This window comes from Chryseobacterium sp. YIM B08800, from assembly GCF_026163565.1.
In the GTDB taxonomy this organism is placed as follows: domain Bacteria; phylum Bacteroidota; class Bacteroidia; order Flavobacteriales; family Weeksellaceae; genus Chryseobacterium.
Map to the genome: position 1 here is coordinate 1 of NZ_JAPDKN010000011.1, position 57,671 is coordinate 57,671.

At 33.6% G+C, this 57,671-nt stretch carries 54 protein-coding genes (1 of these 54 running past the window's edge); 13 read left to right on the forward strand and 41 right to left on the reverse strand.

What is annotated here, in order from left to right; genetic code table 11:
* Window positions 1–272 precede the first annotated feature (272 nt).
* The gene (locus OEW74_RS05045) at window positions 273–716 is read right to left on the reverse strand and encodes an exosortase F system-associated membrane protein (protein ID WP_265427465.1); all 444 of its coding nucleotides are present in this window, start codon (window positions 714–716) and stop codon (window positions 273–275) included.
* Window positions 703–1,233 (reverse strand): exosortase family protein XrtF, encoded by a 531-nt coding sequence (gene xrtF / locus OEW74_RS05050; protein WP_265427466.1) that lies wholly within the window; start codon window positions 1,231–1,233, stop codon window positions 703–705. The genes OEW74_RS05045 and xrtF overlap by 14 nt, the downstream gene beginning before the upstream one ends.
* 50 nt (window positions 1,234–1,283) lie before the next feature.
* On the opposite strand from xrtF, the gene OEW74_RS05055 reads away from it, so the two are divergent.
* The 6 genes from OEW74_RS05055 (at window position 1,284) to OEW74_RS05080 (ending at window position 5,366) form a co-directional block, all read left to right on the forward strand.
* Window positions 1,284–2,306 carry an aminoglycoside phosphotransferase family protein gene (locus OEW74_RS05055; protein WP_265427467.1) on the forward strand — a complete coding sequence of 341 codons (1,023 nt, stop codon included), beginning with the start codon at window positions 1,284–1,286 and terminating at the stop codon, window positions 2,304–2,306.
* Window positions 2,307–2,347: 41 nt separating this feature from the next.
* Window positions 2,348–2,752 carry a GxxExxY protein gene (locus OEW74_RS05060; RefSeq protein WP_265427640.1) on the forward strand — a complete coding sequence of 135 codons (405 nt, stop codon included), beginning with the start codon at window positions 2,348–2,350 and terminating at the stop codon, window positions 2,750–2,752.
* Window positions 2,753–2,858: 106 nt separating this feature from the next.
* Window positions 2,859–3,269 carry an RNase adapter RapZ gene (locus tag OEW74_RS05065; RefSeq protein ID WP_265427468.1) on the forward strand — a complete coding sequence of 137 codons (411 nt, stop codon included), beginning with the start codon at window positions 2,859–2,861 and terminating at the stop codon, window positions 3,267–3,269.
* Window positions 3,270–3,366: 97 nt separating this feature from the next.
* Window positions 3,367–4,080, forward strand: a complete 714-nt coding sequence (locus tag OEW74_RS05070; RefSeq protein ID WP_265427469.1) for a nucleotidyltransferase family protein — start codon at window positions 3,367–3,369, stop codon at window positions 4,078–4,080.
* Window positions 4,081–4,085: 5 nt separating this feature from the next.
* Window positions 4,086–4,838, forward strand: coding sequence for a TIGR00730 family Rossman fold protein (locus tag OEW74_RS05075; protein WP_265427470.1), 753 nt, complete (start codon window positions 4,086–4,088; stop codon window positions 4,836–4,838).
* A 57-nt stretch (window positions 4,839–4,895) separates the two neighbouring features.
* A complete protein-coding gene (locus OEW74_RS05080; protein WP_265427471.1) occupies window positions 4,896–5,366 on the forward strand; it encodes a DUF6702 family protein in 471 nt (156 codons plus the stop codon).
* Window positions 5,367–5,634: 268 nt separating this feature from the next.
* Here the strand turns inward: OEW74_RS05080 and OEW74_RS05085 are convergent, their stop codons facing one another.
* The 13 genes from OEW74_RS05085 to OEW74_RS05145 form a co-directional block, all read right to left on the reverse strand.
* Window positions 5,635–7,905: a T9SS type B sorting domain-containing protein gene (locus tag OEW74_RS05085; protein ID WP_265427472.1), complete on the reverse strand. Its 2,271-nt coding sequence runs from the start codon at window positions 7,903–7,905 to the stop codon at window positions 5,635–5,637.
* A 199-nt stretch (window positions 7,906–8,104) separates the two neighbouring features.
* Window positions 8,105–10,360 (reverse strand): lectin-like domain-containing protein, encoded by a 2,256-nt coding sequence (locus OEW74_RS05090; RefSeq protein WP_265427473.1) that lies wholly within the window; start codon window positions 10,358–10,360, stop codon window positions 8,105–8,107.
* Between the two features lie 156 nt (window positions 10,361–10,516).
* Window positions 10,517–10,993 (reverse strand): ribonuclease HI, encoded by a 477-nt coding sequence (rnhA, locus tag OEW74_RS05095; protein WP_265427474.1) that lies wholly within the window; start codon window positions 10,991–10,993, stop codon window positions 10,517–10,519.
* A gap of 77 nt (window positions 10,994–11,070) precedes the next feature.
* On the reverse strand, window positions 11,071–12,648 hold the full coding sequence (gene dnaB, locus OEW74_RS05100) for a replicative DNA helicase (protein WP_265427475.1): 1,578 nt from the start codon (window positions 12,646–12,648) through the stop codon (window positions 11,071–11,073).
* Window positions 12,649–12,804: 156 nt separating this feature from the next.
* A complete protein-coding gene (locus tag OEW74_RS05105; RefSeq protein WP_265427476.1) occupies window positions 12,805–14,916 on the reverse strand; it encodes a gliding motility-associated C-terminal domain-containing protein in 2,112 nt (703 codons plus the stop codon).
* 111 nt (window positions 14,917–15,027) lie between these two features.
* Entirely contained in the window at window positions 15,028–17,106 is a 2,079-nt protein-coding gene (locus tag OEW74_RS05110; protein WP_265427477.1) for a T9SS type B sorting domain-containing protein, read from the reverse strand.
* Window positions 17,107–17,197: 91 nt separating this feature from the next.
* Complete coding sequence (locus OEW74_RS05115) at window positions 17,198–18,433, reverse strand: MFS transporter (RefSeq protein WP_265427478.1); 1,236 nt, start codon at window positions 18,431–18,433, stop codon at window positions 17,198–17,200.
* Window positions 18,434–18,527: 94 nt separating this feature from the next.
* Window positions 18,528–18,890 carry a hypothetical protein gene (locus tag OEW74_RS05120; protein ID WP_265427479.1) on the reverse strand — a complete coding sequence of 121 codons (363 nt, stop codon included), beginning with the start codon at window positions 18,888–18,890 and terminating at the stop codon, window positions 18,528–18,530.
* Window positions 18,891–19,021: 131 nt separating this feature from the next.
* On the reverse strand, window positions 19,022–19,402 hold the full coding sequence (locus OEW74_RS05125) for a hypothetical protein (protein ID WP_265427480.1): 381 nt from the start codon (window positions 19,400–19,402) through the stop codon (window positions 19,022–19,024).
* Between the two features lie 12 nt (window positions 19,403–19,414).
* Window positions 19,415–20,923: a GH3 auxin-responsive promoter family protein gene (locus tag OEW74_RS05130; RefSeq protein WP_265427481.1), complete on the reverse strand. Its 1,509-nt coding sequence runs from the start codon at window positions 20,921–20,923 to the stop codon at window positions 19,415–19,417.
* A 124-nt stretch (window positions 20,924–21,047) separates the two neighbouring features.
* Window positions 21,048–21,305 (reverse strand): hypothetical protein, encoded by a 258-nt coding sequence (locus OEW74_RS05135; RefSeq protein ID WP_265427482.1) that lies wholly within the window; start codon window positions 21,303–21,305, stop codon window positions 21,048–21,050.
* A gap of 168 nt (window positions 21,306–21,473) precedes the next feature.
* A complete protein-coding gene (locus OEW74_RS05140) occupies window positions 21,474–21,863 on the reverse strand; it encodes a hypothetical protein (RefSeq protein ID WP_265427483.1) in 390 nt (129 codons plus the stop codon).
* Between the two features lie 137 nt (window positions 21,864–22,000).
* Entirely contained in the window at window positions 22,001–23,830 is a 1,830-nt protein-coding gene (locus OEW74_RS05145; protein WP_265427484.1) for a T9SS type A sorting domain-containing protein, read from the reverse strand.
* A gap of 196 nt (window positions 23,831–24,026) precedes the next feature.
* Between OEW74_RS05145 and mfd the strand changes: the two genes are divergently transcribed.
* The 4 genes from mfd to pth all read left to right on the forward strand — a co-directional run bounded on the left by mfd (window position 24,027) and on the right by pth (window position 30,088).
* Window positions 24,027–27,389 (forward strand): transcription-repair coupling factor, encoded by a 3,363-nt coding sequence (gene mfd / locus OEW74_RS05150; protein ID WP_265427485.1) that lies wholly within the window; start codon window positions 24,027–24,029, stop codon window positions 27,387–27,389.
* Between the two features lie 125 nt (window positions 27,390–27,514).
* Window positions 27,515–28,408, forward strand: a complete 894-nt coding sequence (locus OEW74_RS05155; RefSeq protein ID WP_265427486.1) for a hypothetical protein — start codon at window positions 27,515–27,517, stop codon at window positions 28,406–28,408.
* A gap of 100 nt (window positions 28,409–28,508) precedes the next feature.
* Window positions 28,509–29,435: a hypothetical protein gene (locus tag OEW74_RS05160; RefSeq protein WP_265427487.1), complete on the forward strand. Its 927-nt coding sequence runs from the start codon at window positions 28,509–28,511 to the stop codon at window positions 29,433–29,435.
* Window positions 29,436–29,524: 89 nt separating this feature from the next.
* Window positions 29,525–30,088: an aminoacyl-tRNA hydrolase gene (pth, locus tag OEW74_RS05165; protein ID WP_265427488.1), complete on the forward strand. Its 564-nt coding sequence runs from the start codon at window positions 29,525–29,527 to the stop codon at window positions 30,086–30,088.
* Window positions 30,089–30,151: 63 nt separating this feature from the next.
* On the opposite strand, the gene OEW74_RS05170 is transcribed toward pth, so the two are convergent.
* The 8 genes from OEW74_RS05170 to OEW74_RS05205 all read right to left on the reverse strand — a co-directional run bounded on the left by OEW74_RS05170 (window position 30,152) and on the right by OEW74_RS05205 (window position 37,568).
* Window positions 30,152–30,787, reverse strand: coding sequence for a carbonic anhydrase (locus OEW74_RS05170; protein ID WP_265427489.1), 636 nt, complete (start codon window positions 30,785–30,787; stop codon window positions 30,152–30,154).
* Window positions 30,788–30,835: 48 nt separating this feature from the next.
* Window positions 30,836–32,431 carry a SulP family inorganic anion transporter gene (locus OEW74_RS05175; RefSeq protein WP_265427490.1) on the reverse strand — a complete coding sequence of 532 codons (1,596 nt, stop codon included), beginning with the start codon at window positions 32,429–32,431 and terminating at the stop codon, window positions 30,836–30,838.
* Window positions 32,432–32,578: 147 nt separating this feature from the next.
* Complete coding sequence (locus OEW74_RS05180) at window positions 32,579–32,878, reverse strand: hypothetical protein (protein ID WP_265427491.1); 300 nt, start codon at window positions 32,876–32,878, stop codon at window positions 32,579–32,581.
* A 23-nt stretch (window positions 32,879–32,901) separates the two neighbouring features.
* Window positions 32,902–33,570 carry a carbonic anhydrase gene (locus OEW74_RS05185; protein ID WP_265427492.1) on the reverse strand — a complete coding sequence of 223 codons (669 nt, stop codon included), beginning with the start codon at window positions 33,568–33,570 and terminating at the stop codon, window positions 32,902–32,904.
* Between the two features lie 156 nt (window positions 33,571–33,726).
* Window positions 33,727–34,281: a serine acetyltransferase gene (locus OEW74_RS05190; protein WP_265427493.1), complete on the reverse strand. Its 555-nt coding sequence runs from the start codon at window positions 34,279–34,281 to the stop codon at window positions 33,727–33,729.
* Window positions 34,282–34,336: 55 nt separating this feature from the next.
* A complete protein-coding gene (locus tag OEW74_RS05195; protein ID WP_265427494.1) occupies window positions 34,337–35,488 on the reverse strand; it encodes a glycosyltransferase in 1,152 nt (383 codons plus the stop codon).
* A gap of 32 nt (window positions 35,489–35,520) precedes the next feature.
* Window positions 35,521–36,417, reverse strand: a complete 897-nt coding sequence (locus tag OEW74_RS05200) for a glycosyltransferase family A protein (protein WP_265427495.1) — start codon at window positions 36,415–36,417, stop codon at window positions 35,521–35,523.
* Complete coding sequence (locus OEW74_RS05205) at window positions 36,414–37,568, reverse strand: glycosyltransferase (RefSeq protein WP_265427496.1); 1,155 nt, start codon at window positions 37,566–37,568, stop codon at window positions 36,414–36,416. Before OEW74_RS05205 ends, OEW74_RS05200 begins: the two co-directional genes overlap by 4 nt.
* A 93-nt stretch (window positions 37,569–37,661) precedes the next feature.
* On the opposite strand from OEW74_RS05205, the gene OEW74_RS05210 reads away from it, so the two are divergent.
* Window positions 37,662–38,438 (forward strand): class I SAM-dependent methyltransferase, encoded by a 777-nt coding sequence (locus tag OEW74_RS05210; RefSeq protein WP_265427497.1) that lies wholly within the window; start codon window positions 37,662–37,664, stop codon window positions 38,436–38,438.
* Between the two features lie 34 nt (window positions 38,439–38,472).
* Here OEW74_RS05210 and OEW74_RS05215 read toward each other — a convergent pair whose 3' ends face one another.
* Window positions 38,473–39,279 (reverse strand): glycosyltransferase family 2 protein, encoded by an 807-nt coding sequence (locus OEW74_RS05215; RefSeq protein WP_265427498.1) that lies wholly within the window; start codon window positions 39,277–39,279, stop codon window positions 38,473–38,475.
* 59 nt (window positions 39,280–39,338) lie between these two features.
* Window positions 39,339–39,902: an acyltransferase gene (locus OEW74_RS05220; RefSeq protein ID WP_265427499.1), complete on the reverse strand. Its 564-nt coding sequence runs from the start codon at window positions 39,900–39,902 to the stop codon at window positions 39,339–39,341.
* 69 nt (window positions 39,903–39,971) lie between these two features.
* On the opposite strand from OEW74_RS05220, the gene OEW74_RS05225 reads away from it, so the two are divergent.
* Window positions 39,972–40,979, forward strand: a complete 1,008-nt coding sequence (locus tag OEW74_RS05225; RefSeq protein WP_265427500.1) for a glycosyltransferase family 2 protein — start codon at window positions 39,972–39,974, stop codon at window positions 40,977–40,979.
* Window positions 40,980–40,981: 2 nt separating this feature from the next.
* Here the strand turns inward: OEW74_RS05225 and OEW74_RS05230 are convergent, their stop codons facing one another.
* On the reverse strand, window positions 40,982–41,998 hold the full coding sequence (locus OEW74_RS05230) for a glycosyltransferase family A protein (protein WP_265427501.1): 1,017 nt from the start codon (window positions 41,996–41,998) through the stop codon (window positions 40,982–40,984).
* A 118-nt stretch (window positions 41,999–42,116) separates the two neighbouring features.
* Here OEW74_RS05230 and asnB point away from each other — a divergent pair, with 118 nt between their 5' ends.
* Complete coding sequence (gene asnB, locus OEW74_RS05235) at window positions 42,117–43,940, forward strand: asparagine synthase (glutamine-hydrolyzing) (protein WP_265427502.1); 1,824 nt, start codon at window positions 42,117–42,119, stop codon at window positions 43,938–43,940.
* A 3-nt stretch (window positions 43,941–43,943) separates the two neighbouring features.
* On the opposite strand, the gene OEW74_RS05240 is transcribed toward asnB, so the two are convergent.
* The 15 genes from OEW74_RS05240 to OEW74_RS05310 form a co-directional block, all read right to left on the reverse strand.
* Entirely contained in the window at window positions 43,944–44,849 is a 906-nt protein-coding gene (locus OEW74_RS05240) for a glycosyltransferase family 2 protein (RefSeq protein ID WP_265427503.1), read from the reverse strand.
* A 57-nt stretch (window positions 44,850–44,906) separates the two neighbouring features.
* Window positions 44,907–45,584, reverse strand: coding sequence for an NAD-dependent epimerase/dehydratase family protein (locus OEW74_RS05245; protein WP_265427504.1), 678 nt, complete (start codon window positions 45,582–45,584; stop codon window positions 44,907–44,909).
* The gene (gene wecB, locus OEW74_RS05250) at window positions 45,581–46,660 is read right to left on the reverse strand and encodes a non-hydrolyzing UDP-N-acetylglucosamine 2-epimerase (protein ID WP_265427505.1); all 1,080 of its coding nucleotides are present in this window, start codon (window positions 46,658–46,660) and stop codon (window positions 45,581–45,583) included. The genes OEW74_RS05245 and wecB overlap by 4 nt, the downstream gene beginning before the upstream one ends.
* A gap of 32 nt (window positions 46,661–46,692) precedes the next feature.
* A complete protein-coding gene (locus tag OEW74_RS05255) occupies window positions 46,693–47,475 on the reverse strand; it encodes a glycosyltransferase family 32 protein (RefSeq protein ID WP_265427506.1) in 783 nt (260 codons plus the stop codon).
* 147 nt (window positions 47,476–47,622) lie between these two features.
* Entirely contained in the window at window positions 47,623–48,498 is an 876-nt protein-coding gene (locus OEW74_RS05260; protein WP_265427507.1) for a glycosyltransferase family A protein, read from the reverse strand.
* Entirely contained in the window at window positions 48,495–49,616 is a 1,122-nt protein-coding gene (locus OEW74_RS05265) for a glycosyltransferase family 4 protein (RefSeq protein ID WP_265427508.1), read from the reverse strand. The genes OEW74_RS05260 and OEW74_RS05265 overlap by 4 nt, the downstream gene beginning before the upstream one ends.
* Window positions 49,613–50,710, reverse strand: a complete 1,098-nt coding sequence (locus OEW74_RS05270) for an acyltransferase family protein (protein ID WP_265427509.1) — start codon at window positions 50,708–50,710, stop codon at window positions 49,613–49,615. The genes OEW74_RS05265 and OEW74_RS05270 overlap by 4 nt, the downstream gene beginning before the upstream one ends.
* Entirely contained in the window at window positions 50,703–51,593 is an 891-nt protein-coding gene (locus OEW74_RS05275; RefSeq protein ID WP_265427510.1) for a glycosyltransferase, read from the reverse strand. Before OEW74_RS05275 ends, OEW74_RS05270 begins: the two co-directional genes overlap by 8 nt.
* Before the next feature lie 33 nt (window positions 51,594–51,626).
* The gene (locus OEW74_RS05280) at window positions 51,627–52,568 is read right to left on the reverse strand and encodes a glycosyltransferase family 2 protein (RefSeq protein WP_265427511.1); all 942 of its coding nucleotides are present in this window, start codon (window positions 52,566–52,568) and stop codon (window positions 51,627–51,629) included.
* A gap of 9 nt (window positions 52,569–52,577) precedes the next feature.
* Entirely contained in the window at window positions 52,578–53,678 is a 1,101-nt protein-coding gene (locus tag OEW74_RS05285) for a DegT/DnrJ/EryC1/StrS family aminotransferase (protein WP_265427512.1), read from the reverse strand.
* The gene (locus OEW74_RS05290; RefSeq protein ID WP_265427513.1) at window positions 53,662–54,162 is read right to left on the reverse strand and encodes an acyltransferase; all 501 of its coding nucleotides are present in this window, start codon (window positions 54,160–54,162) and stop codon (window positions 53,662–53,664) included. The genes OEW74_RS05285 and OEW74_RS05290 overlap by 17 nt, the downstream gene beginning before the upstream one ends.
* On the reverse strand, window positions 54,159–54,563 hold the full coding sequence (locus OEW74_RS05295) for a sugar 3,4-ketoisomerase (protein ID WP_265427514.1): 405 nt from the start codon (window positions 54,561–54,563) through the stop codon (window positions 54,159–54,161). The genes OEW74_RS05290 and OEW74_RS05295 overlap by 4 nt, the downstream gene beginning before the upstream one ends.
* Before the next feature lie 4 nt (window positions 54,564–54,567).
* The gene (locus OEW74_RS05300; protein ID WP_265427515.1) at window positions 54,568–55,542 is read right to left on the reverse strand and encodes a hypothetical protein; all 975 of its coding nucleotides are present in this window, start codon (window positions 55,540–55,542) and stop codon (window positions 54,568–54,570) included.
* Window positions 55,543–55,581: 39 nt separating this feature from the next.
* On the reverse strand, window positions 55,582–56,847 hold the full coding sequence (locus OEW74_RS05305) for a polysaccharide ABC transporter ATP-binding protein (RefSeq protein ID WP_265427516.1): 1,266 nt from the start codon (window positions 56,845–56,847) through the stop codon (window positions 55,582–55,584).
* An 84-nt stretch (window positions 56,848–56,931) separates the two neighbouring features.
* Window positions 56,932–57,671 carry the 3' portion of an ABC transporter permease gene (locus tag OEW74_RS05310; protein ID WP_265427517.1) on the reverse strand. Its footprint extends 109 nt past the window's final position, so 740 of the gene's 849 nt are visible here — the last part of the coding sequence; the start codon falls outside the window, past its right edge; it ends in the stop codon at window positions 56,932–56,934.

Sequence of the window (57,671 nt, forward strand, 5' to 3'; positions counted from 1 at the left end):
TTTAACCTAAAGAATTTGCATATTAACATAGAACATCGGGGCTATAAAAACCCAAACCTAACAGGTCTTTAAAACCTGTTAGGTTTAATTATGCATGAATTAAGGTAATGTGGTCAAGAATACTTGCTGTTTTTACGAGAATAATTCATTAATCTATACAAAATCATTCTTATAAATTTCTCAAAAACACTCCGGAAGAGTGATATCTGTGTAGCCAAAAATTAAAACGAACACAACGAGGCGATCCGTAGGAGCGCTATCTTAAATTAAAATTAATAATCTGAATTCCTCAACATCATTTGCTGTCTATAATAAAACAAAGGAATGATCAAAAGCAGAATCAAAGGCTGTATCACAAACCTTCTCATATAAAAAGAGAAAAGATGACCAATGTCAAATCTATCTGAAATACAATACAAATAAATAGGGAAAGTAATAACAAAAATAATTGTAATCAAAATGGCTCCTTGAATCGTCCATTCCTTATTTTTAAATAAAAAATGAATGATAATACATGAAAAAAATAGGTTTAAAATAAATCTGAAAACGTAGCTGATAATCAGTTTTCCCCACTCAAAATGAGGAAATGCAATTTGATAATCTGCTTCGTGAAAGTAGTTCAGAAAAGGATCATAGAAAATATGGTCTTCCAGCATTCTTACTGCGATGAGCCCGCAAATTCCGACGATAACTAAAAACCAACTAAGAATTTTCATTTTTCAAAGCAAAAAATTTAATCCAGACTAGCCAAAGAACAACCACGCTACCGTAAATGATGGCAGGAAAAACGTAATCGTGAGACATTTTGCCGTAATGAGGATAATCACTATAAACAATATTAAGACCCGCAATTCTCAATACATTCATGATGTGAAGTAAAATTAAACCTACGCCCACAAAAACAAATGTTTTAGCTCCCTTGTAGAATGCAAAAACAAAAGATAAAAACAAGATCATTACCGAAATTGCATTACAGCCTTCCACCATTCGGGTAACAAAACCGGTCTTTACATGAAACCAAATCTGTTGTTTGGGTACATCATCATACAAAGCCGATGGGTATCCTAATGTATTTTGTACAAACATCACCTGTTTCGCTACCATACGGGAAAAAGGATCAAGCCCCTGTTCTTTAAAACTGGTAAGATAAAATTGATACGCAAAAAGCAACACCAAATAAATGATGATAAAGCGCAGCAAAATCCCCAAAATAGGCTTAAAGTCTTTTAACATGCTGCAAAGATAGCAATTAGCATGTAAATTAGTATATTTGTTACCATATTATGACTTCTGAAAACGCAAAAAGATTTTTTGAAAACCATTTTGGTGAAAAATCAACTCAATTTGTTACGTTAGCTCAAAGCGGTTCTGCAAGGGTCAATTTTTTGGCTCAAAATCATATCGGGAAATACATTATTACCTATAACGAGAATATTTCCGAAAACGAAAGTTTTCTGTATTTTTCAGAGATTTTTTCTGAGTTAAATCTCAATACGCCAAAAATATTTTCTGTTTCAGGCGACCGCAAAATGTATATTCAGGAATTTTTAGGAGAAAAAACTTTTTCAGAAATCATTACCGAAGAAGGTTTGTCTGAAAATGTAAAGACTTTGGTAAAACAAACTCTTAAACAACTTTTTGAGCTTCAGGTAAAAACCAACGGAAAAATAGATTTCCAAAAAACTTTTGAATACGAAAGTTATGACGAGCTTCCGGTAATGCATGATTTGTATTACTTTAAAAATTTCGTTGCTGATGTTTTAGAACTTGAATATCACAAATCTTCTTTGCTGAAAGAATTTAAAGAAATCATTAAGCTGATAGAAAGCCTTGAGCCAAAAGGTATTATGATTCGCGATTTTCAGGCAAGAAATATCATGGTAAATAATCAAAATAAAGTTTCTTTTATAGACTATCAGTCAGCAATGAAGGGTCCTTTAATGTACGATGTCATTTCTTTTTTGTTTCAGGCTAAAGCTAATTTTCCTGAAAATTTCAAAAGCGAAATGCTTGAATTTTACATTCAACAGTTTGAAGACAAAGAAATTCAGCCTCAACTAAAAAATTCGGTAAAGCCGATTCAGATGATGAGGTTTTTGCAGGTTTTGGGAGCGTACGGTTTCCGTGGACTGATTCAGAGAAAACAACATTTCATTGCAAGCATCGATAAGGGCATTCAAAATATTACAGAATTTTCAGAAAATTGGGATCAGATGAAAAATTATCCGGAACTGAAAAAGGTAATTGAACAATTGGGCTCTGAAAAAGTAAAACTTAAAATATTAGAAATATTAAAGGTTAATTAAACCATTAAGATTTATTTAAGAAGTTAAGAATATTAAGAATGATAACGAAAAAAGAGGTCACTCAATTATCATACGAAATTACAGGACTTGCAATAAAAGTTCATAAGGCACTTGGTCCTGGTTTGCTGGAAAGTATCTATGAAGAATGCTTAAAAATAGAACTGATAAAAAATGGGTATGATGTAAAACAACAACTTTATACTACCATCGATTATGAAGGAGTAACTATTGAAACAAAATTAGTAGTCGATTTATTAGTCAACGATTTAATAATTGTAGAACTCAAAGCTGTGGAGGAAATACTCCCTATTCACGAAGCTCAACTTTTAACATACATGAAAGTTCTGAAAAAACCAGAGGGATTGCTGATTAACTTTTTCACAAATAATATCACCAAATCTTTAAAACCGTTTATCAACGAATATTTTAAAGAGCTTCCGGACTAAAAATTTTGATTTATCAAAATACCTTAATAAAACTTAACTTCTTAAATGAATCTTAATGGTTCAAAAAAGAAATAAATTATCAACAATCAATTATAAATAATAAAACATGCTACACATAGACATTCACAGTTTTTCATATAAAAAAGGAGGAATTCCCAAAGACAACTCTGGAAACGGTGGTGGTTTTACATTCGATTGCCGAGGAATTTTAAATCCGGGAAGAGTAGAAGAATATAAAATCCAGACCGGAAACGATATTGGAGTTCAGGAATATTTAGAAACAAAAACAGAGATGCCTCAGTTTTTAGAATTAATTAAAAACTTAGTTTCAATTAACATCGATAATTATTTGGGAAGAGGTTTTGAAAACCTGCAAATCAATTTCGGATGTACCGGAGGACAACACAGATCGGTTTATTCAGCCATCAAAATTGCTCATTTTATTGAAGAAAAATATGGTGATAAAGTAGAAATAAGTCTTCACCACGACGAGCAACACCAACTTAATCATAAGTAATAGGTGATGTGCAATAAGTAATATATTAGCTTCGCTATTATTATTTATTTACATTTTTTTAAATTACTCATTACCAATTACTCATTACCCATAATTTATGAAGGCATTAATTTTTGCAGCAGGAAAAGGCACCCGATTGAAACCTTTTACAGATCATCATCCTAAAGCTTTGGCTAAAGTGAATGACGTTCCGCTTTTGGAAAGAAATATAAAATATCTCAAAAGTTTCGGGATTACTGACTTTGTGATCAATATCCATCATTTTGGGGATCAAATTGTTACGTTTTTAAAGAAAAATGATAATTTTGGCTGTAAGATTGAAATCTCTGATGAGTCTGATGAATTACTGGAAACCGGAGGTGGTTTGATTTTTGCTAAAGAATTCCTCAATCATGGTGAAGACTTCCTAATTATGAATGCAGATATCCTTACCAAGATTAATATTGATGATTTTGTAAGCTACCACAAAGAAATCAAAGATTTTGCTACCTTAGCGGTTTCAGACAGAGAGAGTTCTAGAAAACTTTTGTTTAATGATGACTTGGTTTTACGAGGCTGGCTGAATGTACAGACAGGAGAACAACGTCTTGCAGAATTCAACAAGGGATTCAGACCTTTGGCTTTTAGCGGGGTGCATTGCATTAATCCTGTGATTTTTGATAAAATAAAGAGAACAGGAAAGTTTTCTGTGATGGAAGAATATCTGGATTTGATGCAGACCGAAAAAATTCACGGTTTTGTACACGACAGCATTTTAGTTGATGTAGGAAGACCAGAGTCTGTGATTGAAGCAGAAAAATATTTTAAATAATTTGAATGAAAACTGAAGGAACAAGAGACGAAAGTTTAGAAAATAAAGAATTAGATATCAACGAAACTAAATTACATAATAGTTTACGCGAAAAAACTTGGGACGAAACCATTACCAAAGACAGCTGGATGGTTTTTAAAGTAATGGCAGAGTTTGTAGATGGCTACGAAAAAATGGCCAGAATAGGACCTTGCGTTTCTATTTTCGGGTCTGCTAGATTGAAGCCTGAAAGTAAATATTACCAAATGGCTGTTGAAATTGCTGAGAAGATCACCAAAATAGGTTTTGGTGTAATTACAGGAGGTGGTCCCGGAATTATGGAAGCAGGAAACAAAGGTGCTTTCAATGCAAAAGGGAAATCAATCGGGCTAAATATCGACCTTCCTTTCGAACAACATTTTAATCCGTATATTAACAAACTGTATTCGCTGAATTTTGATTATTTCTTTGTAAGAAAAGTGATGTTTGTAAAATACTCTCAAGGATTTATTGTTATGCCGGGAGGTTTTGGTACATTAGACGAACTTACTGAAGCGATTACACTAATCCAGACCAACAAAATAGGGCAGTTCCCAATTGTTTTGGTAGGATCTGAATTTTGGGGCGGTTTACTGGAATGGTTTAAAGAAACTTTACTAAAAGAAGGAATGATTTCTGAAGGTGATCTTGATCTTTACCGTGTGGTAGACAGTGCAGACGAAGCGGTAGCTCACATTAAGGCTTTTTATGACAAGTACTCTGTGAACGTTAACTTTTAATTGGCATCAAATTTGACAAAATATATTTAGCAATATGCTGTAAATCTATAAATTGAGATGAAAAAATTTTTATATATATCGAGTGTTTTTACATTGATTATACTGATGAGTTTTTCTGTGGCAGACTTTTTTTCTTCCATGACAAAGGCAGATTATGTTGATGGAAGCAAAACGCTAAAGTTTACGATGAAAGTAAATACAAGCCATATTTCTGATGCGATTAAAATCAACAGGAATACCGCAGGCTTTGAAGCTGAAGTAAAACGATATGTAAATAATAACTTTGATGTATTTGTAAATGGTTCTCCAAAATCTTTAACTTTCACAGGAAGTCAGGTAAGCGGAGAAACGGTTTGGGTGTATTTTGAAGCCGGAGGTATTTCTGATATTAATACTTTAAAAATAAAAAACACGTTACTTTTAAGTGCGTTTCCTAAGCAAATAAACCTAGTAAGCATTGCGTATAAAGGAAACCAGAAAATGATGAATTTTCAGCGCGGAAAAGAGGTCAATGAAGTTTCTTTCTAAAAGAGATTTCAAATATGAATAACGAAACCATTGCTTTTGCAGTGGTTTTTTTGTTTTTTATAATGATGATATTTAATCGATAAAACTTTTCAATGAGGATTGGTATCTGACGATATTAAGCTTACTGAATATATTAGGTATTTCTTTTAATTCATTAAATCTTTAGATTTTAAATAACTTATAGATAGCAGCGAATAAAATTTAAAAAAAGAATCCATCTCACGGATGAGACAGATTCTTTAAAATTAAGTATAGTTTGAAAAAAAAATTATTCTCTGTTTTTTACAACAATCCAACCGGATAATTTTACCGGAGTTTTGGTTTTATTGTTTTCGTTCCATGTTACAGAATACCAGTAGCTTCCTGTAGGAACTTTTCTTCCACCTGCAGTTCCGTCCCATTTGTAATTATTGGTTTTGTCTCCCTGGTGAATTTTTGCTCCGTAACGGTTGTAAACACTAAATGTTAAATCTATTTTACTTCCCAATGCAGAGTAATCTATCACATCATTACGGCCGTCTCCGTTTGGCGTGATTACGTTAATGATATTAGGAACCGTAACTTCAGTTTCCATTGGTTCGCAATCGTAAGAGTCTTTTACGAAAATTTTGTGTACTCCTCTTGAAAGTCCTTTAAATACATTAGAAGCTTGCCAGTTTACATTATCTAAAGAATATTGGTAAGCTGGAGTTCCACCATTAGCATAAACCGTTATTGTTGTTGCAGCTACATCAACTGATGTAATTACGGGTTGCTCCGAAGCAAATACTTTTACGTTTTGAAGAGCGGTACAATCTCCTGTTTTTAGTTTTACCCAATGGGTTCCAACTCCTACGTTTGAAATGGTTTGAGTGGTTGCACCCGTGCTCCATTCGTAGCTATCAAAACCTGTTCCTGCATCCAATGTCGTTTTATCTTCTACACAGATGATTTTATCTTTTAAAACTGTAGAATATACAGGTGGAATTACCGTTAAAGTCACTTTTGCGATTGCATAACATCCGTTTGCATTGGTTACTTTGATGTAAACTACTCCGTTTGGAGCAATGTAAGGGTTGGTTGTTACAATCTCATTGCTTCCGTTGATGGCGTCTTGTAATGATGGGTAATATTTTTTTGTTACCCCGGTTTGTGTGGTTACTATAGCATTGGTAAGATTAAATGATCCCATTGCAACATTATCTTCCTGGAAACATGATCTAAGAGTTGTATCATTTACAACAACAACAGGGAAGTGATTAAGAGTAATAACTGCATTGTCTGTACATCCTTGTGGAGTGGTAACTTTTACGTGAACTGTTCCTCCGTTTGCTGAAGGGTAATTTGCCCAGTTTAGGATTTCACCAGTTCCTGCATTAAGGTTGGCAAGGGTAGGATAATATCTTTTTGTGACACCCGGAAGTGTAGTTACAGCAGCGGTACTCAAGTCGAAATAGGCAACTCCTGCATTGTTATTGTTACAAGCGCTTATCGTGGCATCATCTGCGGCAAACGGACTCGGATTTAAAATAATTCTTGCATCACCATTATCACATAAAGTAGATGAAGGATCTTTTATAACTACAGAAATCGTTGTATTCCCAGAATATTGAAAATTCGTAGGAAAAGGAATAGGGGTGGGATTACCTAAAACATAATAAGTGATGATATAGTTTCCTGGGTTGTTTACAAACTGATTGGCATAAGACGTTAAATCTATAAAGCCGTTTCCGGTTGCAGGGTTTGTACATACAAATGGTGTAATGCTGTTTTGTAAAATTGGAACTTTATCAATGTATATTTTAGCATTTTTAATAGAATGTCTTGCGCTTGCCGCTCCTGTTCCTGCAGAAAAACCGAAATATCCCTGAGTCATACCAATTGCACCACCAGAAGGAGCAAAAGAAGTATCTGTAATAAGCACACCGTCTATTCTTATCTGGATTTTCCAGTTATTAATGTTACCCGGATCTACCTCACCATTTACTTCCACATGTTTATAATTGGCTCCTACAAAGGGTTGGGTAGGATTAAGATCTGCAGAGTGAAAAGTACTGTTTGCGGTCATATTGTATTCAATATTCGGGTTTCCGGCAGGTACATTGTTTGTACCATATAGAACGTGCACTTTACTCATTTGTCCTTCCGTAGAGTTGTTGAATATATCAAATGCAACCATTAATCCGTTTGCGTTTGCAGGGATTCCAAGTCCACCACCTGTTGTAAAGGTAGTTGGAGGATTAGAAAGATACCAGAATGTAAGACCGTCACCTCTTCCGTAAGAGGTTGTACCGTTTCCGTCTATTCTGAAATCAAATTCAACTTTCCATTTATCGCAATATCTAAGATTGATAGGATTAGACAACTTAATCGCACCAAATTTACTGGTTTGGTCAGGAGTAAGCTGTACAAAGTCTCCGGTTGCTGTTGCAGAAGGAACAATATCCCATCCTGTTGTATTGATTACGGGTGTGCCTGTGAGCTGATAAGTTTGGGCATTGATTTTAGTATTGAATATTGTTAGTATTAACAGAAAAGTGGTGAGTAAAAGTTTTTTCATACTTACTTTAATATTTATTATTTGGTAAAATTATTCGTTTTTTTTGTTTAAAATAAGGTTAAAAAGGTAAGGAAGTAGCTATTGAGTATTAAAAAATTATAGCTGGCTAAAATCTCTTGACTGCTTATTATTGCTTTGTTGATGAGGGTTTTGGAATATAAAAAGCACCACATTAGGGTAAGGTGGTGCTTTTTTAAGGTTACTCCCTATTTTTTACCAATACCCATCCGTCATATTTTGTCTGTGTATTGTTTTTGTCGTTTTCTGTCCAGGTTATAGAATACCAGTAAGTACCGGTTGACAATTTTTTACCTCCGGAAGTTCCGTCCCAAGTGTAATTTCTTAGTTTGTCTGCTTGGTATTTCTTATTTCCATATCTGTCATAAACGGTGAAGACAAGATTTTTCTTGTAAGCAAGAGCTGAATAATCAATGAAGTCGTTCACATTATCGCCATTTGGTGTAATTGCATTGATAAGATTCGGAACTGTTACCTGAATGTGTGTAGGGTCGCAATTGTAAAAATCTTTCACAAAAATTTTATTTTCACCTCTTGGAAGTCCGGTAAATACATTAGAATCTTGCCAGTTGATTCCGTCTAAAGAATATTTGTATGGAGCAATACCACCGGAAACATTCACAGTAATGGTATTGTTAGTAATGTCTATGCTTGAAATGACTGGGTTTGTTGCTAGTTTTACAGTTACAGCCTGTAATGTGTAGCAGTTTCCTGTTTTTAATCTTACCCAATAATCTCCTACTGCTACGTTTGTAATAGATGAAGTTGTTGCTCCGGTGCTCCATTCGTAGCCATCAAAGCCAGGTCCTGCGTCTAAAGTTGTTCTGTCATCAATACAGATTGTTTTATCTTTTAAAACAGAAGATCTTACAGGAGGAATTACTTTCAACGTTATTTTTTTAATAATATAACAACTGTTGGTACTCGTTATTTTTACATAAACATCTGCAGATTGAGAAGTGTACGTTATAGGAGCGACGATTTCGTTGGTTCCTGCTAATGCATTTGCCAAAGTGGTATAAAACTTTTTAGTAATTCCTGCTTCAGTAGATACATTTGCAGAGGTTAGATTAAATAATGCAGATGTTGGAGTTGCCTCAATAAAGCATGATTCTAATATAGCATCAGTTGATACAGGCAAAGGATAGAATACAAGAGTAATCTCTGCATTTCCGGTACAGCCTTGAGGTGTGGTTACTTTTACATAAACCTTTCCTGGAGCTGAAACGTAAGTCGTAGGATTTGTGATTTCGTTAGTTCCTGCATTTAAATCGGCCAACGTTCTGTAATATTTTTTAGTAACACCGGGAACTGCTGTCACGTCAGCCGTAGAAAGGTTAAATGTTGCGGTAGGCGCACCATTATTGTTACATGCTGAAAGCGTTCTGTTATTGGCTGTAAACGGAGAAAGAGTAAGAAGGATTTTTCCGTCAGGATTATCGCAAAGGATTGCACTATTATCTCTGATAACTACACTTACTGTTGTATTGGCATTAAACTGATAATTAGTAGGTGTTGTAATAGGCGTACCTCCAACAGAATAAGTGAAAGTATAGTTAGCCGGATTTGCAACAAACTGAGAATTGAATGAAGTTAAATTCACTGTGCCAAAACCTGTTGTAGGATTTGGGCAAAATGTTTGTGTAGCTGTAGGCTGTAGCAGGCTTACTTTATCAGTATATATTTTTACATTTTTAATAGAATGTCTCGATCTGTTACCACCTGTAGAAGCAGAAAACCCGAAATATCCCTGAGTCATTGTAGCAGCTGCTCCGGAAGCGGTAAATGGTTGATTACAGATTTGAGTTCCGTCAATCATTATTTTTATATTCCAAGTATTAGGAATCGATGTATTTACTTCAGCAGTAACCTCTACGTGTTTATATGTAGTTCCCTGAAAAGGTAGGGTTGTATTCATATCCGGCGAGTGAAAAGAGCTTCCCGCAGTGTTGAAGAATTCTACATTGTTGTTGTCTGTAGTGTTTGCAACTTGTCCGTAAGCAACGTGTACTTTACTCATTACGGCAGTAGTAGTATTGTTGTAAGTGTCAAAACCTACGATAAGACCTACAGCATTTTGTGAAACACCAAGACCAGATCCCAAAACACTTGCTACAGGCGGATTTGCAAGATACCAAAATGCAATACCATCTCCATTGGCTGTTTGGTTAGAATCCATCCTGAAATCGAATTCTACGCGCCATTTATCGCAATATTTTAGGTTAATAGGATCATTTAACCTGATCGACCCAGATTGATTGTTGGTGTCCGGAGTTAACTGAATAAAATCACCTCCTGTTCCTAATACAGTTGGAGAGACCATTGTCCATCCTGTTGTGTTAATAGGAACTCCTGAGAGCTGATAAGTTTGAGAGGAAAAATTTCCGGAAATACAAAGTACAAAAAGGGTAAAATAAAACAGTAATTTTTTATTCATTTATTATAATACTTTTATTAGACGTGTAAAGATATTAAATCTCTACTAATAAATGAATATAAATAGTTAATTATGTAAAATAAAGTATATTTTATGCAATAAAAAATATTAATGATAACGAAAAGTTGAATATGATAAGCTTTATCTTAGTTTAATTCAAAATAAGGAATTGTTTTCTAAACCCTCAAAATACGTGTCTACATCGAGGTTTTCAGAATTTGCAGCAGCTACTGCGAGTTTATCACAAAGCTCGTTTTCAAAATGTCCGGCGTGACCTTTCACCCAATGCATTTTTGGTGTATGTTGATTAAAAAGTACGACAAATCTTTTCCAGAGGTCAGGGTTTTTTACATTTTTCCAGCCTCGCTTAATCCATCCTGAAATCCAGTTTTGGTTGATGGCATCAGAAACATATTTGCTGTCGGTAAAAACGTGAATATCATTTTCTGTTGATTTCAGTTTTTCCAATGCGGTGATTACAGCCAAAAGCTCCATCCGGTTGTTGGTGGTTTTTCTGAAACCTTTAGAAAATGTTTTTTGATAGTTTTTTTCAGGAACACGCATCAAAATTCCGTAACCTCCTTTTCCGGGGTTTCCGCTGCAGGCTCCGTCAGTGTATATTTCAATTCTCATTGAGGTTGAGGCTAAGGTTTAGGTTAATTGTTATTTAGATTAAATTTTTACCTTAACCTAAATCTTAACCTTAATTATTAAAACGGAAAATCTTCTTCGTCATCAAGATCATTCATAGAAGATCCCGAAAGTTTAGAATTGTCTGGTAAATCAAACGCTGCTCCTGGTTGTATGGTTGTTTTAATTTTTTCAAAACCACTTGGTTCACCAAATGTAGATGAATAATCCATTCCATTGGTTGCTTCCTCGATATTTCCAAATTTTGCAAAATGCTTTAGGAAAGACAATCTTACATCTGCAGTAGCACCGTTTCTGTGTTTTGCAATAATTAATTCTGCTTGGTTTTCGGTAGAAGTTTCTGCTCCATCTTCATCATTGTCCCAAACAGTAATTTTATAATATTCAGGTCTGAAAATAAATGAAACGATATCTGCATCCTGCTCAATTGCTCCGGATTCCCTTAGATCTGAAAGCTGAGGTCGCTTTCCGGGACGGGTTTCTACACTTCTCGAAAGCTGAGAAAGTGCAATTACAGGTACATTTAATTCTTTTGCAATTGCTTTTAATGAACGAGAAATCATTGATATTTCCTGTTCACGGTTTCCGCTGCCTTTTCCACCGCCTCCTGCAGTCATTAGCTGAAGGTAGTCAACCATGATGAGTCTTACTCCATGTTGCATTACCAATCTTCGGCATTTTGCTCTAAAGTCAAATATAGAAAGGGAAGGAGTTTCATCAATATATAAAGGTGCGTTTTCTAATTCTGATACATTGGAAAATAGTCTTTGCCATTCTTCGTCGTCCAATGTTCCTTTTCTTAATTTTTCTGATGAAATTTTTGTTTCGGAAGCAATCATCCTTGTGATGAGCTGTACCGATGCCATCTCTAATGAGAATAGCGCCATCGGGATTTTGTATTCTACGGCAATATTTCTCGCCATTGAAAGGATGAATGCTGTTTTTCCCATCGCAGGACGGGCTGCAATAATAATAAGGTCAGAATTTTGCCAACCTCCGGTTTCTTTATCCACATCTCTAAATCCTGATGGTACACCGGAAATACCTTCTTTGTCTTTTAAAGCTTTAATGATGTCAATAGCTTCTTTTACTAAAGTATTGGCAGTATCAAATCCTTTTTTGATGGTTCCGTTGGTGATTTCAAAAAAAGATTGTTCAGCTTTATCTAGAAGTTCGAAAACATCGGTAGATTCTTTATAAGAATTGTCAATTACGTTTGCCGAAACATTAATTAAACTTCTTAAAATATATTTTTCAAGAATTACACGTACATGGTATTCGATATGGGCAGATGAGCTTACTCCCATCGTAAGCTCGATGATATAATGATCCCCACCTGCAGAACTCAATTTGTCTGTTTTTCTCATTTCCTGAATAACAGTCATAATGTCGACAGGGTGATTTCCTTCGTATAATTTTAAGATGACAGAAAATATAACCTGATGTCTAGGATCATAAAAAACTTCAGGAGTAAGCAGGTCGATAGAATGATCAAGCCCTTTTTTATCAATTAAAAAAGTACCAATTACCAATCTTTCAAAATCTATTGCATTAGGAGGCATTTTTCCATCTGCAATCGATAGTTCCCTTGCAAAGTTCCCCTGTGTAAGAGAAGAGAGTGTTTCTTTCTGCGCCATAGTGCAAAGATAGTTTTTTTAAAAAATAATCGGAAAATAGTATTTAAGAATTATTGTTGATAACTTTTAAAATATGTCTATCTATAAGAGTTTGGTTGTGTTAATAAAAAAATCACCCCATTGCTGAGGTGATTAATTATAATTGAGAAAAAAATATTATTCTCTGTTTTTTACCAATACCCATCCGTCGTATTTGGTTGGTGTACTGTTTTTGTCATTTTCATTCCAAGTGATAGTGTACCAATAAGTTCCTGTAGAGATTTTTTTACCTCCTGAAGTTCCGTTCCATTTGAAATTTCTTATTTTGTCGGCTTCATAGATTTTATTACCATATCTGTTGTAAACAACGAATAATAAATTCTTTTTGTAAGCTAATGCAGAATAGTCTATTTCGTCATTCACATTATCTCCGTTTGGAGTAATTGCGTTAATAAGATTAGGAACAGTAACCTGAATTTGGATAGGGTTACAATCAAATGAATCTTTTACAAATATTTTGTTCTCACCTCTTGGTAAACCTGTAAATACGTTAGAATCTTGCCAATTAATTCCATCCAGTGAATATTGGTAAGGAGCAGTTCCTCCTGAAGTATTTACTGTAATTGTATTATTTGTAATGTCGATACTTGCAATTACTGGTTGTTGTGAAGGATAAACATATACTTGTTGAAGAGTGTAACACTTACCGGTTTTTAATTTTACCCAATAAGCTCCTACAGCAACATTTGAAATAGATTGTGTTGTAGCTCCGGTACTCCATTCGTATCCGTCGAATCCTGAACCTGCATCTAAAGTAGTTTTATCTTCCGGGCAAATAGTTTTGTTTTTAAGAACTGATGATTTTACCGGAGGTAAAACTTTTAAAGTGATTTTTGTAATAGCATAACATCCATCATTATTTGTAACTCTTACGTATACATCATTATTTGTAGAAATATAATTTGTAGCAGGGATAATTTCGTTAGTTCCTGCTAAAGCATTCGCTTGAGAAGTGAAAAATCTTTTTGTAGTCCCTGTTTGAGATGTTACGTTAGCTTGTGTAAGATCAAAAGAAGCAGTAGTAATAGCACCTTCAATAAAACACGATTCCATCGATGCAGGTGTTACTACCACAACAGGGAAGAAGCTTAATGTGATTGTAGAATAAGCTGTACAACCTTCCACTGATGTTACTTTTACATAAATTGTTTTAGGAGCAGATACGTATGCTGTAGGGTTTGTAATTTGATTAGTTCCCGCATTTAGATCTGCCAACGTGAGGTAGTATTTTTTTGTTGCAGTTGGGTCAGCAAATACAGCCGCAGTTGTAAGATTGAAGGTTCCTGTTCCTGCGCCGTTATTATTACATGCTTGAAGGGTCGCATTATTTGGAACAATATTTCCTTGTCTGAATTTAAATTTACCTAATTGGAAGCATCCATTAATAGGATTTGTTGGATTGGCGGGGTCTGTATATTTAAGTCGATAATAATAAGTAGTAGTTCCATCTACCATTGTTACTGTTAAAGGATTTGCTCCTGTATTTGCATCATTATTAGAACTATGATAAGTAACAGTGAAGTTAGGATTTCCATTGATGATTCCTGCTGATAATGTTGTAAAGTCAAACTGTGTAGGTAAGGTACACTTTAAAATTTCATTAGGTTGAGTAGGGTCTGTTGCATTAGGTACTCCAGGAGCAATAAATGGATGAGGTGTTAAAGCTGGGTCAGAAAAAGCAGATGTTAAATTTGCTGTTCCACTCCAGTGAAGAGAAAATCCTGTAGTATTCCAACTGTGGTTAGTAATGATTAGATAATATGTTTCTCCAGCGATAACATCCATATAGGGACTCCATTTGTCATTGTTTCCATAATTTGTTGCAGGATTAGCGGGTGGAGGTAAGGTAAGATCCAAACCAGTATCTCCATTGGTTCCTGAATAATTACATCTTAAAGGTCTTACAAAAATATTGTTGGTGTGTAGAGATGTACAACCGTTGGTGGTTGGTCCATATACTGCAAAGTCATAATCTGTAGCAGCAAGATTCGGTGCAATTGTAAATGCAAGCGTACCAGAAGTTGCAATTGTAAATGTGTACCAAACAGAAAAACGTTCGTTTGATGCCAAACATCCATTTGTGCTTAACCCTTCTGCTATCAATCCGGCTCCATCAGGAGTATAGGGGATGTCAGAGTTGCCACAAACAGGTAATGCCGAGACACAATCTGATTGTGAATAATATAGCTGTGAAGTAATTAAAATAAAAAAAAGTAGTAGTTTTCTCATTTCTAAATGATTTTAATCACAAATTTAACAAAAATTTAATTAATTATACGATATATCATTTAAAATTGAAAAATCCGCTCAAAAAGCGGATTTTTCAATTTAATTTTTATTTTATTCTCTGTTTTTCAATAATACCCATCCAGAGAATTTAATAGGTGTACTTTGTTTATTATTTTCATTCCAGGTTACTGAATACCAGTAATTTCCTGTTGGAGCTTTCTTGCCTCCGTTGGCTGTACCATCCCACTTATATCCATTTGTTTTATCAGCTTGATAGATTTTTGCTCCATATCTATCAAAAATACTAAGGACTAAGTTTTGTTTTCCAGATAACGCAGAGTAGTCAATTACATCATTCATACCATCTCCATTTGGAGTAATCACATTTGTAATATTTGGTACAACTACATTTACCTGAATAGGTTCGCAATTGTAATTGTCTTTAACGAAAATAGTATAATCTCCTCTTGATAAATTGGTGAAAACATTAGAGTCTTGCCAATTTATATTATCAATTGAGTATTTATAAGGCGGTGTTCCACCAATTACGTGTACAGTAATTGTGTTGTTTGAAATGTCAATATTAGAAATAACAGGTAGTTCTGAAGCATAAACTTTTACAGTTTGTTTTACGGTACAGTCTCCCGTCTTTAATTTTACCCAATAAGTTCCAACTCCAACGTTTGAAATGGTTTGAGTGGTTGCGCCTGTGCTCCATTCGTAACCATCAAATCCAGTGCCTGCATCTAAAGTTGTCTTGCCTTCTGCGCAGATAATTTTATCTACCAGAACGGTTGAGTAAACAGGTGGAATAACAATTAAGTTTACTTTTGCTACATTATAACAACCGTTAGCATTAGAAACTCTTACATATGCGTATCCCGTAGGAGCAATGTGAGTTGCCGGAGTTAGTATTTCGTTGGTTTGGTTTACTGCATCTGCCATTGAAGGGTAGTACTTCTTGGTCATGTTCGCTTGCCCATTTACGATTGCTGTCGTAAGGTTAAACAATCCTGTTGATGGATTTGTTTCGATAGAACAAGCTCTTAAAGTAGCTTCGGTTACAATAATCTCAGGATAAAAATTTAATTTAATTTCTCCTATATCTGTACATCCAAATTGTGAAGTAACCAAAACAAAAACAGATCCTGCTGCAGATACATATTGGTAAGGATTTGTAATTTCACCAGTTCCATTGTTTAAATCAACAAGTGAAGGGTAGTATTTCTTAATAACCGTGGGGTCATTAATTACGTTGGCTGTAGTTAAATCATACATTGCCGTTCCTGCATTGTTGTTGTTGCAACTTGTTAAGGTGGCGTCAACTACATTTATGGCACGTTGTACAAATTTAAATGTTCCTGGCATTCTACACCTACTGATGGCTCCACCAGGCGCACTCGGATCGGAATAAGTAATTACATAATAGTAAGTATCTGTTGTGTTTACAGGAATAGATCCTAAAATAGGGTTGTTTCCACTGATCGCATCATTAGAATTCTTATAATATGAAACTATGAAATTAGGGTTACCATTGATAATTCCGGCAGATAATGTGCTGAAATTAAATACAGGAGGTTCAGTACAAACAATTACTTCATTAGGTGCGGTAGGGTTTGCAGCCGGACTTCCTGGCGGAATGAATGGGTTTGGCTGGAATGCTGAAGTAAACGGCGATACTAATGTTGCTGTTCCACCCCAGTTTAGTACAAATCCACTAGCAGATTGTGAGAAATTATCTACAACAATATAGTAGGTTTGACCAGCTACAACATTCAGAAACGAACAAAAAGGAGATCCTGTAGCATCTGATGAAGTATTCGTGTTGGTAAAATTTAATCCAGTAAGACCAGAGGTTCCTGAATAATTACATCTTATAGGTGTTCCTAAACTACCACACGATACATCTGGACCGTATAATGCCCAATCGTAATCATTAGACATTGTGTTGGGTACAATCATAAACGTTAGAGTTCCTGATGTAGCAACGGTAAAAGTGTACCAAATAGAAAAGTGCTCATCAGTTGTCATACATCCTCCTAAATCTTCCCTGATATCACCGGGACCGGTGGGAGTAAAAGAAATAGGTGTATTTCCACAGACCTGAACTGTTCCGCCACAATCAGAGCTTGATTGTGCAAAGATCATCTGGGAAATAATCATTAAAAAAATAAGTAGAGTTTTTTTCATTTTCGAAAAATTTGTTAATACAAATATAAAGAAATTATTATTTTTTCATTAAAGTTTTTATTATATATCAGAGTATAACGATAGAATACGTTTAATATTGCATTTTTCTCAATTTAGAGTTGGTACTTCCTACAATTAATGCAATGAGTACTGTCATGCTTCCTCCAAAAATTACAGACCGCACCACACCTAAAAGTTTAGCCATTAATCCGCTCTCAAACTGCCCCATTTCATTGCTCGACATGATGAAAATTGAGTTCACGCTTAAGACTCTTCCTCGGATGTGATCTGGTGTTTTCAATTGTACAATAGTTCCACGGATGACAACGGAAATCCCATCCAGCATTCCGCTTAGAACTAAAAACATAAAGGAAAGCCAATAGTAATGAGATAATCCGAATCCGATAATGCACATTCCGAAACCTGCTACAACAGCCAATAGAATTTTACCCTGATTTTTTCTTAAAGGAACTAAAGATAATGTAGTAATAATAATCATCGAACCAATATCTGAAGCAGCATTAAGCAATCCGAAACCTTCCGCACCCGATTTTAAAATATCTGTAGCAAAGACTGGAATCATCGCAACGGCACCTCCAAAAAGCACTGCAAACATATCAAGACAAAGTGCTCCTAAGATTTCTTTAGTTTTAAAAATATAAGCAATTCCTTCGCGCATACTTTCCATGACTTTGATTTCTTCCTTTTTATGCTCAGAAAATTGTTGATTCAGTTGCCAGAAAAACAGAGAAGCAACCAGTAAAAGCGAAACAATAACCACTAAAGTCCACTTTACGCCAAAAAAACCAATTAAAAACCCACCAATTGCATGGCCGCAAACTGAAGAAACCAAAAATGTGGCTTGGTTTAAAGTAATTGCATTCGGAAGGTTGACTTTCTTTACGATTTTAGGAATCATTGATGGAACAATTGGTCCGATAAAAGCTCTTGCGATTCCGGTAAAGAAAATAACGCCGTAAATGAAATAGGTGATTTCGTGACCTGTAAAATGAAGTTCCACATCAAAAAATGCTGGAATCATTAATAAACTGATGAGGAAAACGTAGACGTAATTGCAGATCAGGAGAAGTCTTTTCTTTTCGTTCATATCGATCACATGACCAGCATACAAAGCGCAACTTACTGCGGGAATTACCTCAGATAACCCGATAAGTCCGATAGAAAAAGGATCTTTAGTTAATTGATAAACCCACCATCCGAGTAAAGTAGCGAGCATTCTGAAGGCTAAAACAATAAAAAATCTTCCCGTAAGAAGATTTCTGAATTCTACATTTTGTAATGTTTTGAGCGGTAATAAAGAAATCATTCCACAAAAATAGCCCTAAATATTCATTTAAGGCCATCGATATTTTCAGTTTTCAAAAGATAAATAAAATACCTTCTGAAAGATATTGTCTATTTTAGTCAGCTCTCAAAGAACCTACTACAATGGCAGCAGCAGCGGCAGCACCAATTACAACAGCGCCTCCAGCAACTCTTGCTTTAGATCTGTCTTTTACAGCAGCAACATTAGATTTAGGGATGATTATTTCTGTACTGTCTTTTTTTCCTGCGGTACCGATAATGTTGTCTCCATCAATGTTACGGAATAAAAATTTCTGTTTTTTAGTTCCGTCTTTGTGAGTAACGATGTAGATTTTACCCGCTTCAAGGTTAGAGTAATTGTTTTGTGCAATATCTTCGCTGTACTTTGTAGTTGCACAAGATGAGATTACAAATAAAGACGTTAATAATGATGATTTTAAAAGTACAGATGCTTTCATTATAATTTTTTAGTTTTTCAAATTTATAATTTTTTTTGAATATACGTTTTCATTAAAGGGGAAAATCTTATATTTTTTGTAATATTAAAGTAGAAAATGAAGAAATTTTATATTTGAAAGATTATTTTTTGTTAATTAATTAAACCTGTTCCAAACGCTGTTGCAACATCTTGTATATCATCAGTCGCATTTTTTATACCTATAACAAGTACAGTAGCGGCGGCAATTCCTCCGGCTGTGGCAACCACGGCGACTGCGGTTCTGTCCTTTCTTATTTCCGTAATATTGTTTTTTGAAATAGAAATTCTTTCTTTTTTTCTGATTCCGATGATGCTATCTTTAGAAATTGATGTGATAGTCATTGGGATTTTACTTCCGTCTTCTTGATGAAAAGTATATTTATTCCCAGCCTTTATATTTTTATAATTGTCAGGATTTTTTGTAGCGCTGTATTTTAGCGAGCTACAAGATGTAAATGAAATAACGACTAAAAGGAACAAGATTCTTTTCATAGAATGTGATTTTTATGGTGTCTTATTTTTATAAATTTTTAATAAATCTGCAATTTTTCTATCGTTTGCTAATCTTGGTATTTTATTTTGTCCGCCCAATTTTCCTTCAGATTTTGCATATTCCTGAAAAGCATTTTTTTGAAGCTTAGAGATATGGAGTTTCTGCAGAATGTTTCCTGAAATCAAATCATCATAATAAGTATTGCGTTTTCTCAACTGATCATCCAGTTCATTTTTAAATACATCTAGATTTTCAGGCTCTTTTTCAAACTCAATAAACCACTCGTGATAAGGTAAACCTTCTTCCGGATTTACTTCCGGAGCCAAATGAAATTCTGTAATCTGCGCCGGAAATTTTTCTACTGTGGCTTTTATCGCTTCTTCCACTTCAAAAGCAATAACGTGTTCGCCAAAAGCTGAAGTGAAATGTTTTGTTCTTCCGCTTACCAAAATTCTGTGCGGATTTTTATCAATAAACCTCACGACATCGCCTATAGAATACGCCCATAAACCGGAATTGGTTGTTAAAATTAAAGCATAGTCTTTATTAAGCTCAATATCTTTTAAAGTTAATCTTTGAGCATTGGGTTTTCCGTATTGTTCTAAAGGAATGAATTCGTAAAAAATTCCGTGATTGGTTAAAAGCAATAAACCTTCTTTGGTGTAATCATCCTGAAATGCAAAAAAACCTTCCGAAGCCGGAAACGTCTGTACAATATCTACTTTTCCGCCTAAAAGTTCTTCCATTTTCTCGCGGTAAGGTTCGTAATTTACGCCACCTGTAACGATGAGTTGAAGATTAGGAAAAATCTGCTTGATTTTTTTTCCGTTTTTCTCAATCAGTTTTTCAAAATACATAATCAGCCAAGGCGGAATTCCCGAGATCAAAGTCATGTTTTCTTTCTCGGTTTCCTCAACGATTTTATCTACTTTGGCTTCCCAGTCTTCCATCATATTGGTTTCCCAGCTTGGTAGACGGTTTTTCTGAAGATAATTGGGGATGTGATGCGCTACAATTCCTGAAAGTCTGCCGGTTTTTACTCCAAAAACTTCTTCCAATTCAGGGCTTCCCTGCAGGAAAATCATTTTTCCGCCTACAAAATCAGCGTTATTTTTTTTAGCAATATAATGGAAAAGTGCGCTCTGAGCTCCTTTCACCTGAAAAGGCATTCCTTCTTTAGAAATCGGGATATATTTTGAGCCGGAAGTTGTGCCGGAAGTTTTCGCAAAATATTCGGGAGTTTCTATCCACAGAATATCTTTTTGTCCGCGTTTTACTTTTTCGATGTAAGGCTTCAGATCTTCATAATCTGCAACGGGAACTTTTTCCTGAAAATCTTTTACAGATTTAATGTTTTCAAAATCGTATGTTCTTCCAAAAAGAGTTTTTTTAGCTGTGTTTAGAAGAGAAAACAATAATTCTTCCTGATTCTTTTCCGCATTTTTCTTGAATTCTTCTGCTTTTTGAACATGCTTTTTTGCCCAAATCAACGCTGCATTTTTCTTTAGAAAGTTTAACATGGTTCAAATTTATAAATAAGTATAGAATTCAAAGAATATTTTAAAATTTAAAAATAAAAAAACCGATGATCTAGGCATCGGCTTATTGAAAATTTGATTATGAATGACAGCTATCTGCCTTTTTTTATTTGTTTACTTTATATCTTTTATCAGGAGTTCCGTCTTTTTTTAGTTTCTGATTTTCTTTGTATCGTTTATCGGGTGTACCGTCTTTTTTCAACTTTTGAGCTGGCTTTGCCATTTTGGCTTCAGTCGCTTTTACAGGTTGTACAGCTTTTGTAGTCGTTGTTTTTACAGCTGTTTTAGTTGCAGGAGCAACTTGTTGAGCGCTTGCAAATCCTAATCCTAAGATGATAGACATTGCAGTAAGAATTTTTTTCATTTGCTTGATTTTTAGTATAGTAAATTTATAAAAAAACTAAATAGAAAAATATTTTTATTGAATCTTAACTAAACTTTATTAATTATTAAATTGAAATTAATTCGAAAGAATAAAAAAGCCCGCCTCCAAATTTGGAAACGGGCAACATATGAATGAATAGTTATTGTCTTATCTCATACAGTTGGCTCTCCATGTTTTGCCATCTGCGGTATAAAGCATTTTAAGTTCGTTGTTATCAATTCTTACATAAACTAATGCGGTTGAATTTACCATTACTAAAGTATTGTCACCTTGTTTTTGAAATTCTAATCCGTTAAGGTCAGGAATTCCGTTAGAAAATCTAAAGTTATATTTAGTTCCGCTTGCGATTTTCGTTACGAAAACTTCGCCATTATCTGTCGCGATATCATTATCGTTATCTTTGTAACCAATGCTTCCTTTATAGGTTCCTGCGAAAAAATCATTGTCTGCCGGATCATCATCTTTACTACACGAGGAAATCGACATGAAGGTAAACAGAAGCATTAAAGCCCCCAGAATTTTGAATGCATTTTTCATAATATTTTATTTTTTGGTTTATGCTGTTTAATTTTCCAAAGATTATGCCGTGAGCAAAATGATTAAAAATTTTAACTTTTTTTAAACCTTATAAGGAAAATATTATGAAATAGGAGTTTTTCGCTTTTTTAAAGGATTTATTTCTTGACAGACATTTTGAAATTTCTAATTAAGTTACCTGATTTTGAAGTAATATTCACCATGTAATTTCCTGTAGTAAGCTTATTTTCAAGAGAAAAATGATGTTCGCCATTGGCTGTTTTGCCGATATCTTCTCTGTGTATCAACTTTCCGGAAAGATCAAAAATGATTATTCTATGTTCTTCTTTTTTAAATAGGTCTCCGCTTATTGTAAAATTACCGTTGTTCGGATTGTTGTATAGTTTTATTTCAGAAATCTTTGTTAGTTCTTGTGTGTCCAGATTTTTAACATCAAATTTTGCTAAGAAAGTCACATTTTTTTCAGCTACCGCAGACGGATTGGGATCTACATATTGAGGTTGCCAACTTCCCGGAGTTGAAAATCCTGTGGTAGAAGTGGTTTCACCATAAAGATAAAGAGAGTTATTGTTTATCGCAATATTAATAGGCTCATTCCCATTTTGGCTGGTTCCACCGTAGTAAGATGACCATTGTAAAATTCCGTCTGAATTGAATTTTGAAAAAAATCGGTTGGTTGATGTGTTTACATTTTGACCGGGATTTTGTTGATACACATTTGGAGTAGCAATATTGTTGCTGATTCTCCAAATAAGACCACAAATGTAAATATTGTCGCCCGAAACTGCGAGAGGTTGTTGAGATGACTGGGTAGTTTCTCTGCCGTTGCCTCCTACATAAGTACTCCAAAGTCTTTCACCGGAATGACTAAATTTTGTTAAGAAAAGATCAGATTCACCAGACATTTGTGGTTGATGACTTCCTGCTGTTCCATAATAATTAGGGCTGTTTGTAGTGCTGTTGTTGATGAAAGTTTCGTCTCCTAAAATATAAATACCAGTTTCGTTTACTTCAAATTTTCTGATAGAACTAAACCCTGTAGGATAACCATAGTAAGTTCCCCATTCTCTGGTGCCATTATTTGCGTTCATTTTTAAAAGCGCAAAATGAGATTTTGTAGTTTGAAAAGCATTCGGTGTTGTTAAGGGAATTTGATTTGATGAAGGTTCCTGACCAATGCCGATGTATAAAGCATTGTTATGATAATGAATAATTGAAGCGTAACCCGGATAATAAGTTCCCCATACTCTTTGTCCGTTTGCATCTAATTTTACTAAGAAACCATTTGGATAAGGACTTCCGTTGACTGTAATGTCTTGATAGTTTTCTTGAAAAACACCGGGTGTACCCACATCTTGTGCGCTGTATGTAGTTCCTGAAATGTAAACATTTCCTGAAGGATCGGTGATCACTCTCCCCAATGAAGGCATATAAGTTGACCAGATTAAATTATCGTTTGCGTCATATTTGGCTAAAAGATATTGAGAGTTTGTGGTCATCCAGGCTCCTGCGCTTACTGTAATTGGTGGTGTATTTGAATTGTGCTGATATTGAAAATATTTATTGTTTTGCTGATCAATAAACATCAATTCTTTAGTGTAACTTCCGGGAACACCGTAATGAAGCTGATTATATTCATACGAAAGCATATTTCCCGAACTGTTAAATTTTGAAGTGACATTTGTATAAGAATAGTTATTGCCAAGATAGAAATTTTGACCAACACCCATACTGAATTGCTGATAATACGATGTCCCGTAGCTTACGATAGGAACAATTAAACCTTTAGTATAAATATTATTTTGAGTATCAAAAAACAGTTGCTTGCCTTGAAATGTTGATGACCATGATCTTCCACCAACTGGTCCGAAATAGGTTCCCCAAGTTCTTTGGAATTCGAAATTACTTTGTGCGTTTCCTGAAAAATAGGCAAGGAGAAGCCCAATAAAGGATAGTTTTTTTAGCATATTATTAGTTTTTAAAATTTGATGGATGTAAATTTATAAAATAATAGTCATATCGATGGGAAATATTTTAAATAGCTGCTAAATTATTGTGTTTTATTCAAATTAAATGTTTTTCATTTTGTGTATCTTTGTTAGGCAAGATTAACGATTTCGGAAAACCCCGAAATCGATTTTGTCGTTTATACCTACATTATTTATGCAGTTAAAAAATATCAGCGAAAAATTTCTTCCCGATTTGCTTAAAAATGAATTTGGAAAAGAAATTTTCTCACAAATTGATACTCAGCCGCATCTTTCTGTAAGAGGAAGTGCAGGTTCTTCAGCTTCTGTTTTTGCAGCCGAGCTCTTCCTTACTCACAAAAAAACGGTTCTTTTTCTTTCAGATGACAAAGAGGAAGCATTATACATTAACAGTGAAATGGAAGATTTGCTGGGAAAAGAAAGTGTACTTTATTTTCCGGCAACGCACATGGAGCCTTATCAGGTTGAGAAAACTCAGAATGCCAATTTGGTATTGAGAACTGAGGTTTTAAATAAAATAAATTCAGAAAAATCTCCAAAAGTTATTGTGGCTTACGTGGGAGCTTTGTCTGAAAAAGTTTTGAAGAAAGAAGATTTTAAGGCGATTTCTCATAACATTAAAACTGGCGATCAGCTCGATTTTGATTTTGTGGATGAATTGCTGAATCATTATCAGTTCAATCAAACAGATTTTGTTTCTGAGCCGGGAGAATTTTCCGTTCGTGGCGGAATTGTCGATGTATTTTCTTACTCCAATGAAAAACCTTATCGTATTACTTTCTTCGGAAATGAAGTGGAGAATATTAAAACGTTTGACATCGAAACCCAACTTTCTGTTGATAAAGTAGACGGTTTTCAGTTGGTTTCAAATATGAATTTTTCGGTTTCGGGAACAAGAGTTTCTTTTCTTGAAATTTTGCCTAAAGAAAGTTTTGTTATTTCTAAAAATGGAATTGTTGGTCTTCAAAAACTTAGGACGTTTTACGAAAAATCTTTGGTAAAGTATGAAGATTTAAATAAAGATATTGCACACCGTACTCCACAGGAGCTTTTTATCTCTGATGAAGAGTTTTTATTTGATTATAAAAAATTTAAAACCGTTGATTTCAGCAGTGTTGGAATTGAAAGCATAAAATCTCAAGAAGTAAAGCTTAATCAAACTGCACAACCTTCGTTTCATAAGAATTTTCAGTTATTGATTGAAGATTTACAGGAGAAAAAAGAAGAGGGTTTTGATATCTGGATCTCTTTTTCTACTGAAAAACAAAAAGAAAGATTAGAATCCATTTTTGAAGAACTGGGTCATCAGTTGGCTTTTAAAAGCTTTAAATCTGAATTGCATGAAGGTTTTGTGGATCCCGATCACAAAATTCTGGTCTACACCGATCACCAAATTTTTGACCGTTATCAAAGATATAAAGCTAAAAATACATTCGCCAAATCTGAGCAGTTAACACTGAAAGATTTAATGTCGCTGAAAGTTGGAGATTTTATCGCCCATATCGATCACGGGATCGGAAAATTTATGGGATTGGTAAAAGTAAACAATGACGGGAAAATTCAGGAATGTTTTAAACTCACTTATAAAAATGGAGATTTATTATATGTAAGTATTCATTCACTTCATAAAATTTCAAAATACAACGGTCCGGATGGAAAAGAGATTGTTCTGAGCAAGCTTGGTTCCCCTGCATGGAAATCATTAAAACAAAAAACAAAAGCGAGAGTTAAGCAAATTGCTTTCGATTTGATTAAATTATATGCGGAAAGAAAAACCGCAAAAGGATTCCAGTATTCGCCAGATTCTTATCTTCAAAATGAGTTGGAGGCAAGTTTTGCTTATGAAGACACGCCAGATCAGGAAAAAGCGACTCTTGATGTGAAAAAAGATATGGAAGATGAAGGAGTGATGGATCGTTTGATTTGTGGTGACGTTGGTTTCGGAAAAACAGAAGTTGCCATTCGTGCCGCTTTTAAAGCTGCTACAGACGGCAAACAAGTTGCGATTTTGGTTCCGACTACCATTCTGGCTTTTCAACATTACAGAAGTTTCAAGGAAAGGTTGAAAGATTTTCCGGTGACTATTTCTTACTTAAACCGTTTCAGAACAGCGAAACAAAAATCTGAAACTTTACAGGGATTAGAAGATGGGAAAGTGGACATCGTTATTGGGACGCACCAGTTGGCTGCCGATAAAGTGAAATTTAAAAATTTAGGTTTATTAATTATTGATGAAGAGCATAAATTTGGAGTTTCTGTAAAAGATAAACTGAAAACGATGAAAACCAATGTTGATACCTTAACATTGACTGCGACTCCGATTCCGAGAACTTTACAATTTTCTCTGATGGCTGCACGAGATCTTTCGGTGATCAAAACGCCACCGCCAAACAGACAACCAGTTGATACAAATATTATTGGATTTAGCGAAGAAGTTATTCGTGATGCGGTTTCTTATGAATTGCAACGTGACGGACAGGTTTATTTCATCAATAACAGAATCGAAAATCTGAAAGATATTGCAGGTTTGATTCAAAGATTGGTTCCCGATGCAAGAGTCATTACTGCACACGGACAAATGGAAGGGAAACAAATGGAACAGAATGTCCTGGATTTTATGGATGGAAAGTATGATGTTTTGGTAGCAACCACGATTATTGAAAGTGGAGTAGATGTTCCGAATGCGAATACGATTTTCATTAACGATGCGCAACGTTTTGGAATGGCAGATCTTCACCAAATGAGAGGAAGGGTTGGGCGAAGCAATAGAAAAGCATTTTGTTACCTGATTACGCCGCCATTTGATATGATGACTTCTGATGCAAGAAAAAGGCTGGAAGCGATTGAGCAGTTTTCAGATTTGGGAAGTGGTTTTCAGATTGCGATGAAAGATTTGGAAATTCGTGGTGCAGGAGATTTATTGGGTGGTGAACAAAGCGGATTTATCAATGAAATGGGATTCGAAACCTATCAAAAAATGATGCAGGAAGCGCTTGAAGAATTGAAAGATGATGAAAATTTTGAAAATCTTTTTGAAAATGAAGAAGACAGAAATAAACTTTTCAAATCGGTAAAAGAAGTAAATATTGATACCGATTTGGAACTGATGCTTCCGGATTTTTATGTTTCCAGTACCGAAGAAAGATTGCTGCTTTATCAAAAATTAGCCGAAATAGATAACGAAAAAGATCTGCAGAAATTTGAAGCTGAACTGAAAGACCGTTTTGGAAATCTGCCAAGTGAAGCTGTTAACTTACTGAAAAGTGTTGCTCTGAAATGGTTGGCTGCCGAAATTGGGTTCGAAAAAATTGTAATGAAAAACGGAATTTTCTTAGGATATTTTCCAAGTAACCCGCAAGATAAGTTTTATCAGACCGATAAATTCAGGCATATTATATCTTACTTAACGCAAAACCCTGCGCAAGCTCAATTGAAAGAGAAGGCTGGCAAAGATGGAAATAATCTGATGATGCGAAAAGATAAGGTGAAAAATGTAGATGAGGTAAATGTTTTGCTGAAATCGATTTTAGGAATTTAATTAGCTATTTCCTTAATTTATAAAAGATCTAAAAGTTGTTTTAGGTCTTTTTTTATTAAATTTTTAAAATAAATCTTTTGTTGTTGAAAATAATTTCTATTTTTGAGATTAATAATAAACAAATCATGATTAAAAATTTATTCAAAGGCTTATCGGTCTTACTTCTTGGCTTCATGTTTTCATGCGATAACACAACTGCAGATCCCATTAATAATACACTTAATAATCCCAATAATCCGGGAAGCAGTGGTGGAAGTACACCCACAATTACTGGACCTCGAATTTTGCATAAAGTTGTTGTCAATAATGTGACGAATCACGAATTTGTAACTACTGGAAATGTTCTTGATAAGGCAATTTTTAAAGAAGATAGCGCCCCTAATTCTTTCTTAGTCGCAACAACGACATACACTTTAGGAAAGATTACAAGAGTGAAGTTTACGCAGGAAGTTAACGGAGCTGTTCCTACGAATGGTTTGTCGTACGATTATAATATTACTTATGATTCAGGTGGGAAAATTAATTATACAACTTGTAATACAATGTTGGGAACTACGCCACATTTTAACATGGAATATACTTATACTTATGATACTTCCGGGAAAATGACAAAGATTGCGGAAAAGAAAAAAATGGGCTCTACTTACACTCATTTTATTAACTATAACCTTACCAATACAGGAGACAATATTACAAAGCTTGTAACAGAAAACGGAATAACAAGTGATACAGGTGTTCCTGATATGTCTACAGTGATAACCTACACATATAATTTCTCTTCTTATGACACAAAAATAAATCCTTATACGACGTTACCTAAAACATTTTTTGTGATGTGGAGCTTACTACATCCTACTAATTTTTCAACATTATCGGCTAATAACCTTATAGACTTTAGTCTTGCATTTCCATCTCCGGCTCCGGTAATTTCTGGAACATATTCCTATTTATATGATACACAGAATTATCCGGTTTCAGCTCAGTCTCAGACTCAGAAGTATATTTATAAGGCTTTATAATGAGTTTTCTATTATTAGTTTTGCTAGAATATTAATTAAAAGATGATTTTTATACAAAAAAAAATTATATTTGTGGAAAAATAAATAATCCCATTACATAATGAAAAGACTTTTCTATTTTATTTTGCTAATAGCAGGTTTTTCTTCAATACATTCTTGTAAAGATTTGACTGACGAAGAAGGGAATCCACTTTTGGATTTGAATGACAATACTGGTTTGAATGGTCCAAGAGCTTTATCAAGAGAGGTAACAGATTTTGGCTTAATTGCACAGTATCAGTATAATGGTTTGCTTCTTTCTAGCGTTATTACAGAAAAAGCTTCTTTAACGAATGTAGAATGGAGTGGTGATAAAATCAGTAAAATAACATTTAATGGTTTTTTAGATTTAGATAGTGACGGTACAATAGATACAGACAGTGTTTCTTATACTCAGCAATATACTTACGGTAATTTAGGTAAATTAACATTGATCTCTGAAAACAGAACAATATTTAGAAGAGCTGCTCCTGTGCCTCCTTCTACAACTCCGGGTCCTTATGCTGTTTTTGCAAAAACAAAATCGATGTATAATCTAACGTATAGCTCTACAACATCAAAATTAGCTTCTATTGTGATGAAAAAAGGTGATGATGTTACTCCATTTGTTTACACAGATTATACCAAAGCTACTTACAGTTATTTAGGAGATAACGTTTCTTCAGTAACTAAAGAAGTAGGTAAATTAACGGGGACTGTTTTTGAACCTGCTGTACAAAACTATAAATTTGATTTTAGCAGCTACGATTCTTATATCAGCGGATATACTTTGTTGCCATTCGAATATAAAGTTTCTGTGCTTATTTCTACAAATATTAATGACGACAGAAGTTTAATATTGTCACCAAACAGTCCTAAAAGAGCTGCTGTGACAGATATGACGCAGCCGGTTCCTACACCGATTGTAGTTTCTACCAATTACAGATATGATCCACAGACTTATATGACTCAAGGATTTGGAATCAATTATTTCTACAAACCTTTGTAATTATTACAATATTTAAAAATATTTAAACTCAATCCTTTTTAGGGTTGAGTTTTTTATTTTAGAACCCTTAATTTTGCAAAAAATTTCTCATGAAATATTTAATTGCCGGTCTTGGAAATAAAGGCCCTGAATACGAAAATACACGTCACAATATAGGTTTTAAAGTTGCTGAAAAAATTGCAGAAACTTTAGAAGCATCATTCAATACCACTAATTTTGGTTGGATGGCTGAAGGAAAATATAAAGGAAGAAAAGTTTTGGTTCTAAAACCCGATACTTATATGAATCTTTCTGGAAATGCCGTAAAATATTGGATGCAGAAAGAAAATATTCCTTTAGAAAATGTAATGATTGTTACCGATGATCTGGCTTTGCCTTTTGGAACATTAAGAATGAAAATGAAAGGTTCTGATGCAGGACACAACGGACTTAAAAATATTCAGGAGGTTTTGCAGACTCAGAATTATGCAAGGCTACGTTTTGGTATTTCTGCCGAATTTTCTGAAGGAAAACAGGTTGATTATGTTTTGGGAACCTGGAATGAAGAAGAACGTGAAAAACTTCCTGAAAGAATAGAAAAATTTTCAAAAGCCTGTCTGTCTTTTGTTTTTGCAGGAATCAATAATACGATGTCTGCTTTTAACGGAAAATAAAAAACAGATTCGGGCGGAAGCAAAGCTTCCGCCCGAATTATTAAATGAAAGATGAATGTTTTATTATAACCAAGTTACCGTTCCGGTTTCAACATCATAGTTAGCTCCAACTATTTTAATTTTGCCCTCCTCTTCAAGGTTTTTCAAAGTAGAACTTTGTTTACGGATTTCTTCAATCGCATTTTTTACGTTATGCTGATTCAGTCTTTCCAAAAGATCTGCATTAGCAGAAGAACGCTCTTCACCATCCTTGATGATTGTTTTAATGATAGGATCGAAATGACCAATTAAATGATTCAGGTTATCCATTCCCATTCCTTCGATTTTAGCAGCATCTAGTCCGCCTTTAAGAGCTCCACATTTTGTGTGTCCTAAAACAACAACCAGCTTAGAGCCTGCTACATTACAGCCAAATTCCATAGATCCAAGAATATCCTGATTTACAAAATTTCCTGCTATTCTGATACTGAAAACATCTCCTAATCCTTGATCAAAGATTAATTCTGCAGAAGTACGACTGTCGATACAGCTCAAAACTACTGCGAAAGGCCACTGTCCTTCACGCGTAGCATTCACTTGCTCCAAAAGATCTCTGTTTGCCTTTAGGTTATTTACAAATCTTTGGTTTCCTTCCTTTAAAAAGTTTAATGCTTTTTCAGGAGTAATGGTAGACTGGGTTTCTGATGTATGTGCTTTCATATAATTTGTTTATTTTTTGAATTATTAAAGTTAAATATTTTTTTGAGCTTACATTGCTCTTTTATGGGTAATGACGATGTGAGAGTCTTCATCGGTCTCGTAGTCTTTGTACGAAGTTTTGAAGCCTAATAGTTCCACATTAATGTCTTCTTCTTTCGCTCTGATGTTAGAGAAATCCTGAATCATTTCAAGTACATCTGTTGCGATATATGATGTTCCTCTCGCATCAATCGTTACCGTAGAATTTGATTTTATGTTTTTTAATGTCTTTTTAATAGCAGCTTTATTCAGGAAAGATACTTCTTCTGCCAATTTTATCTTAATACCGTCCGCATCGCTAAGTTTTTCTCGGCTCAAATAATAAGCACGCTTCATGTTTCCTTGCAAAATATAGAAAACAGAGATTGCCAAACCAATTCCTACACCTTTCAGCAAATCTGTAGCTACAATAGCTATTACAGTCGCTACAAATGGTATAAACTGGAATTTTCCTAAATGCCAGAAATGTTTGAATGTAGCTGGTTTTGCCAATTTATATCCTACCAAAAGTAAAACTGCAGCAAGAGTTGATAAAGGAATCAAATTTAAAATAAAAGGAATAGATAATACACAAACCAGTAGTAAAACTCCGTGAATCATCGCAGATACTTTAGAAGTTGCTCCTGCATTTGCATTTGCCGAACTTCTTACCACTACAGATGTCATTGGCAATCCGCCAATAAATGAACTTATAAGATTACCAATTCCCTGAGCTTTTAATTCTAAATTGGTATCGGTAATTCTTCTCTGAACATCTAATCGGTCTGAAGCCTCAATACAAAGTAGCGTTTCAATAGATGCTACAATAGCAATTGTTGCTCCTACAATCCAAACCTTAGGATTTGTGAAACCATTGAAATCTGGAAGTATGATCAGGTTTTTAAAATCATCAAGACTTTGAGGAACTGGTAAAGAAACCAAATGCTCTGTACCAATTGCTAAAGAGCTTCCTGATAATTTAAATAGTTCATTTAATAAAATTCCTACCACAACAGCAACTAGTGCACCGGGTAACATTTTCATTCTTTTTAAAACAGGAATCTTATCCCATGCTAAAAGTAATCCTACAGAAACCAATGTAACAATAACCGCTCCCGGATGTATTGCACCCATTAATTCTGTGAAATAATTGAAGTTGATTCCGTTAGAAAATAAAGTTTCATTTCCTTCATAATCTTTATCGAATCCTAAAGCATGCGGAATTTGTTTGATAATGATAATAATTCCAATAGCAGCAAGCATTCCCTCAATCACATTATTTGGAAAATAATTGGAAATACTACCTGCTCTGATGAAGCCTAAAACCAACTGTATCAATCCGGCGATAATTCCGGCACAAAGGAATAGTTCGAAAGCTCCAAGATCTGTAATTGCAGTTAAAACAATTGCAGTAAGACCTGCAGCTGGTCCTGAAACCGAAATATTCGAATTACTGATTGCTCCAACGACTAAACCTCCTACAATACCAGCAATAATACCAGATAATGGTGGTGCACCAGATGCTAAAGCAATCCCTAAACATAAAGGGAGAGCTACTAAAAATACAACGAGGCCTGAAGGGAAATTCTCCTTAATTCCTCCAAATAATGAATTTGATTTTTTCATGACAGCGAAAAATACTTAGTGTAACCGATTCATCTTAATTAAATAAAATATTTAACCAAAATCATCGGCGATAAAATTGAAATTAATTTAAAAAGAGGCATTTATTCAACATCAAATCTGATATGAATATTTGCGAATGTATTTCAACTAAGCTTCCGGAGGTGGAGAAAATATGGTAAGAAATGGTGATAGATGAAAGGAATCATCAACCAGCACAAAAGATTTGCGCTCGAGATCAGGCTCGAAAAACTTTAGAAAATCATGTACGTTTAAAGTCTTTGGTAAAGTCTTTTCGTACACCGTAAATGATGAATAATGCGAGTGTGTTTCTTCTTCGTTTAAAATTACATTGGTTCTCTGTATTTTCCAGCCACAAATCGCAGCGATGCTCGGCAAGGCTGTGAAGTTTAGGATAAACAGTAATGTAATAATACTCCAGAATTTCATTCACTCAATTTTTTAAAGAAAGATTATTTCGTCTTTCTGCTCATAACCCAATCTGAGCCTGTAAGATTATAAATCTTCTGAATGTCTTTTAAGGTTTTCTCAAAATCAATTTCAAGATCAATAATTTTACCTGTTCTTAGGTCAAAAACCCAGCCGTGAACAATAGGATATTCTTCTAAAATATACCTTTTCTGCACACAGGCCATTTTAATTACGTTTATACATTGCTCTTGAACGTTCAGTTCTACAAGCCTGTCATAACGTTTACTCTCATCTTCGATAGAATCTAGCTCTGCTTGATGCAATCTGTAAACATCACGAATATTTCTCAGCCAAGGATTTAAAAGTCCCAAATCTTGAGGAGTCATCGCTGCTTTTACACCTCCGCAATTGTAATGTCCGCAAATGATAATGTGTTTTACCTTCAAGTGCTCTACGGCGTACTGTATAACAGCGGTGGAGCTCATGTCTAATGTATTTACAACATTTGCAATATTTCTGTGGACAAAAACTTCTCCCGGTTTTGCTCCCATAAGTTCTTCTGCCGTTGCTCTGCTATCTGAACATCCTATGTAAAGGTATTCAGGATTCTGAGTTTTTGCAAGATCCTCAAAGAAGTTGGGATTGTCTGCTACTTTAGATTCTACCCATTTTCTGTTGTTCTCAAAAATAACTTCGTACGAATTCTTCATTAATTAAATTTTAAAAAGTATAATTATTTATTTCGTTTAAATTATTTTCAAATTCAATAGACTGAATCAATAATTATGCAAAAATATTAATTTTGTAGAATTATCTATCATTTTTAACAAAGTTTAATACACTTAAAAATATGATAAAATTCAGGTTTAAATCCTGTTATTAATATATCCTTCCGTTGCATTTTCGTTCGGATAAATCTTTGCAGGATTGCCCGAAACCACCGAATTGTCTGGAACATCAAAATTTACATAGGCATTCGGAGCTATCAAAACATTTTTACCAATATTTATTTTTCCAACAATCACAGCATTCGGACCGATCCAAACCTCATCGCCAATGACGGGACAACCTTCGTTTTTCCCTCTGTTTTGCTGTCCGATGGTTACACCTTGAGCAATATTGCAGTTTTTTCCTATTATCGTTTTTGGGTTAATCACCAAGCTTCCCCAATGTCCGAGATAAAAACCTTCCCCAATCTGAGTTTCAGGGTAAATCTGAAAACCATATTTAATTTGGAAATGTCTTAAAACAATTCTCCAATAAAGTCCTAAAACAGGGGTCTTACTATACTTTTGAGTTTTCCGTAGAACATAAATAAAATGCAAATTTGGATTAACGCATTTTGCCAAAATTTTGAAACTAGAAAGCCATTTTCCGCTTTCCCGGTAGAAATCTTTCTGTATAGTAGAGTAGTCTGCCATATAACAAATTTAAAAAATCTAAATGGTCTTAAAGCTAAAATCAATAAAAATTAATCTACATTTCGTCAAGAATAGAAATGATTTTCTGCACAGAGTTCTCAAGATTAAAAGGCATTTCGTAATTTTTTAGCCTATCGGTATATTTTTCAAAATACTCAGAATTCGACAGCGCTTTCTTCATTCCTGAATAAATTCCTTCTTCAGAATTTTCAACAATTAAGCCCAATTCTCCGTTATTCAACATTTCTTTAACGCCGGAAACTTCTGTTGCAATAATTTTCTTTTTTAAAGTAATCGCCTCAAACAAAACGGTTGGGAAACCTTCATATCTTGAGCTTAAAATATAAAAATCTGCATTTTTGAAATATGGATACGGATTGTCTGTAAAACCTAACATTGTTGCAGTTTCATCAAGATTGAGTTCGGTTTTTAGTTTTTTGATATTCTCAAAATCATATCCGTCGCCGACAATCAGAATTTTGTGTTTAAAACCTTCGTCTAAAAGTTTTTTATGCACTCTCAAAAGCCTGTCAAACCCTTTTTGCGGAAATACGGTTCCTACAGAAATAAAGGTTGGAACTTTCTGATCAAACTCATAATCATTGACGACTTGTTCTGCTTTAGACAAAATTTCTTCTGTGTCTAAAGGATTGTAGATTTTAACGATTTTCTGTTTCTGAGTTTCATTTTCGGCTAATTCAAGAAAAAGTGTTTCTATTTTCTCTGAAATCACCATGATTTTATCAAAACCGAAGAATTTTTTTATTTCTGTTTCGGTGTATTCTTTCACTTGGGAAAGATCATTATGAATCCAGACTATTTTTTTTGAAGATTGAAGCGGAGAATTAAGAATTTCATCCCGCATTCCGTGAATCGCTGCAAACTCGATATCGTATTTTTTTCCTTTTAATTTTCCGTTATAAAGAAGAGTAGGGAATTTTTTCAATGCGTTCTGATAAATGACTCTGGTCGCCTTTTTCGGAATATCCTGAATTCTGTTGGTGGTGATCATTTCACCTTTGTTCAGATAAATGATATTAATCCAGTCGGGAACTTCGTTTACATATTTCCCGGAATATAAATTTAAAAGCAAATCGATCTCATAATGATTCTGCGGAAGATTTTTCAGAAAAGTAACCAAGACTTTTTCTGCACCACCATGACGAAGTGAACCAATACGAATGAGGATTTTCTTTTTTTGAGGCATTTATTTTAATGTATATTCTTTTGATTTTTAGATTAAATTAATTTTGAAAAAGGGTAGAGCAGTGCTGTAATTATTTTAACGGGTAAAGAATTCAGCTCAGATATTGTTTTTCCAAAATTTCTCTTATCCAGTGCTGCAAATTTCAAATAACCGCCCAAATTTCTAAAAATGGTAACAGGATTGCTCCAAATTTTTGAGCTGTAAGTATTCAGAAATGCTTTGTAATTTTCTGCAAGCCCAAATGCATTTTTTTTATCATAGAACTGATTGGCGAGCGATTGCTCATCATCTTTATCCCGGAAATAAATTCTCGTTACTTCATTAATGCAGTAATGAAACCCTAGTTTATCAAACTGAAACTGGAAAACTCCTTCAGGAATAAAGCCTTTTCCTGAAAGATTTTCAAAATTCAGCTTCATTTTTTTATAAATATCCGTTTTTCCCATTCCCCATTTATCACCTTTGATTTTATATTTGTATCGCATATCAAAAATGGTACAGATTAATGGTGATTCAGGGAAGTGATCTCCTACAATATTTCCAAACTGATCTTCACAAAGTGTCGATACAAAAACAATATTTTGACTGTCGTTGATGCTTTCCCAAGTGTTGACAAGAATTTCCATAGAATCTTTTGGCAGTGCATCATCAGAATCTAAAGGTGAAAAATATTTGCCTTCTGCAAGATCAATTCCTCGGAAAAAAGTTAAAAATTTATGCTGGTTTTCCTGATGATAATACCGAATTTGAAAGTCAGATACTTTTTGAAATTCTTCAACGAGTTCTTTCGTTTTATCGGTGGAACCATCATCGATGACGAGCCATTCAAAATCTTTAAAAGTCTGATTTTGTAAAGATTCGAAAACCCGAGGCAAAGTATGTGCTCGGTTATAAGTGGGCGTAAGAATGGTAACTAATGGTTTTTTCATTCTTTCAGTTGATATTGTTTTTGAAAAACAGAAGTTACCTGATCGTAAATTTTTTCATTATCAAATTTCTCTACAGATTGTATCAGGTTTTTCTTAAATTTTTCTGTAATATCTTTATTTGTAAGGAATAACTTCATTCCTTCATAAATAGAGTTTTCGTCTGGTTCTACAAGATAACCGTCAAAATCGTGTTCGATCATTTCGGGAATTCCGCCTACGTTTGTACTTACAATTGGAATATTTAATCCCATTACTTCACCTATCGTTAAAGGATAAGATTCGGATTCTGAAGGTAAAACAAAATAATCCGAATTTTTGATATAAGGATATGGATTGATCTGGCTGTCAAGAAGAAGAAAGGTTTTTTCTACTTTTAATTCTTTTGCCTGTTTTTGTAAATTTTCCATTTCTGAACCGCCTCCGATTACTGCGATAGAATGAAGAAATCCTTCGTCTAAAAGTCTTTTGTGTACTTTCATCAAAGTATGGTAGTTTTTGCGGCTGTGCAATCTTCCCATCGACGAAAATACAGGAGTCGTGTCGTAATCAACAGGAAATTCTAATGCTTTTATCTTTACTTCATCAATCTTTATAGAATTATAAATGACAGAGCTTTTAGGATATTCAATCTGATATAAATCTTTAATAACGTCTCTGGTTTGTTTAGAACCAAAAATCACCCAATCAAATTTCTTGAGTGCATTGATTCTGCTTAAAACTCTTTTTTCGTCGAGATCATAACTTACATCAGTATGAAACCATGCTATTTTTCTTGATTGTAAAGGACTTGACAGAATATTCTCAAATTCAGCGTAAGTGGGTGCAATTTCGAGATCAAAATCTTTTTTAATGATTTTACGGTATAATATTTTCGGATTATTACGGTAAAAAGCGAGAATTATACTTCTTTTAACAAGCTGTAAGGTTCTTATAAATTTATTGCTGCTCATATCTTCTCTCCCTTTTTGCAGAGTGATAAGATCGATGTCTTCAGGAATACTTTTTCTAAGTTCTCCCTGGTCAATTGTCAGAAAAAAAGTAATGTCAAACAGCTCTCTTGGAAGGTTTTCCAACAGATCAAGAAGAACCCTTTCAACTCCTCCCATTTCCATGGAGCGATGACGGAACAAAACCTTTATTTTTTGAGGCATTTGTGTATTTTAAAAAAAATTAATCCTTAAAGAAACAAATATAAGACTGTTTGAGCAATTCTTTTGTATTTTTACCTCTCAAAACATAACTGTATGAGTAAAGTTTCAGAAATTGCAACCACATTTGTCGCCTATCTAAAGCGTCCCGATCTATATCCTGAATTAAGACGTAAGATATGGAAAAATATATTCAACCGTTCATCTGGCTTACGAGGTAAAGAGGAAGCCGAAAAATGGTGTAAAAACATCTCTATATCAGAGAAAGATTTTATAGAAAATATTTTAAAGATGAATTTTGTTCCTTTTGAAAAAAAATTCCCTCAAGAATATGAAAATGCACTGCAAGCGCAAGAAAAAGCACCTGTGAAAATGGGTGGAGCAGGGTCTTTAAGTGTTATTTATTACATCAACGAATTTGCAAATGCAAAAAGTTCTATTGAAACAGGAGTAGCCTATGGCTGGTCTTCTTTTGCTGCTTTAGCGTCTTTGGTTTCCAGAAACGGAACGCTTTACAGTTCAGATATGCCTTATATTTTGCAAAACCAGAGTGAAGATTTTGTAGGATGTGTAATTCCTGAAAAATACAAAAGCAACTGGGATCTTTACAGATTTGCAGATAAAGAATCTCTTCCGAAAATTTTTGAAAAAGAAAACACTTTCGATGTGGTGCATTACGACAGTGATAAAACCTATGACGGAAGAATGTGGGCTTATAAAATTTTATGGGACAGATTGAGAAAAGGAGGCGTTTTTATGAGCGATGATGTGGGAGATAATGCTGCATTTAAAGATTATTGCGAACAAAATAACCACAAACCACATATTATTGAATTTGACGGTAAGTTTGCAGGCGTTATTATAAAAGAATAAAGAAAAACCACAGAATTGTCTGTGGTTTTTTAGTTTACAAAAACTTTCTGAGGATTTTTGTGATAATATTATTCTGCTTTATTTTCAAAAACTCTGGAAGATTTTGTATTTCGTTGATTTTTTTGCCATAGAGAGATTCTATGTTTCTTCGCTTTGCGGTATCAAGAATTACTTGGTGCCAATTATTATTAAGTTTTTCTTTTTTTGAAGACTCCTGCGAAACTCCTTTTTCGTGTAAACGGTAATAATAAAGCGGAGTATTAATGAAATGAAATTTACCTACTTCATAAAGCTTAAGATATAAATCCTGATCAACAGCTGAAGTAAGTTCTGGGTTAATTCCAACCGTTTTATTATATGCTTCTTTTTTAAATGTAAAAAAATGATTGGCTTCTAAGAAAACATTAAAAAATTCTTTCTTCCCGTTTTTCACAGCACGCGAATGTTGAAAAATACGTACAGGCTTTAATTCGCTGTCGCACAAGTGAAATTTAGAATAAGTAACAACATTATCTTTTGTATGATTTTCTATACTTATTTGTAAAGCATTTTCGGTAATTGCATCATCGGGATCTACAAATCCGCAGATTTCTCCGGATGCCATTTCTGCACATCTTCGTTTTGTGTATCCAACCCCTTTGTTTTCTTCGTTCCTTAAAATTTTTACCTTGGCATTGTCTTTAGTGAGCTCTACAATCTTTTGGTAAGAATCATCGGTTGAGCAATCATCTACGATTATAATTTCAAAATTCTGATGGGTTTGATTGATAATACTATTATAGCACTCTACGAAATAATTATAGTTGTTGTAATGCGCAATGAGAATCGAAAATTTTACCATAAAATCGGATTGAATGTAGTTTAAGACAATTAAACATTTCTATACTATTAAATTATAATTTATAGAGATATTATTTGCTGATCTTGCTTATTAATGATAATTGAATTTGCAGGTACATCTTTATGAATTACACATCCCGCTCCCAAAATAACATTGTCGCCAATAGTAACATCTTTTAGAATAGTAACGTTGGCTCCGGTCCAGACGTTATTTCCTAGTTTTACCTTTCCAATATTAAAATCTGATTTTGAAACAGAGAACGGTTGTTTTGAATATTGATGATTGTGGTCAAAAATTTTCATTCCTTCACCAAGAATACAGTTTTCTCCTATTTCAATTTCACCAAGACAAGAGATTGTAGCTCTCGTAATATAAGTTCCTTCACCTATGCTAAATTTAGCATTAGATTTTATGGTAATAAAGTTGTTTTGGTTGATAAACACATTTTTTCCAAACTGAAATTCAGAATCAGGAGAAATATCTAAAAAATTACCGGAACCCAACTTGAAGGAATGATGAACGGAACTTTTGCGAGTAAAAAAAAGATCACGATTTTTTGCATTAATGCAACTATTCGCAAAATTTTTCAATTTTATAAAACATAAACCTAAAACCTTTTTCATCTAAAATGTTTTATCCAAAAGTATTAAATATTCTTTTAATTTTGTAATAATTAACAGCAAAACAATTTGATGAGTACCAATCAGCCTTTAATCAGTATTAATATTCCTGTCTTTAAATGTGAGAAATATATTCTTCGATGTTTGGAATCTGTAAAAAATCAAACCTACAAAAATTTTGAAATTATTTTGGTAAATGACTGTACTCCTGATGAAAGTATGACTATTATCGAAAAATTTGTTCAAGAAAATCCCAATCTTCATGTTGAAATCTATGAACATGAAAAAAATTCAGGTCTTTCAGTTGTAAGAAATACAGGAATTAAACTTTCTAAAGGAGAATACATCTATTTTTTAGACAGCGATGATGAGATTACAGAAGATTGTATCAAATTGCTGGTTAAGAATGCTTTAAAAACAGATGCACAAATAACAATAGCGCAAAACCGATGGATTAATACGTTTGATAATTCGACGAAAGATTTCGGTTTCCCAACAACTGCAAGTAAAAAATATTACAGCGATAAGCTAGAAATTTTTTCTGTTTACAGCAATGGCGATTTTCCTTCGTCGTCATGGAATAAATTAATCAAAAGAGATTTTATCGTCGATAATGAAATTTATTTTGTACCGGGATTATTTGCTCAGGATGAGTTATGGTTTTTCCACCTTCTTTTAAAAACAGATACTTTAGCTGTTATTGACGACATTACTTACCTGTATTATTTACACGGAGAATCTGTGATTTTTAATAGAACGAAGAAAAATTTCGAGAACTTTTTAACCATTTTAGAGTACTTTACTCAAGCTTATCATAAAGAAATAAATGAAGCTTTAAAAAAACTGATCAAAAAGAAAATTATCCTGTTCAAAGAGATGGTGCTTATCATGCAATGGAAAGCTCTGAAAGATAAAGACTATCTGCAAACAAATATTTCAAGAATGCAGACTCTTGCGAGATTAAATATGTCAGATTATTTTAATTCAGATTTTTCTGTCAGTCTTAAAAAGAAAAACTTTTTTCAAAATATTCCGGCACGTTTTGCTGCGAAATTATTTATCTGGAGGTTTGAACGATAATTTTAGTTTTTAAATTTGTAAAACCAAAGCATTAAAGAAAAATTTGATAATAAAACTGAATTGTAAAGTTTACTGATTCCCTCAAATTGTGATTTTACGGTTTCTTTGTCAAGCTCAATATAAGATTCTAAAAGTCTTTTTTTCTGTGCTGATTTTTCTTCATCGCTCATTTTTTTGGCAAAATGATGGAAAATTTTAATAGCATTTACCAGGTTTTTATAAGCTACAAATTCAAAAATTGATTTTCTAGGTTCAAAAATTTCTTTTTCTTTAAAAATTCTTCGCAGTAGATAATCTGTTCTGGTAATATCAATTTTCTTCTGCGAAAGCAACTTGGCCGATGAATCAGGATGAATGTAATGAGTATAAACTGCATCACAATTTCCGACGAGTTTTGCTTCTTCAAGAATTAATCTTTCTACAATTTCATCTGCATTTAAAAGAGGCTCGGTAAAAGCAAATGAATGCGATTTAAAAACAAAAGATTTATAAAGTCCGCGAATGTGAATGTCATATCTACCGACGGTATCTTTTATCAATTGTTTACCCGAAAATTGCTTGTATTCAAATTCTTTATCTAAAGTATTTTCAGAGTAGATGTTGTTGATGTTTTTTATGTTGCCGTCAGTGAATTTTGTAATGACAATGGGAGTTACAATATCCAATTCCGGGTGTTCCAAAAATGTATTGTAGCATTTTTCTATGGTATCTAAATCTATCAAATCATCATGATCAAATAAAAAAATAAATTCACCTTTAGCTTTTTCTTGTCCGTAAGCTTTAGAATATTGAGCGTACTTTTGATTTTCTTTCGAATAAATTTTTATCCTTGAGTCTTGTTTTGCAAAATATTCCAAATCCTCTAACGTAGAATCTGTAGAACCATCATTTACACAGATAAATTCAATGTTTGCATACGTCTGATTTAGAAGACAATTCATAGAAGTCTTAACGAAATCACCCAATTGTACAGAGTTGTAATAGGTGGTAATAACAGATATTAAAGGGAAGTTTTGCATATACTACAAATATCTGAAATAAAATTGTCTATCAAACAATAAATTCTTAATGTTATCGCACACAATATCAAACTGTTTTTCACAAAATAATCTTAGATTTGTATCTTAATATTGCTATATGTGCGGAATTGCGGGGATTGTAAAGAAGAATATTCTTGAAGAAAATTTCTACAAAGAGACCTTGAAAAATATGACCGATTCCATCATCCATCGTGGTCCGGATGATGAAGGTCACGAGTTTTTTCAAAATTGTTTTTTAGGTTTCAGAAGGTTGGCGATTGTAGATCTTTCTAAAGATGGGCATCAACCAATGTATTCCAATACCAAAAATGAATGTATTGTTTTTAATGGTGAAATTTATGGCTACCGCGAGCTGAAAAAAGATTTATCTCATTATCCTTTTCATAGCAATACCGATACAGAGGTGATCTTATCTCTATTTCAAAAATACGGTTCTGAGCTTCCTAAACATCTCAACGGAATGTTTGCAGTGGCAATCTGGGATGAAGAAAAACAGCAATTATTTTGTGCAAGAGACCGTTTCGGAGAAAAGCCTTTTTATTATGCAATCGGTAAAAATGGTGAATTTATTTTCGCTTCTGAAATCAAAGCGATATTAGCAACGGGTTTGATTGGCGCAGAGTTGAATGATGAAGCTGTTTATCATTTTTTGAGACATATGTACGTTGACAGTCAGCAAAGTATTTATAAAAACATTAAAGTTTTACCACCCGCTCATCAGTTGATTTTTAAAGATGGAAAAATTGATATTTCTCAATATTGGAATTTTCCTACAGAAGAATTGAATATTTCGGAAGAAGAAGCAATCTCTACATTTAAAGATTTAGTTGAAGATTCTGTAGAAAAACAATTAATTGCAGATGTCAAAGTGGGAGCTTTTTTGAGTGGAGGTTTAGACTCAGGAACATTGGTCGCCCTTTCTTCAAAAAAAACTCAAAATTTAACAACTTTGGGCTTCCAATACGAAGGTGATTGGGATGAAATGCCCGATGCCCGAAGTATTGCTGAAAAATATAAAACCGATCATAAAGAAGTAGCTCTTCAAGGTTCTGAAATTCCAAAGGTTTTGGTTGAGGTTCTGAAAAAAATGGATGAGCCGATTGCTGATACAGCCATTTTAGCGACTTATACTATTTGTAAAGAAGCAGCCAAAAACATGACTGTTGTTATCACAGGAAATGCGGGTGATGAATTGTTCGGAGGTTATAAATGGTATCAAAAAGAAAACGAAATCCTTGAAAAAGAAAGTGTAAACTCTGCATTTTTGCCTTTCTATAAAATAGGTTCTACAATGAGTAAGAAACTTGATTTAGAAAAATCGAGACAATATTTTTTAGATAAAATTTTCAGGTCTAAATTTCCGGATATTGTTTCTTACCAGAAAGGGAAGGTGCATAATAATTTTTCTCATGATGAAACTTTATTACTGCTTAAAACCAGCCAAAATTATGAACATCAGTATCCATTTAATTTAGATAAAAACAATCTGAATACCTGTATGAAGATGGATCTTACGAATATTATTCCCGGAGATTATCTGGTAAAAGATGATCGTATTGCGATGATGCATTCTATCGAATTGAGAACTCCGTTTTTAGATAAAAATCTGGTTGAATTCTGCTCGGCTCTTCCTGCAAAATATAAAGTAGACTCGTCTCAGACTAAAATTATCTTAAGAAAAGCTTACGGAAATTTACTTACCTCAAATATTCTGACCAAGAAAAAGCAAGGTTTTGGAGCTCCAATTGCGGATTGGTTGAAAATTCCGGAAATGGAAAGCCTGACTACAAAAATTTTAAAAAATCCTTCCTCGGAAGTCTTTAAAAAATTAGATTTTGATGTGGTTCAGAAGCAATTACAATATAATTATAAACATTGGTCTTTGCTTATATTAGGAATTTGGATGGAAGAGCATGCCTGAAATTTATTTGGTAAATTTCCATTTTAATTCCCTCAAAATATAAAAAAGCTGTCCTTTGATGCCTCCATATTTACCGTAAAGTGTGAAAATTGAGGTTGGCAACTTGTTTTTAAGTTGGTAATAATGAAGTACGGCATGGTATTTTTTGATTAAAAATAAACGTTGCGAGTCACTGAATTTATCATGATAATCTGAAAAAATAATTTCATAGACCATAGCTTCACCTACCTGTTTCTGATCTTTGAAAGAATCTACTCTGCTGAGGTTGATTTCTGAAGATCTCACACACATTTGGGTGGAGTTTAAGCCATAAATTAATCCTCCTTCAGAATAATCGATCCACGCTACTAAAGGAGTTCCCCATGCTAAAGGAAATCCTCTGAAACCAATTTTTTCGTAAGAACTTCTTCTGAATATATTTTCGCTTATGCTTGTGTGTGTTTGGTTATTTCGGTCTCGCCAAAACGTATTTATTGAGGTGTCGTATTCCGGGTGAACCAGATCTGCACCTCGTATTTTAGAATTTGTGTCTATTGAAGTTATTGCCGTTTTAATAACATTGATGTTTTTTTCGTCAACAACAGGTAAAATTTTATAAAATTCTTCTACAAAATTCTTTTTTGGGCAGTCGTCATCTCCCAAAATACATATCCATTCTTCGTCATTTGATAAATCGATACACCTGATCCATTGTCCTTCCAGATCTTTAGCTCCTAAATTGGTTTCAAATTTTTTGTAAGTAATGTTTAAACTGCGGTATTTTTTTATTATATCAATAGGGTCATTAGGGCTATTATCATTACCAATATAAACACTGAAGTTTTTATTGGTCTGCTCTTCTAATGATTGTAAAGTTTCTTCGAAAAAATCAATCTTATAATAGGGAATTACGAAGGCAAGTTTATTCATTTTTAGTATAATTTTGTGTTTGATCTTAGTTCTAAATAAAACGGATTTATTTAAAAATTAAAAATATTTTTGAAGAATATTATAAAGATAAATTTCTTTGTTTACCTGATTGTTTTCTATAAAATACTGTTCTATTTCAGGAGCATTAATATCATAACCAGATCCGCTTTTAATAAGATTGGTACTAACTTTTTTGTTATAAAAACGTTCTACAATCTCCAGAATTTCAATGACCGAGTAATTTCTGATGTAAGCAACATTCACAATTCTGTTTAACAATCGACTTTCAAGAATATCAAAAGTGATGTTTCTGATATCATCCACATCAATAAGATTACGGGTTGCTTTTGTGTGAACATTTATGGTCTCATTATTTTTAACTGCTCTTACAATATAATTCATCAAAAGATTGGGATTTCCGCCATTTCCCACAGCATTGCTTACTCTCAAAATTAGAAACTGATTACATGAATTCTTAATCAGCTGTTCCATTTTTAGCTTGTGAAGAACATAATCGCTTCCCGTTTTAGACGAATCATAAATACTACAGGTAGAAAAGTAAACAAAAACTTTGTCTTGATTTTTGGTTATTGTATCATTAATAAGGTTTTCTTCTCTGAGAAATTGTTCAGGTCTTGTTTCCAGCGAGTTTGAAACACCAGATGCAAAGAAAATAGTATTTTCTCTGTCAGAATCTTTAAATATAGAAGCAATAAGACCTTTGCCTACAATCATTCTAATATTTTTTTTACAATTTTCTCTGAAGCTTTTCCGTCACCGAAAGGATTATCTTCGCTTTTGAAAATATATTTTTGTGGATTATTGTAGATTACATTAAAATTAGTTTTAATCTTTCCAATATCAGAACCTACTAAAACACCACAATCACATGCGACAACTTCCGGTCTTTCCGTTTCTTCACGAAGAATCAATACCCTTTTTTGCAAACTTGGTGCTTCTTCCTGTATTCCTCCGGAATCTGAAATAATCAGCTTAGATTTAGCCATTTTTTTAATGGCTTCAAGGTACGAAAGTGGTTCTGTAAAATTGATGTTTTTGGGTATATCGTTTTCAAATGATTCAAGAATTATTTTTCTTGTATTCGGGTTCGGATGAAGTGCCCAATCAAATTGCGTATTCGGGTTTTCTTCAGACAGCTCTTTGATAGCCTGAGCGATATTTTTTAATGGTTGACCTATATTTTCACGTCGGTGGGCTGTAATAAATACCAAATCCTGATATTCAATGGAAATATTTTCTTTTTTTGTGACATATTCAATCATATCTACAATGCTGTTTCCTACAAGTGAGATATGAGTTTCTGAAACATTTTCTCGCAAAAGATTCTGTTTGGCTACAGTAGTTGGGGCAAAATTTACATCTGCAGTCATTGAAACCACTCTTCGGTTAAATTCTTCAGGAAAAGGAAGCTTTATATCTGAAGTACGAAGCCCTGCTTCAATATGATAGAATTTTCTTTGTTCTAAAAAAGCGACCATTGACGAAGCAAGCACAGTGAAAGTGTCACCCTGTGCAATGATTTTTTGAATATTTTCCTGATGAACCAAATTGGATAATTCATTGATTAATTTTGCAATCAGGTTTGAATTTGTAAATGATAAAGATTGTACAGAAAGTCTGTGATGAGGCTCAATTTCGAAACTTTTTTCCATTTCTGTCAATAAAGAGTCGTGTTGCCCTGTATTGACAATGCAGATTTCCTGATTTTGCCTTTTAAATTCGGTGATGACGGGGAAAACCTTTAGAAATTCGGGTCTCGTTCCGTATATGATTGCAATTTTTTCTCTCATCAGAAATGTTTTTCAGTAAAAGTAATAAAAACTTAAGATTTTAAACGCTTTACGATATGTTTTAAAAGCATTTTTAAAGGAAACTGATTAAGAATTTCATCTGCAGAATACATCTTCATGTTATTAACAACATTATGTATTTCTTTTTTTCCGTTTTTCATTTCCACAATATTTTTTAAATGAAAATTTGCGTGAACAAAATCTTTAAAAGGATTGGGAATATCTCTTTCGTGCCATGTTCCTACAAAATGATGACTGGCATAGTTCTTTGGTAAATCTAAACAGAAATAGGTGGATGGATAAATAATAATTCCGTCTTCTAATTCCTGATATTCATCTTTATTGGGATCTGCTTTATATTCGTTAACCAAAAGTTCCGAAACAAAAACGGTATTGGTGGTAAGGTTAAAGTCTGTTTTTTGGTCATAAAAATCCATCACTTTCTTGGGCCATGGATGTCCTGCTTCAGTAGCCCAAAGTGCAGTAAAGGGAGAACCGGTAATTTCAAAACCTGAAAATGCACGGTGAGCTAAAAACTCATCCAAAGAAAATTTTACCTCGACATCAATATCCATATAAATTCCGCCGTGATTAAATAAAGCCAATGCTCTTGCATAATCTGAAACAAATGCCCATTTTTTCTGCTCAGAAGCGAGACGCACATATTCGCAGCAATTAATATCGAAATTCGACTCATTCCATTCTATAATCTCGTAATCCGGAAGGTTTTTCTTCCATGAATCGAGACAGATGTAGAAAGATTCTGGTTTTGGTTTTCCGCCAAACCAGCAGTAATGTATTTTTTTTGGAATCATTGTTTATCTTTTACAGGCATATCTTTTACTAAGTTACCAAGAATTTTGTTGTTGTAAAAATGATGTATTTCTACTTTTAAGAATATTTTATTTTTCAAAGCATTATCGGGTGTTTTTTTGCTGAATTATAAATCGGTAACGAAACTTTTATTTTTTGTCTAAAATTCTTTTTATGAAATAACCAATCATGTGAAGTTTCAATTGTAAGCTTTGTATGTTGTTCAGTTTTGAAACAAAACTTTTGTTATTTAAACTTTCATAATCCCAATAATTTTTAGCAAATATTTTTCTGTGGTTTAGAGGGATTTTACTATTGTTCATTTTTTGTTTATAAGCTAAAGCAGAACCTTGAGGGTTGTTCAAGAGTAATTTTTTTCCTTGAGCGGTAAGTCCGTCTTCTCTGTATTCAGCATTTACGATAGAAGCGTTGATGTATAAAAATTTATAGTCACTATCCATTCTGTCGAAAACTACAGATTCAAGCATAAATTTTTCACCTTTAAAAATCGGGTATTCAAATTTTTTTGCCAAATCTGTTTTAAAAATTAAAGTGAGTTCTCCTTCATAACCATATTTGAATTTAAGCTCATTGGTCGTCACTGCAATGTCTCTATCTATATCTTTCTTGTTTCGAGCGGTATTATTTAAAATATTTATTGGCGATGCTATGCCGATAATTTTATTTTCTTGAGTAATAGAGGGTATTTTTTTTTCAACGATTTCTATACCATTTTTTTGTAAAAAATCATCACTGTCTACAGTAGCGAAATAAGCTGTTTTTATATGACTAAGTGCTGTATTTATAGCAACATGTTTACCCTGATTTTCCTGACAGATGTATATTATTTTAAAATCTGCTTTGCTTTTAAAGTCTTCTATTAGATTTTTGGTATTATCAGAAGAGCCATCATCTACAATCAGCCACTCAAAATTTTTGTTTGTTTGCGCAAGAAGCGAATCAAAAAGTTGTGGAAGAATGTACGCACGATTATAGGTTGGCGTAAAAATGGTCAACTCAATCATAGCTGTTTTACAATTTTTGAAAATTCGATTCCCCAATTTTTCCAATTGAGCTCTTTGTCATAAAGTTGGCGGGCATTCTCCGAATATTCCTGAGCTTTCTGAGGAAGCTTTAATAATTTTTCGATCTCATCTGCATAATCATTTGCCTGAGCTTCGGGAGAAAGCAAAATACCATTGTAACCATCCACAACGTGAGCCGAAACTCCGCCTGTATTTGTAGAAATTATGGGTAAACCATATCCTGCAGCTTCGCAGAAAGCAATAGGAGTGCAGTCTGCCTTTGTAGGGACAAACAAAAAATGAGAACTTAATAAATGCTGCTGAATCTGCTTAAACTCATCAGGATTATTCTTATTAAGAAAAGGAATTATTGTTACCCAATCTGCTTTTATTTCCGGATTGCAGCCTACAATTAGCATTTTTACGGGGTAGCCTTTTTCTTTTAAAATCTTTAAACTTTCATAAGCAAGTGCTCCTCTTTTTCTGATCCAGTCTACAGCAAGAAATAGAAAAGTAAATTCATCGGTATTTTTTTTATACTCAATTTTTTCCGGGACGATTATATTGGCACCAAACTTAATGGTTTTAACCCTATCTTTACTTATCCCATAAGTATTAATCGCAAAATCTCTTGCCCAATCTGATGAAAAAACAGAATAGGTGGCATTTTGTAATGCCTTTTTTTCTAAAAATTTAGTTTCTAACTTTGAGAGTATTCCAAAACCTGAGTAATAAGGATAATAATTCAGCAATTGGGCAACATTTGCGTCATTCAGATAGATGATGGGCGTTTTGGTTTTTAGATAGACAAAATCGTTAACATGAGTCGGATTAAAGAGTGCATCCAGCTTATATTCTTTTAAATTTTTTTCGAGTCGTCTTGCTGCAATTTTTGCTTTATAGGTGAATAAATGTCGATTGTACCCTCTGTTGAAAATTTTATTAAACCATTTTTCAATCTGCTTAAACCTGTTTTCTTCCTTTTCGGTAAATTTTACTTTTGGAACCCAAATAACCTCATACCCTTGGATGAGTAGTTGCTCGTACATTTTAAACATGGTTCCGGACCAGTTTTTTTTGTCTTCTAATGGCATTGAACTGTAAAATCCGATCTTCATTTTAGTATTTTGTCTCTTAAAGTTAAAAATGGCAGCTCTAATTTTTTATACAGAATCGTAGAGATTACCAGTGTAATACCCCAAAATAAGAAAAAATTTATAAAATCTGTCTGTATTTTAAATAATGGCAAGATCCAAAAAGTTACAAGTGAAAGGTTAATCAGATACATCGAATATGATATCAGCGATATATGAACGATGCTGTACTGCAAGGCTTTAAATTTTATCTGCTTCATATTATTCAGAAACGGTAAAGTAAGCATAATTGCTATTGATGTTAATGAAAAGGAAAGAAGATATTGAAATGGTTGATACAGTGATTCAAAATTATGAATAAGCAATATAGTGATACAGCCTAAAATAAAATTTATTACCTTATTCTTATTAAATATGGCTGGATAGTAAACATACACCCATGCAGCCAAAACGCCATAAATAATAGCGTCGATTCTTGTGATAACCTGTCGTACAAAGTAGCGATCGTAAGTGAAATAGTTTTTAGATCCAAGATCAAAATAGTAGTATACTCTTACAATGTTTGCAGATAATATGACCAGCAAAATTCCACCAAAAAAGATGTTTTTTTTGCTTTGTTTTTTTACAAAAGAATAAATTAAAAAAAATAATAAAGGACAAACCAGGTAAAACCATTCTTCAACAGCCAAGCTCCAGGATTCCGGGAAAAAATCTACAATAGGATAGTATAAATTTTGAAGGAAAAAAGAATATTTAAAAATATAAGGCGTAATATCTTTATTATTTACGATGCCTTCAAGACCAATAAGAATCAATAAAATGAAATAATAATTAGGAAGTGTTCTTAGCCATCGTCTTGCCCAAAAATTGAAAATCTGCTTAAACGAAATTTCTTTGGTAAAAACCTTAATCATTATTCTGCCAATTAAAAAACCGCTCAAAACAAAGAAAACTGCAACACCGTCTATTAAAAAAAAAGATAAAAAACTCTGAATGTTTTCAGGCAGATAAGTTTTGCTGTGAGAAATCATAACCAATAATATGGCTATTGTCCGCAAAATATCTAACCCAACAGTTCTTTGTTCTGAAGTTGGTAATAAAAACAACTTTTTAAACATATTTTTTTTTCAGGTATATCCTTAGATTTCCTTTCTTTTTTAAAATCCATTGTAAGTGTTGAAGAGCCAGTCTTATTTTTCCTTGTTTTAAAAGCTGAGAAAAAGCAATTCTGCTTCGCGAAAAAATCTGCCAGTTGGCTTGTTCTTTAATTTTTCCGCCATAAGTTTCAGCAATAATTTCATCCAGATGATTATGTTTTAAATCTCTTTTGTAATTAATGCCATTAGATATTCCTTCTTCGTGACGCAGATAACACGACATAGTCTTACTTGATCCATGTATTTTTCCGTTTAAAGAACAAGCCATGTAAAGAAAAGTATCAAAATAGAGCAATTCTGGATGTTTAAGGAGTGTTTGCGCTGCTTTGTTTTTTAAAACTTTTGCATTCATAAACACAGAAGTGGTATGTACAATCCAATGTTGAAAAATTTCAATGGCAGAGTAATCTCTGTCTTCTACTTTTGCAAATATTGTATCGTTTATTAAAGGGTTTGATGAGATGTTTTTCACCTGATGAAAACACATAGAATATTCTGGATTGTTTTCTAAAAAATCATATTGTGTCTGAAGCTTGTTTTCATCTGTCCAATAATCGTCACCTTCACAAAATGCTATATAATCTCCGGTGCATTGATTTAGTGCATAATAGAAATTAGGTGTTGAGCCTAAATTTTTTTCATGTTTTGTAAATTTAATTTCTACGTGAGAAGGTTTGTTTTTGATGTATTCTTCAATGATAAATGATGTATTGTCTGGCGAACAGTCATCACTAATAATGAGCTCTACCGGAAAATTTACTTTCTGCATAAAAATGCCCTGCAAATTTTTTTCAATAAAATTTTCTTGATTATAGGTGAGGACAATTATGGAAACTTTATTCATAAAGAAATGTAATACTATTTCTGTCTAATAATTTTAATGACCCTTAAAAAACATTTTAAAATACTTTGTAAAACGCTGTATTTCTAGTACAACTCTATAAATTTTCGGATTGTAATTGTTTTTTATAAATCTTTCTGAGAAAGACTTTACAGGGTAATAACTATAAAAAACGGTATGCTCATTGGTTAATAATTTCTCACGATAAATGCTTTCTAAATGTACAAATAATATATCTCTTACTCTTATGTTGTTGGTGTGTTTAATGAAGATTTTGAAGAAAGCATTATAGTTGATTACATTTTTTTTTCGGTGAGAATTGTTGTCATGTAATCGATAGCTGCATGTTATGACATCATCAAACAAAAAGCTGTAATTTTTACTTAACCGTAGCCACATATCATAATCCTCAAAAGGCAAAGACTCATCCCATCCGTTTTCTTCAATGATATTTTTCCTTTTCATGAGTACAGACATCGCAGGAATAAAGTTTTTGCTTAGCAGCATCTCATAATAATTTTGAGACTCTAAACTCAGATAAGAATAATGTCGGGCGATAAATTTGTTTTGATAAAGCTTAGAATTATTATTCATTAAATGAGCATCCGAAAAAACCAAAGCATACTCATCTGATGAGTTCTCCAGCATTGCAACATGCCGTTCCAATTTATCTTTCACCAAAGTATCATCAAGTGCTAAAATCTGAATATACTTTCCCTGAGAAATTATAAACAACTCATTCAGTGTTTTTGTGATGCCTATATTTTGAGAATGCTTTACAAACTTTATTTTTAGATCTGTATTTTCCGACATCCAAGATTCTATCATCTCAACTGACTGATCATGTGAGAAATCATCACAAATAATAATTTCGAAATTTTTATACGTTTGTGCTTTTATGCTTTCAAGAGACTCTTTGACGAATTTTTCCTGATTATAACATAAACACAAAATACTAACTAAAGGATTATCGGTCATTTGAAGTTTTTAGAAATGGTTTAATGCCTTAATAATCGTCTGAACTTCTTCATCTTCTAAAACCGGGGAAATAGGAAGGCTCAGTACTTCGTTATGGATCTTCTCACTAATTGGGAAAGACAGATCGTTCCACTCTTTGTAAGCGTTTTGCTGATGAGGTGGAATAGGGTAGTGAATGAGTGTTTGGATATTTTTTTCGCTCAGATAATTTTGCAATTCATCTCTGTTTTCTGTTCTTATCACAAAAAGATGCCATACATGTTCATTCTCATTTTCGGGCAACTCAGGAAGAATTATTTTCGGGTTTTTAATCTCGGAAATATAGCGTTTTGCAATCTCTGTTCTTCTTTTATTTTCAGAATCGATATATTTTAATTTTACATCTAAAATCGCAGCCTGAATTTCGTCTAATCTTGAATTAAGGCCTTTGTAAATATTAACATATTTTTGATTAGAACCATAATTTGCCAACGCTCTGATTGTTGTTGCAAGCTGATCGTCGTTTGTGGTAATAGCACCTGCATCACCCAATGCACCAAGATTTTTCCCGGGATAAAAGCTAAAACCTGCTGCGTCACCTAGATTTCCGGATTTTTTGCCATTCCATTCTGCGCCAATTGCTTGTGCGTTATCTTCGATTATTTTAAGATTTTTTTCTTTAGCTATTTGCTGTAGTTGGTCAGAAAAAATAATGCGTCCGTACAAATGAACAATTAATATCGCCTTTGTTTTTGAACTTATTTTCTCTTGAATTTTAGAAACATCAATATTATAAGAATTGATGTCAGGTTCTACCAAAACAGGAACAAGATCGTTGTCTGAAATTGCCAAAATTGAGGCAATATAAGTATTGGAAGGAACAATAATCTCATCTCCTGCAGCCATTATTCCCATTTCTATATATGCTTTTAGAATAAGGCGTAATGCATCTAATCCGTTGGCAACACCAATGGCGTGAGAACTTCCGATGTAAGAGGAAAGGTTACTCTCAAAACTTTTCAATTTTTCTCCCATCAAATACCAACCAGAACGGAAAACTTCTAAAAGCTGTGCTTCTATTTCTGTTTGATGCTTTAAGTTTATTTTTTGTAAATCAAGAAATTTTATCATTAGTGTTTGTATATATTAGTTCTCTGTTTTCGTTAAAAAAACCTTTTTGTTTTGCGGGATTTCCAAACCAAACTGTATTTTCAGGAATGTTTTTAGTAACCACGCTTCCTGCACCGATAAGAGAGTTTTCTCCAATGGTGATTCCTGCTAAAATAGTAGCATTTGCACCAATCGAAGCCCCTTTTTTTACGATTGTTTTTTTTAGCTCAAAATCTTTGTTTTTAGATTTTGGAAAAAGGTCGTTAGTAAAAGTCACATTCGGACCCACGAATACATCGTCTTCCAAAGATACTCCGTCCCATATCTGTACTCCTGGTTTAATGGTCACATTATCTCCTATAATGACATCATTTTCAATAAAAACCTGACAATTGATATTGCAGTTTTTGCCAATTTTAGCACCTTTCAGTACAATACTGAATTGCCAAATAGAAGTGCCTTCACCAATGTTGGTAGACTGTACATCTGCTAATGAGTGTATCATGGCTCGTAATTTTTAAATTCTTCAAAGTCTCTGAAATAATCTTTTTCATCATAAAGCTCAGACGCAAGACAAAGCAAAACTGCGCTGTGGCTGAATTTTATGTCTCTCCAGATAAGATGAGGAAGGTATAATCCTTTTGCTGGAGAATCTAAGATGAAAGTATCTGTATTACCTTGAAGATCGAGGGTGTTAAATTCTATAGTTCCGGATACGGCAAAAATAATCTGCTGAAGTTTTTTATGAGCATGACCTCCTCTGATGATATCTTGAGGGGTGTAATACGTCCAATAAACTCTTTTTATATCGAAAGGGACATTTTTCTGAGCTTCGGCTACAGTAATATATCCTAAATCCGGCGAACCTATTTTCGAAAATTCTATGATATGGGGAATATTCATCATCGTATTATTCTAATTGTTCTTTTGCACCTTCAATTCCTAAAAGACCCTGTACTTTTTTTCCGTGATCATCTAAAGAATAAATGAGCTCTTTATGATTACCTTTTACAAGATAAATTTCAGAAGGTACTATGTTGGCATTATCTATTTTCTCGGGGATTACGAGTTCTAAAGTGTAACCGTCGAGAAATTTTTCATTTAAAAAATCCGGCTTTATATGAATGGTAGGGTTAAGGGAGTCCTGGGAAACCCTATTTAATTTTGTAGCAACAAGCAATGATTTTATAGGACTAAGACCAATACGCATCAATTTGTTTTTGCACATATATCTAAAGCCTCTATCTTCTAATGTAACAGGGTTGTGATACAATGTTTTTTCTAAATGCTTTAGAAGACCTTTGGTGTGGTAAATGGTTGCATCAACTGAAAATGGAAATGACCAATGATGTATCTCTTTATCAGCGTAATAATCCCATTGATAATAATCTCCTTTGTTGTCGAGATAATCTGGGCATCCTTCCAGATTATCGCCTACATACAATCGATAAGAAGCGTTGTCCGGGTTTTTTCTTATAATATCGAATACTTCTTCAGGAATAATCACATCATTAAAGTAAACGCCATCATCTGTATTGAACATTACAAATTCACACTTGCTTTTTCGCATGATTTTTTGAAGTAAACCTTTGAAATTGTCACCCTTTTTATTGAGTAAGTTTTTATCTAAAAAAAATCTAAGACTGGTTCTTGTTCTTACTGTTTTTAGAAATGAAAAATCGAAAAGAACGTTCTTTCGTTCATAAAAAGTTACATCTTTATCTGCATATTTTTCTTTAAGCAAATCATACCCCTCTTTGTGTAATCCTGTAGTATGATACAAAATAACTGTTTTCGTTGGTGTCTTAAAATGCTTTAGCGAAGTCTGCAGCAAGTAATCTAGCTGTATCGCACGGTTAAAAGAAAAAATAATATTAAGAATCATAATCAATTCAATTTTTAATTAATTCTGACATATACAAAATTAAATATTATTACCATAAGAGACCTTGTGAACTATTTTAGGGAATAAAACCCCGGGAGATTTCACAATTTCTCCAAACTGATTTTTCATCCCATGTATTTCAAAACCAAAAGATTCTGTTCTGTAGGCAATTTCTGATCTGTTTACACCCCAGAAAAAATCGAAATAATACGAATCTTCATTAAGCGTATAAGGAGGAATTTCAAAGCTAACGGTAAATTCTCCCTTTTGCGAATCTTTATTTTCTGTAAGAACCAAACCGGTACTCATTACGGTAAGATCCTGACTGTTTTTAAGCATAAAAGATAAATCCAGATTAATGCTTTCCAGCTTTGATGTAAATGAGACTGTAACAAGAATACCCGATTTAATGTCGACAATATCACCATTAATAGGCTCTGTTTTATAATGATTTACTTTAATTTTTTCGTTTTCGAAATTCTCTTTATCTTCTTTTGAGTTGTAAGAAAATTTGATGTCGCTGTTTTTTTGATATTCGATGATGCATTGATTAACATCACCCTGATTGATTAATCTTCCTTTATCCAGCAAAATTCCGGTATTACAAAGCTCTTTAATAGCCGTAATATTGTGGCTTACAAACAAGACGGTTCTGCCTTCTCCTTTTGTTACAGAACCCATTTTACCAAGACATTTTTTCTGAAATTCTGCATCTCCTACAGCAAGTACTTCATCTACAATTAAGATTTCAGATTCTAAATGTGCGGCAACAGCAAAAGCTAAACGCACGTACATTCCTGAGGAATACCTTTTTACGGGAGTATCTATATATCTTTCTACACCGGAAAAATCTACAATTTCATCAAATTTTCTCTTGATTTCTTTTCGTGTCATCCCTAAAATAGCACCATTAAGATATACATTTTCACGCCCTGTCATTTCAGGATGAAAACCTGTACCTACTTCTAGCAAAGATGCTATTCTTCCGTTGGTGTATATTTTTCCTGTCGTCGGTTTTGTTACTTTGCTTAAAAGTTTGAGTAGAGTAGATTTTCCGGCACCGTTTCGCCCGATGATTCCTACTGCATCACCCTGTTTTATTTCAAAATTAATGTCCTGAAGAGACCATACATAATCTGAAATACCTTTTGTAGATCTGTCGTTGGCCTCACCAATTTTTAAGTAAGGATCTTCTTTCCCTCTTACGGTATGCCAAAACCTGTTAAGGTCATGCGACAATGTGCCTGTTCCTACCTGACCCAGACGATATTGTTTTGATATATTTTCTGCCTTTAATGCAAGCATTTTTTTTAATTTAAATGTAAGACTATAATTTCTGATGAAGTTTTTAAATTAAAATATTTCATCAATAATCATTTATTACTCATGTTAAACCGTGTCCATAAAAGTTTTTTCCACCTTATTAAAAATAACTGTCCCTAAAGCCAGAATGAAAAAAATAATAAGGGTACTAATTCCTAACATCGGAACAGAAAAGTCTCCTTTCCCCAACCAGCCGTATTTAAAGCATTCAAAAATTCCGGTCAAAGGATTGTAATAAGCAATTTCTTTATAGATTCCTTTTAGTTCAGAAATAGGATAGATTACTGGTGTTGCATACATGTATAAACTTACTCCGAAGCCTAATAACATGTTGAGATCTTTGTACTTTGTGGTCAACGCAGAAAAAATCATGCCTGTGCCCAATGCAAATACCGCCATAAGTATAATTAAAAATGGTGTAGCAAACATCCATATATTGGGCTGTATTTCTCCGTTAAAAAGGAAGTAAAGCCAGAATGCTAAAAAAAGCAAAAACTGCACACCAAATCTCATCAGATTTGAAATAACAACAGATATAGGAGTTACCAATCTCGGGAAATATACCTTTCCGAAGATTCCGGCATTTCCTGCAAAAGTAGAGGAGGTACCTGTAAGACATGTTGAAAAGTAATTCCAAAGCATTACACCGGCAAGATAGAAAAGAACTTTCGGTATCCCATCTGTAGATAGACCTGCAATATTTCCAAATATAATAAGGTAAGCGAGGGTTGTAAAAATAGGGTTGATAAAAAACCAGACAGGTCCTAAAATAGTTTGTTTGAAGCTGGATACAAAATCTCTTTTCA

Bases quoted from the DNA above. Each gene is read 5' to 3' on its own strand.
- OEW74_RS05065 (WP_265427468.1), top strand. From the start codon at position 2,859: ATGCTACACATAGACATTCACAGTTTTTCATATAAAAAAGGAGGAATT.
- OEW74_RS05295 (WP_265427514.1), bottom strand. From the start codon at position 54,563: ATGATGAATATTCCCCATATCATAGAATTTTCGAAAATAGGTTCGCCG.
- OEW74_RS05155 (WP_265427486.1), top strand. From the start codon at position 27,515: ATGATTAAAAATTTATTCAAAGGCTTATCGGTCTTACTTCTTGGCTTC.
- OEW74_RS05290 (WP_265427513.1), bottom strand. From the start codon at position 54,162: ATGATACACTCATTAGCAGATGTACAGTCTACCAACATTGGTGAAGGC.
- mfd (WP_265427485.1), top strand. From the start codon at position 24,027: ATGCAGTTAAAAAATATCAGCGAAAAATTTCTTCCCGATTTGCTTAAA.
- OEW74_RS05200 (WP_265427495.1), bottom strand. From the start codon at position 36,417: ATGAAAAAACCATTAGTTACCATTCTTACGCCCACTTATAACCGAGCA.
- OEW74_RS05220 (WP_265427499.1), bottom strand. From the start codon at position 39,902: ATGAAAAAGGTTTTAGGTTTATGTTTTATAAAATTGAAAAATTTTGCG.
- OEW74_RS05170 (WP_265427489.1), bottom strand. From the start codon at position 30,787: ATGAAAGCACATACATCAGAAACCCAGTCTACCATTACTCCTGAAAAA.
- OEW74_RS05120 (WP_265427479.1), bottom strand. From the start codon at position 18,890: ATGAAAGCATCTGTACTTTTAAAATCATCATTATTAACGTCTTTATTT.
- OEW74_RS05230 (WP_265427501.1), bottom strand. From the start codon at position 41,998: ATGCAAAACTTCCCTTTAATATCTGTTATTACCACCTATTACAACTCT.
- OEW74_RS05135 (WP_265427482.1), bottom strand. From the start codon at position 21,305: ATGAAAAAAATTCTTACTGCAATGTCTATCATCTTAGGATTAGGATTT.
- OEW74_RS05125 (WP_265427480.1), bottom strand. From the start codon at position 19,402: ATGAAAAGAATCTTGTTCCTTTTAGTCGTTATTTCATTTACATCTTGT.
- OEW74_RS05245 (WP_265427504.1), bottom strand. From the start codon at position 45,584: ATGATTGTAGGCAAAGGTCTTATTGCTTCTATATTTAAAGATTCTGAC.
- pth (WP_265427488.1), top strand. From the start codon at position 29,525: ATGAAATATTTAATTGCCGGTCTTGGAAATAAAGGCCCTGAATACGAA.
- OEW74_RS05255 (WP_265427506.1), bottom strand. From the start codon at position 47,475: ATGATTCCAAAAAAAATACATTACTGCTGGTTTGGCGGAAAACCAAAA.
- OEW74_RS05085 (WP_265427472.1), bottom strand. From the start codon at position 7,905: ATGAAAAAACTTTTACTCACCACTTTTCTGTTAATACTAACAATATTC.
- OEW74_RS05195 (WP_265427494.1), bottom strand. From the start codon at position 35,488: ATGCCTCAAAAAAAGAAAATCCTCATTCGTATTGGTTCACTTCGTCAT.
- OEW74_RS05180 (WP_265427491.1), bottom strand. From the start codon at position 32,878: ATGAAATTCTGGAGTATTATTACATTACTGTTTATCCTAAACTTCACA.
- OEW74_RS05300 (WP_265427515.1), bottom strand. From the start codon at position 55,542: ATGATTCTTAATATTATTTTTTCTTTTAACCGTGCGATACAGCTAGAT.
- OEW74_RS05115 (WP_265427478.1), bottom strand. From the start codon at position 18,433: ATGATTTCTTTATTACCGCTCAAAACATTACAAAATGTAGAATTCAGA.
- OEW74_RS05210 (WP_265427497.1), top strand. From the start codon at position 37,662: ATGAGTAAAGTTTCAGAAATTGCAACCACATTTGTCGCCTATCTAAAG.
- OEW74_RS05110 (WP_265427477.1), bottom strand. From the start codon at position 17,106: ATGAAAAAAACTCTACTTATTTTTTTAATGATTATTTCCCAGATGATC.
- OEW74_RS05260 (WP_265427507.1), bottom strand. From the start codon at position 48,498: ATGATTGAGTTGACCATTTTTACGCCAACCTATAATCGTGCGTACATT.
- asnB (WP_265427502.1), top strand. From the start codon at position 42,117: ATGTGCGGAATTGCGGGGATTGTAAAGAAGAATATTCTTGAAGAAAAT.
- OEW74_RS05275 (WP_265427510.1), bottom strand. From the start codon at position 51,593: ATGAATAAAGTTTCCATAATTGTCCTCACCTATAATCAAGAAAATTTT.
- OEW74_RS05215 (WP_265427498.1), bottom strand. From the start codon at position 39,279: ATGGTAAAATTTTCGATTCTCATTGCGCATTACAACAACTATAATTAT.
- OEW74_RS05145 (WP_265427484.1), bottom strand. From the start codon at position 23,830: ATGCTAAAAAAACTATCCTTTATTGGGCTTCTCCTTGCCTATTTTTCA.
- xrtF (WP_265427466.1), bottom strand. From the start codon at position 1,233: ATGTTAAAAGACTTTAAGCCTATTTTGGGGATTTTGCTGCGCTTTATC.
- OEW74_RS05265 (WP_265427508.1), bottom strand. From the start codon at position 49,616: ATGAAGATCGGATTTTACAGTTCAATGCCATTAGAAGACAAAAAAAAC.
- OEW74_RS05070 (WP_265427469.1), top strand. From the start codon at position 3,367: ATGAAGGCATTAATTTTTGCAGCAGGAAAAGGCACCCGATTGAAACCT.
- OEW74_RS05305 (WP_265427516.1), bottom strand. From the start codon at position 56,847: ATGCTTGCATTAAAGGCAGAAAATATATCAAAACAATATCGTCTGGGT.
- OEW74_RS05045 (WP_265427465.1), bottom strand. From the start codon at position 716: ATGAAAATTCTTAGTTGGTTTTTAGTTATCGTCGGAATTTGCGGGCTC.
- OEW74_RS05130 (WP_265427481.1), bottom strand. From the start codon at position 20,923: ATGTTAAACTTTCTAAAGAAAAATGCAGCGTTGATTTGGGCAAAAAAG.
- OEW74_RS05190 (WP_265427493.1), bottom strand. From the start codon at position 34,281: ATGGCAGACTACTCTACTATACAGAAAGATTTCTACCGGGAAAGCGGA.
- OEW74_RS05285 (WP_265427512.1), bottom strand. From the start codon at position 53,678: ATGATAAAATTTCTTGATTTACAAAAAATAAACTTAAAGCATCAAACA.
- OEW74_RS05205 (WP_265427496.1), bottom strand. From the start codon at position 37,568: ATGCCTCAAAAAATAAAGGTTTTGTTCCGTCATCGCTCCATGGAAATG.
- rnhA (WP_265427474.1), bottom strand. From the start codon at position 10,993: ATGAGAATTGAAATATACACTGACGGAGCCTGCAGCGGAAACCCCGGA.
- wecB (WP_265427505.1), bottom strand. From the start codon at position 46,660: ATGAGAGAAAAAATTGCAATCATATACGGAACGAGACCCGAATTTCTA.
- OEW74_RS05105 (WP_265427476.1), bottom strand. From the start codon at position 14,916: ATGAGAAAACTACTACTTTTTTTTATTTTAATTACTTCACAGCTATAT.
- OEW74_RS05090 (WP_265427473.1), bottom strand. From the start codon at position 10,360: ATGAATAAAAAATTACTGTTTTATTTTACCCTTTTTGTACTTTGTATT.
- OEW74_RS05140 (WP_265427483.1), bottom strand. From the start codon at position 21,863: ATGAAAAATGCATTCAAAATTCTGGGGGCTTTAATGCTTCTGTTTACC.
- dnaB (WP_265427475.1), bottom strand. From the start codon at position 12,648: ATGGCGCAGAAAGAAACACTCTCTTCTCTTACACAGGGGAACTTTGCA.
- OEW74_RS05240 (WP_265427503.1), bottom strand. From the start codon at position 44,849: ATGAATAAACTTGCCTTCGTAATTCCCTATTATAAGATTGATTTTTTC.
- OEW74_RS05055 (WP_265427467.1), top strand. From the start codon at position 1,284: ATGACTTCTGAAAACGCAAAAAGATTTTTTGAAAACCATTTTGGTGAA.
- OEW74_RS05160 (WP_265427487.1), top strand. From the start codon at position 28,509: ATGAAAAGACTTTTCTATTTTATTTTGCTAATAGCAGGTTTTTCTTCA.
- OEW74_RS05270 (WP_265427509.1), bottom strand. From the start codon at position 50,710: ATGTTTAAAAAGTTGTTTTTATTACCAACTTCAGAACAAAGAACTGTT.
- OEW74_RS05185 (WP_265427492.1), bottom strand. From the start codon at position 33,570: ATGAAGAATTCGTACGAAGTTATTTTTGAGAACAACAGAAAATGGGTA.
- OEW74_RS05075 (WP_265427470.1), top strand. From the start codon at position 4,086: ATGAAAACTGAAGGAACAAGAGACGAAAGTTTAGAAAATAAAGAATTA.
- OEW74_RS05280 (WP_265427511.1), bottom strand. From the start codon at position 52,568: ATGACCGATAATCCTTTAGTTAGTATTTTGTGTTTATGTTATAATCAG.
- OEW74_RS05080 (WP_265427471.1), top strand. From the start codon at position 4,896: ATGAAAAAATTTTTATATATATCGAGTGTTTTTACATTGATTATACTG.
- OEW74_RS05225 (WP_265427500.1), top strand. From the start codon at position 39,972: ATGAGTACCAATCAGCCTTTAATCAGTATTAATATTCCTGTCTTTAAA.
- OEW74_RS05175 (WP_265427490.1), bottom strand. From the start codon at position 32,431: ATGAAAAAATCAAATTCATTATTTGGAGGAATTAAGGAGAATTTCCCT.